Annotated in this window: 46 protein-coding genes and 1 riboswitch (2 of these 47 cut by a window edge); of the genes, 43 read left to right on the top strand and 3 right to left on the bottom strand. The window is 44.6% G+C overall.

Going from position 1 to position 57,671, the window contains the following annotated elements:
- Positions 1–656 carry the start of a SpaA isopeptide-forming pilin-related protein gene (locus AC1DOV_RS18310; RefSeq protein ID WP_477550679.1) on the bottom strand. Its footprint begins 910 nt before the window's first position, so the window shows 656 of its 1,566 coding nt (coding positions 1–656); the start codon lies at positions 654–656; its stop codon lies off the left edge, out of view.
- 31 nt (positions 657–687) lie between these two features.
- A riboswitch (cyclic di-GMP riboswitch) is annotated at positions 688–771 on the bottom strand.
- A 245-nt stretch (positions 772–1,016) separates the two neighbouring features.
- Here AC1DOV_RS18310 and AC1DOV_RS18315 point away from each other — a divergent pair.
- From AC1DOV_RS18315 to argH, 29 genes are all read left to right on the top strand, one after another.
- The gene (locus tag AC1DOV_RS18315; protein WP_339205367.1) at positions 1,017–1,478 is read left to right on the top strand and encodes a hypothetical protein; all 462 of its coding nucleotides are present in this window, start codon (positions 1,017–1,019) and stop codon (positions 1,476–1,478) included.
- A 181-nt stretch (positions 1,479–1,659) separates the two neighbouring features.
- Entirely contained in the window at positions 1,660–3,903 is a 2,244-nt protein-coding gene (locus AC1DOV_RS18320; protein WP_477550680.1) for an ATP-dependent helicase ComFA, read from the top strand.
- Positions 3,900–4,784 (top strand): ComF family protein, encoded by an 885-nt coding sequence (locus AC1DOV_RS18325; RefSeq protein ID WP_477550681.1) that lies wholly within the window; start codon positions 3,900–3,902, stop codon positions 4,782–4,784. The genes AC1DOV_RS18320 and AC1DOV_RS18325 overlap by 4 nt, the downstream gene beginning before the upstream one ends.
- Positions 4,785–4,898: 114 nt before the next feature.
- On the top strand, positions 4,899–5,315 hold the full coding sequence (locus AC1DOV_RS18330) for a TIGR03826 family flagellar region protein (RefSeq protein ID WP_477550682.1): 417 nt from the start codon (positions 4,899–4,901) through the stop codon (positions 5,313–5,315).
- 108 nt (positions 5,316–5,423) lie between these two features.
- The gene (gene flgM, locus AC1DOV_RS18335; protein ID WP_339205363.1) at positions 5,424–5,690 is read left to right on the top strand and encodes a flagellar biosynthesis anti-sigma factor FlgM; all 267 of its coding nucleotides are present in this window, start codon (positions 5,424–5,426) and stop codon (positions 5,688–5,690) included.
- A gap of 8 nt (positions 5,691–5,698) precedes the next feature.
- The gene (locus tag AC1DOV_RS18340; protein ID WP_477550683.1) at positions 5,699–6,202 is read left to right on the top strand and encodes a flagellar protein FlgN; all 504 of its coding nucleotides are present in this window, start codon (positions 5,699–5,701) and stop codon (positions 6,200–6,202) included.
- A 19-nt stretch (positions 6,203–6,221) separates the two neighbouring features.
- Positions 6,222–7,781, top strand: a complete 1,560-nt coding sequence (flgK, locus tag AC1DOV_RS18345) for a flagellar hook-associated protein FlgK (RefSeq protein ID WP_477550684.1) — start codon at positions 6,222–6,224, stop codon at positions 7,779–7,781.
- Between the two features lie 24 nt (positions 7,782–7,805).
- Positions 7,806–8,777 (top strand): flagellar hook-associated protein FlgL, encoded by a 972-nt coding sequence (flgL, locus tag AC1DOV_RS18350; RefSeq protein ID WP_477550685.1) that lies wholly within the window; start codon positions 7,806–7,808, stop codon positions 8,775–8,777.
- 12 nt (positions 8,778–8,789) lie between these two features.
- Positions 8,790–9,356: a DUF6470 family protein gene (locus tag AC1DOV_RS18355; RefSeq protein ID WP_477550686.1), complete on the top strand. Its 567-nt coding sequence runs from the start codon at positions 8,790–8,792 to the stop codon at positions 9,354–9,356.
- Between the two features lie 100 nt (positions 9,357–9,456).
- On the top strand, positions 9,457–9,849 hold the full coding sequence (locus AC1DOV_RS18360) for a flagellar assembly protein FliW (protein WP_441910219.1): 393 nt from the start codon (positions 9,457–9,459) through the stop codon (positions 9,847–9,849).
- 15 nt (positions 9,850–9,864) lie between these two features.
- Positions 9,865–10,089 (top strand): carbon storage regulator CsrA, encoded by a 225-nt coding sequence (gene csrA / locus AC1DOV_RS18365; RefSeq protein ID WP_430056973.1) that lies wholly within the window; start codon positions 9,865–9,867, stop codon positions 10,087–10,089.
- A 139-nt stretch (positions 10,090–10,228) separates the two neighbouring features.
- Positions 10,229–11,578, top strand: coding sequence for a flagellin N-terminal helical domain-containing protein (locus AC1DOV_RS18370; protein WP_477550687.1), 1,350 nt, complete (start codon positions 10,229–10,231; stop codon positions 11,576–11,578).
- Positions 11,579–11,744: 166 nt separating this feature from the next.
- On the top strand, positions 11,745–12,413 hold the full coding sequence (locus AC1DOV_RS18375; protein ID WP_477550688.1) for an acyltransferase: 669 nt from the start codon (positions 11,745–11,747) through the stop codon (positions 12,411–12,413).
- 263 nt (positions 12,414–12,676) lie between these two features.
- Positions 12,677–14,200 carry a flagellar filament capping protein FliD gene (gene fliD / locus AC1DOV_RS18380; protein ID WP_477550689.1) on the top strand — a complete coding sequence of 508 codons (1,524 nt, stop codon included), beginning with the start codon at positions 12,677–12,679 and terminating at the stop codon, positions 14,198–14,200.
- A 63-nt stretch (positions 14,201–14,263) separates the two neighbouring features.
- The gene (gene fliT, locus AC1DOV_RS18385) at positions 14,264–14,632 is read left to right on the top strand and encodes a flagellar protein FliT (protein WP_441958790.1); all 369 of its coding nucleotides are present in this window, start codon (positions 14,264–14,266) and stop codon (positions 14,630–14,632) included.
- Positions 14,633–14,823: 191 nt separating this feature from the next.
- Positions 14,824–15,198 (top strand): flagellar protein FlaG, encoded by a 375-nt coding sequence (locus AC1DOV_RS18390; protein ID WP_477550690.1) that lies wholly within the window; start codon positions 14,824–14,826, stop codon positions 15,196–15,198.
- Between the two features lie 72 nt (positions 15,199–15,270).
- Positions 15,271–15,696 carry a flagellar export chaperone FliS gene (gene fliS / locus AC1DOV_RS18395; protein ID WP_430056987.1) on the top strand — a complete coding sequence of 142 codons (426 nt, stop codon included), beginning with the start codon at positions 15,271–15,273 and terminating at the stop codon, positions 15,694–15,696.
- Between the two features lie 239 nt (positions 15,697–15,935).
- On the top strand, positions 15,936–16,133 hold the full coding sequence (locus AC1DOV_RS18400; RefSeq protein WP_028608231.1) for a cold-shock protein: 198 nt from the start codon (positions 15,936–15,938) through the stop codon (positions 16,131–16,133).
- Between the two features lie 240 nt (positions 16,134–16,373).
- On the top strand, positions 16,374–16,919 hold the full coding sequence (gene hpf, locus AC1DOV_RS18405) for a ribosome hibernation-promoting factor, HPF/YfiA family (RefSeq protein WP_339205340.1): 546 nt from the start codon (positions 16,374–16,376) through the stop codon (positions 16,917–16,919).
- A 140-nt stretch (positions 16,920–17,059) separates the two neighbouring features.
- Positions 17,060–19,567, top strand: coding sequence for a preprotein translocase subunit SecA (gene secA / locus AC1DOV_RS18410; protein WP_339205339.1), 2,508 nt, complete (start codon positions 17,060–17,062; stop codon positions 19,565–19,567).
- A gap of 67 nt (positions 19,568–19,634) precedes the next feature.
- Positions 19,635–20,742, top strand: a protein-coding gene (prfB, locus tag AC1DOV_RS18415; RefSeq protein ID WP_339205338.1) for a peptide chain release factor 2 whose coding sequence is annotated in 2 segments (ribosomal slippage) — positions 19,635–19,706 and positions 19,708–20,742 — 1,107 coding nt in all. Because the reading frame shifts where the segments join, the coding sequence is not laid out codon by codon here.
- A gap of 105 nt (positions 20,743–20,847) precedes the next feature.
- Positions 20,848–21,732 (top strand): YitT family protein, encoded by an 885-nt coding sequence (locus AC1DOV_RS18420; protein ID WP_076266175.1) that lies wholly within the window; start codon positions 20,848–20,850, stop codon positions 21,730–21,732.
- A 319-nt stretch (positions 21,733–22,051) separates the two neighbouring features.
- Positions 22,052–23,101: an N-acetyl-gamma-glutamyl-phosphate reductase gene (argC, locus tag AC1DOV_RS18425; protein WP_441874786.1), complete on the top strand. Its 1,050-nt coding sequence runs from the start codon at positions 22,052–22,054 to the stop codon at positions 23,099–23,101.
- 69 nt (positions 23,102–23,170) lie between these two features.
- Entirely contained in the window at positions 23,171–24,409 is a 1,239-nt protein-coding gene (argJ, locus tag AC1DOV_RS18430) for a bifunctional ornithine acetyltransferase/N-acetylglutamate synthase (protein ID WP_441910228.1), read from the top strand.
- A gap of 9 nt (positions 24,410–24,418) precedes the next feature.
- Positions 24,419–25,246, top strand: coding sequence for an acetylglutamate kinase (argB, locus tag AC1DOV_RS18435; protein WP_477550691.1), 828 nt, complete (start codon positions 24,419–24,421; stop codon positions 25,244–25,246).
- Positions 25,247–25,251: 5 nt separating this feature from the next.
- A complete protein-coding gene (locus AC1DOV_RS18440; RefSeq protein WP_477550692.1) occupies positions 25,252–26,460 on the top strand; it encodes an acetylornithine transaminase in 1,209 nt (402 codons plus the stop codon).
- A gap of 39 nt (positions 26,461–26,499) precedes the next feature.
- Entirely contained in the window at positions 26,500–27,459 is a 960-nt protein-coding gene (argF, locus tag AC1DOV_RS18445) for an ornithine carbamoyltransferase (RefSeq protein WP_339205333.1), read from the top strand.
- Between the two features lie 51 nt (positions 27,460–27,510).
- Positions 27,511–28,740, top strand: coding sequence for an argininosuccinate synthase (locus AC1DOV_RS18450; protein ID WP_339205332.1), 1,230 nt, complete (start codon positions 27,511–27,513; stop codon positions 28,738–28,740).
- Positions 28,741–28,766: 26 nt separating this feature from the next.
- Positions 28,767–30,182 (top strand): argininosuccinate lyase, encoded by a 1,416-nt coding sequence (argH, locus tag AC1DOV_RS18455; RefSeq protein WP_339205331.1) that lies wholly within the window; start codon positions 28,767–28,769, stop codon positions 30,180–30,182.
- Between the two features lie 130 nt (positions 30,183–30,312).
- Here the strand turns inward: argH and AC1DOV_RS18460 are convergent, their stop codons facing one another.
- Positions 30,313–31,767, bottom strand: a complete 1,455-nt coding sequence (locus AC1DOV_RS18460) for a VanW family protein (RefSeq protein WP_477550693.1) — start codon at positions 31,765–31,767, stop codon at positions 30,313–30,315.
- 299 nt (positions 31,768–32,066) lie between these two features.
- Between AC1DOV_RS18460 and ftsE the strand changes: the two genes are divergently transcribed.
- From ftsE to AC1DOV_RS18485, 5 genes are all read left to right on the top strand, one after another.
- Complete coding sequence (ftsE, locus tag AC1DOV_RS18465) at positions 32,067–32,753, top strand: cell division ATP-binding protein FtsE (protein WP_076266167.1); 687 nt, start codon at positions 32,067–32,069, stop codon at positions 32,751–32,753.
- Complete coding sequence (ftsX, locus tag AC1DOV_RS18470) at positions 32,743–33,660, top strand: permease-like cell division protein FtsX (protein ID WP_076266166.1); 918 nt, start codon at positions 32,743–32,745, stop codon at positions 33,658–33,660. The genes ftsE and ftsX overlap by 11 nt, the downstream gene beginning before the upstream one ends.
- Positions 33,661–33,672: 12 nt before the next feature.
- Positions 33,673–34,932, top strand: coding sequence for a murein hydrolase activator EnvC family protein (locus tag AC1DOV_RS18475; RefSeq protein WP_256710788.1), 1,260 nt, complete (start codon positions 33,673–33,675; stop codon positions 34,930–34,932).
- Positions 34,933–35,114: 182 nt separating this feature from the next.
- Entirely contained in the window at positions 35,115–36,572 is a 1,458-nt protein-coding gene (locus tag AC1DOV_RS18480) for a S41 family peptidase (RefSeq protein WP_256710787.1), read from the top strand.
- 105 nt (positions 36,573–36,677) lie between these two features.
- The gene (locus AC1DOV_RS18485) at positions 36,678–37,973 is read left to right on the top strand and encodes a PDZ domain-containing protein (protein WP_477550694.1); all 1,296 of its coding nucleotides are present in this window, start codon (positions 36,678–36,680) and stop codon (positions 37,971–37,973) included.
- Positions 37,974–38,059: 86 nt separating this feature from the next.
- Here the strand turns inward: AC1DOV_RS18485 and AC1DOV_RS18490 are convergent, their stop codons facing one another.
- Positions 38,060–43,234 (bottom strand): SpaA isopeptide-forming pilin-related protein, encoded by a 5,175-nt coding sequence (locus AC1DOV_RS18490; protein WP_477511528.1) that lies wholly within the window; start codon positions 43,232–43,234, stop codon positions 38,060–38,062.
- A 445-nt stretch (positions 43,235–43,679) separates the two neighbouring features.
- Between AC1DOV_RS18490 and AC1DOV_RS18495 the strand changes: the two genes are divergently transcribed.
- From AC1DOV_RS18495 to AC1DOV_RS18535, 9 genes are all read left to right on the top strand, one after another.
- Positions 43,680–44,840 carry a response regulator gene (locus tag AC1DOV_RS18495; RefSeq protein ID WP_477511529.1) on the top strand — a complete coding sequence of 387 codons (1,161 nt, stop codon included), beginning with the start codon at positions 43,680–43,682 and terminating at the stop codon, positions 44,838–44,840.
- Between the two features lie 224 nt (positions 44,841–45,064).
- On the top strand, positions 45,065–47,065 hold the full coding sequence (gene uvrB / locus AC1DOV_RS18500) for an excinuclease ABC subunit UvrB (RefSeq protein ID WP_477511530.1): 2,001 nt from the start codon (positions 45,065–45,067) through the stop codon (positions 47,063–47,065).
- Positions 47,066–47,084: 19 nt separating this feature from the next.
- On the top strand, positions 47,085–49,967 hold the full coding sequence (gene uvrA / locus AC1DOV_RS18505) for an excinuclease ABC subunit UvrA (protein WP_339205325.1): 2,883 nt from the start codon (positions 47,085–47,087) through the stop codon (positions 49,965–49,967).
- A gap of 252 nt (positions 49,968–50,219) precedes the next feature.
- Positions 50,220–51,128, top strand: a complete 909-nt coding sequence (locus tag AC1DOV_RS18510; protein WP_076266160.1) for a carbohydrate ABC transporter permease — start codon at positions 50,220–50,222, stop codon at positions 51,126–51,128.
- 21 nt (positions 51,129–51,149) lie between these two features.
- A complete protein-coding gene (locus AC1DOV_RS18515; RefSeq protein ID WP_339205323.1) occupies positions 51,150–51,974 on the top strand; it encodes a carbohydrate ABC transporter permease in 825 nt (274 codons plus the stop codon).
- A gap of 121 nt (positions 51,975–52,095) precedes the next feature.
- Entirely contained in the window at positions 52,096–53,454 is a 1,359-nt protein-coding gene (locus AC1DOV_RS18520) for an ABC transporter substrate-binding protein (RefSeq protein WP_430057022.1), read from the top strand.
- A gap of 110 nt (positions 53,455–53,564) precedes the next feature.
- Positions 53,565–55,370 carry a cache domain-containing sensor histidine kinase gene (locus AC1DOV_RS18525; RefSeq protein WP_477550695.1) on the top strand — a complete coding sequence of 602 codons (1,806 nt, stop codon included), beginning with the start codon at positions 53,565–53,567 and terminating at the stop codon, positions 55,368–55,370.
- Complete coding sequence (locus AC1DOV_RS18530) at positions 55,345–56,949, top strand: response regulator transcription factor (RefSeq protein ID WP_441874815.1); 1,605 nt, start codon at positions 55,345–55,347, stop codon at positions 56,947–56,949. Before AC1DOV_RS18525 ends, AC1DOV_RS18530 begins: the two co-directional genes overlap by 26 nt.
- 16 nt (positions 56,950–56,965) lie before the next feature.
- A protein-coding gene (locus tag AC1DOV_RS18535) for a DUF2264 domain-containing protein (protein ID WP_477550696.1) crosses the window boundary here: on the top strand, positions 56,966–57,671 show its 5' end (the start). 1,145 nt of this gene lie beyond the right edge of the window; the window shows 706 of its 1,851 coding nt (coding positions 1–706); it begins with the start codon at positions 56,966–56,968; the stop codon falls past the right edge of the window.

A 57,671-nucleotide genomic window follows, 5' to 3' on the forward strand; every position in this document is an offset into this window, starting at 1 on the left:
AATTCGTTGAATTGCAAAATACCGTCACTATTGGTAACACCGCTTTTGACTAATTTACCGTCTTTCCAAAGCTCGAAGGTAATGCCTGCATGAGGAGCGCCCTCGACATCATTTAAATGTTTATTGATGATGATACTGCCCGTACAGCTGTTCGAAAGCTTTAGATTCCATGCTAAAATTTTGTCACCATGAGCGCCGGGACCTAATGTTTTAATTAAATCTCCGCTATAGATATCTAATTGATAAGGCAAACATTTTGGAATGTTAATCGTAACGGAGTAAGTACCTGCTTTTGGATATATAATAGACTGTCCCTCAAAAAATGTTTGCTTGTTGTATGGAATGGTTGTATCGCCGGGTCCAGGTGCCCAGTCAGCAGGGCCTTCATAGCCGGAGAAGCTGACTCTAACACAATCTTTTAGCGTCTGGAACGTAGCGGTAGCTGTTCCGTTATTATTGACTACGATATTGGAATGCGTGGCAATGACATCCTTGCGATCTGATGAGTACTGTGGACAGCTATTCTCATCTACGAGTGCCGCAGCATTCGTACCTTGATTGCTATCACCTTCGGCCATGGCAATGGAACTAAGCGACAACGAAAAAATTAATAACAGAGCCAGGGCTAAACTGATTTTTTTCCTAAAATAACGCATCTTTCACTCTCCTCTTAGATACGTAGTGGGGTTCCAAGAGGGCCGGTTACACTACTAGCTCCATATAATCCAAGTGTCCAATTGTAGATTATACTTCATCGCTTCCCTAGTTATTTTGATTGTGAAAATCCACTCTCCCTTTCTATATGCGTGCACCGGTTAGATATGCATGCTTTCATATTAAAATGATAACATGTATTGGAAATTGCTCAAGGGTGTTTCTTTGTCAGAAAATGACTAATAATCAGCATAAAGCAGGATATAATTTTGGCATAACACACATTTTGTCACCTTGTCCCTTGATTGCGGAACCAGTGGGCTCTTCATGGCATATAGTGTCACAAAGAGGAGGTGGCCGCCATGTTTGAACTTCTACTTCTTGTTATTGGCTGTTATGCTTTGGCTGCATTGTCGGTGCATCTGGCGTATCGAATTTGGCGAGGGCGCCAGCAATCCAGCAAGCATTATGTGCTCGTAGCTGACGTTCAGCAAAACAATATGGAATGGTATGTACGTTCGCTGTTTTCTTTCTCTCGGCGAATGGGGAAAAACGTTCGTTTGACGATCGTAGATCAAGGGGTTACAGAGGAGACACTGGCTATTGTTGAACGATTAGCTAGAAGGGGCGATGAGGTCAGGATTCACTCTAATGGATCTAACCCGTTGTCTGGAAGCGAAGACGGTAAGCGCTCTCAAACAGAGGGTGTGGATGGAACTCAGCTGCTATGGCTGCTCCAGGCAGAAGGAGTTGTGTCGCTTTCCGATCATGCGGTGCTAATTGATTTGCAAAATCCGACAGATTTGTCGAAAATGCCATTTTAGTATATACTCTACGGTAATGAAATAGTCGGAGTGAAGCACACTCAATAACGCAAATGCGTTGTTGGGTGTGCTTTTTTTTGTTTACAGTGCTTGCAATTTGTCTGGGAAGGGAGAGGCTGTATTTAACTTAACAGATGAATAATGAAATTAGTTCTATAAAGTGTCAAGGGAGCGAATAGAGATGAGGGCACAATTGTATGTTGTGAAAGTGAATGGATGCTGGCAGGCTCGACTGACTATCAAAGCAATGGTGGATAAATACTTCTGGATGCATGGAGCGTTTGGTGAAGCGGGATTCTTGAACAACGAGATCGCAGAGGAGGGATGGCTGCTAAAAGAAGAACTGCCGCTCGGGGATGCGTGTATTGCAGTGGAGCTTTGGGATGCGGCTATAAAACGTGGCAATGGCGGCAGAAATAACGCGAGTAAAAGCTTAAATGAGGGGGGACGGAATGCTGATTATGAGGCGATTGAGCTGTTGGCGGCATGTGCGGAGGAAGCAAAAGCTGATGGGGCGGGTGGAGATGCAGCAACTGGCGGGTTGAATAGTAGTAATCAGAAATCTAGCGAGCTGGAGAGAAATTATCGGAAATACAGTGGTGGAGTAGAGCAAGCAGTTCATAATGGCAAGATTAGTTTGGGGAGTCGTTGGCGCTTTTTGGGTAGCCGAGGGAAGCGGAAAGGAGCGTTGGCGATAGAGAGGCTTTTTGGTTTAGTGGAGAGGTGGGAGAAGGTAAGGGGCGCTGTGGTTGGGGAAATCGGAGGAGAAGCGATTGCGAATAATGGTGAAAAGCGTAGCAGCGCTAAGCGTGTGGGTGGCGAGGAGGCGGGAGTTTATAGCGCTGAAGAGCTGGGAGAGTTTGCGGCAGGAGCGAAGCTTGCCGCGGGTATGCTGCAGGGACGTGCGCTTTTGCGAAGCGAGGCGCACGCCCTGTTGTCTAGCGCAAGCTGTCCCGGTGCCGCGTCAAGCTGGAGAGAATTGCTCCAGCTTGCTTCGCTGCTCGGGCAGGTGCGCCTGAGCGGATCAATAGCCGCCGTGGGTGGCGGGCGATTGGACGCTTTGGGGCGCCGCAGGCGGGAGCGCAGCTGTTTGCGCTGTGGGAGCGGCGAGGCGCAAATGCACCGCACGGCATGTGCAGCGTGCGGGAGGCACTGCGCCTATTGCATGGCGTGCATTGGGATGGGGCGAAGCCGGGAATGTGAGCTGCTTATTACGGGGCAGCGCGCGGGGTTGAATTGGGCAGAGACGACGGTTCGCGGCTCTGGTAAGGGGTTGAGGCCGCTGACGTATGAACAGCGGCTTGATAAATGGGGGCTTAGCCCTGCGCAGACAGCTGCAGCAGCTAAGGCGCTGCAGTTTGTGGAAAAGCCGCCGATAGATGCGGCTTTATCAAAGCTGGACAAGCAGCGCCAGATGAGAGAGTTTCTTCTTTGGGCTGTAACAGGAGCGGGCAAGACGGAGATGATTTTTCCGCTTGTGGAGTCTGTCCTGCTGCGCGGTGGAAAGGCACTGATTTCCACACCGCGCCGTGACGTGGTGATCGAGCTTGACCCGCGTATTCGGAGAGCTTTTCCTAAGGCTTCAGTCGTAACATTATACGGTGGTAGTGAGCAGCGCTGGGAAAGCGGAGATATTACGCTTGCGACTACGCATCAGCTGATGCGATTTTATCAAGGCTTTGATCTCGTTGTAGTTGATGAACTGGATGCGTTTCCTTTTGCGGGTGACCCGCTGCTGCATTTTGCAGCAGACAAGAGCTGTGCGCCAGGTGCTGCTCGTTTGCTGCTGTCCGCTACGCCGCCTAGTGAGCTGCAAAGAGCAGCAAAACGCGGGAAGCTCCCTCATGCAAGAGTACCTGTTCGTTATCATCGTCATCCGCTTCCCGTACCCAAGCTTCTACAAACGCCTACAGTAAAGCAGATGCTCCAGCACCGCAAGCTGCCGTCAAAGCTCTTAGCAGCCATGCGGTCATCGCTTGATCGCGGTGCCCAGCTTTTTGTATTCGTGCAGCAAATTGCTCAAACCGAGCCTATGGCGGCTTTACTGCGTGCTGCTCTTTCACATGCTGTTGTTGCGGCAACCTCTTCACAGGATGAAGAACGAACGGAGAAGGTGCAGCGTTTTCGCTCACGGGATATACGAGTTCTAGTCACAACTACCATTCTAGAGAGGGGCGTAACGATTCCTAAAAGCGATGTCTATATTCTCGACGCGGACGGAAGGTTATTTGACGAGGCTTCACTGGTTCAAATGGCTGGAAGAGCAGGCCGCTCTGCGGATGATCCATTCGGTCGTGTGTACTTTTGCAGCCATGATCGCAATCGACCACAGCTGCAGGCGGTACGCCATATTCAAACGATGAACCGCATGGCTCGCAAGCAAGGCTACTTGCTCCCCGCATCAAAAGGAGGCTCGCCAAAATGAACGTCTCGCCAAGAGCATGGCTGCAGCGTCTGCAATCCGCTTTCACCACATCCGCGCAGCTGCTCGCTCCAACGTCTGCCGCATGTCTCCTATGCGGCAAACCGCAAAGCGAGGCTCGCAGCGCGAGCAGCTACAACCACGTGAAGCTGACGACCCAGCTTCGCAAATCCCTTTGCGGAGCGTGCCTCTCCGCAATACCATGGCTGACCCGCATCGCCTGCCGTAGATGCGGGCGCGGCATCCCATGCGAAGACTGCATACGTCGTCCGCATAGCGCATTCATATGCAACCGCAGCGCGGTTCATTATAATCAAGCCATGCGAGCGATGCTCGCCTTGTACAAATATAGGGGCAATGAGCGGCTTGCTCCTTTGCTCGGGGACATGCTCTTGCCTGCATTCGAGGCGATGACCTTTGAAATTATTCAACAGTCTATCGTGGCAAGCAGCAGCAGCCGCAAACCAAAAATATCGATAGCAGACTGCTGGGATGCTGTTACCTACGTTCCTGTAAGTGAAGAACGAGCAGCAGATCGGGGGTTCAACCAAGCGGAGCAGCTCGCCAGCCACATCGCGAGGCGTTTTCAGCTGCCGCTTATGGAATTGCTCATTCGTTCGCGACATTCAGAGAAGCAGAGCTTCAAAACGCGCTCCGAAAGAATGCGCGATACGCAATCTCTTTTTGAAGTGAATACGAACAATTTGAGCTTATTAGCCTCTGAATCCCATAGCAAAAAGCATCTATACGATAGAGCTATTCGTATACTTTTAATCGATGATATCTACACAACTGGAAGCACGGCAGAAGCCTGCTCTAAGGCTCTGCACCGTTATGTGGAGCTTCCGCTCGATATCTATATTTTGACCTGGGCTCGTTCATAATCCAGCTAGGCTGATAGATCTAATAATTAGATTCATAGTGAAAAAGTTAGTGCTATCGATTAGAATGTAACTAATAGCTAGTATGGTTTTACAAAAAAAGGAGGGCTCAGAGCGATGAACCTAGATAATTGTCCTCGCTGCGGTAAGCTTTTTGCAAAAAACTTTAGAGACGTGTGCCCATCTTGCATGCGAGATATTGATAAAGAGTATGAGCTTTGCGCAAACTTTTTGCGTGAGTTTAGAGGCTCAATTATAACTGAGGTATCGGATGCTACTGGCGTTTCGATTAAGCAAATTACGAAGTTCATACGCGAGGGACGCATCTCTATTTTGAATGCACCAAATATGTCATACCCTTGTGAATCCTGCGGAACGCTGATTCGTGAACATCAACTATGTGACAATTGTCGTTTCCGTATCGAGAAGGACAAGAAGCAAATGTTCCAAGATATATCGAGGAAAGAAGATTTAAAGAGTGCGTATAATCCAACGGGTGTTTATAAAGGATTAGAAAAATACAAAGATAAATGATTTAATTTAAAATTTTGTTGACTATAAAATTTCACTTGACTGAAGCCGATAATACTTGTAAAGGTAATCGGCTTTTTTAGTTCCTGTAAATAATGAGGTGGGTAAACAATGAAAATAAATGAGACGAATCGTATCGGAGCACTTAATCCATACCAGAAGCATTCGGAGTCCAGAGTAGGCGGGACAGACAAGGCTAAGCAGAAGGACGAAGTCCAAATCTCTGCTGCAGCTAAGGAATTGCTATCGACAAGCAAAGCAAGCGGAGCGGACAGAACAGAACATATTGAGCAGCTGAAGCGTTCGGTAGCAACAGGCAACTATCATGTGGAAGCTGGCAAGATAGCCGAGAAGCTGCTTCCCTTCCTGAAGGAGTAATCCTCTAAATGAATGAGTACATCCAGCAAATCATCGTGATTTTGCAAGAGCTTTTAGACGAGCACCTGCAGCTAATTGAATACGGCAACGCGAAGACGTCGGCTATTACAGTGAACCAAGTAGAGACGCTCTCGTATATTTCAAGCAAAGAGAAGAAGAGTCTTCAGCGGATCATGGAACTGGAGCAGCAGCGTATCTTTTTGATAGGGAAATATATGCTTGATCAGAAGCTGACTGCCCATCGTTCGTTCAAAATGGAGAAGCTCATACAGGCTGTATACCAAGCGAATGAGAAGCAGCAGCTTCAGGCGATATGGAATGAGCTGTCGGCAGCACTTAAGAAACTTCAAGATATTAACGAATTCAATCAACAGCTCGTAAGGATGACTCTGGAGCATTTGCATTTTACGCAAGATTTGCTGCTTGGTCCGACTGAGGAAGAAGCGACCTATCATCGTGCTGTTCAAGGCATGGCCTTAAATCGTAATGGCCGCTTTAATATGAAAACGTAACAAGAGAGGACAATATACGATGGCATCCACTTTTCATGGCTTAGAAACGGCAAGGCGCAGCTTATTCACTACTCAGTCTGCTCTGAATACAACTGGACACAACATTTCAAACGCGAATACGGCAGGCTACTCACGCCAAGTGGTGAATATGACTGCATCAAGACCGATAGACGCGGTTGGTTTCTCCAAATCAACAGCAGCTGGTCAGCTTGGTACAGGCGTTGAGGCGTCTTCTATCACTCGGATTAGAGAGAAGTTTCTGGATAATCAGTATCGCAATGAATATAAATCACTGGGTAATTTCTCAGTTCAGCTCGACACGCTCTCTAAATTAGAGGGTATCGTTAATGAACCAAGCGACACGGGCCTTAGAACGGTGATCTCGAATTTTTGGAATTCGTGGTCAGACCTCAGCAAAAACCCTGAGAATGCGGATGGCCGCAAAGTCGTTATGGAACAAACGATGGCATTGGTGGATTCTTTTAATTACACAGCTAAGCAGCTCAGCGATTTAAAAGCGGATTTGACGGAAAATGTAGAGATTAACTTAAATACGGTTAATTCGATTACAACGAGCATCGCCCAGTTAAATGGCGAGATTAGACGGGTTGAAAGCTTAGGTGATAACGCAAATGATTTGCGGGATCAGCGTGACCTGATTACAGATCAGCTTTCGGGATTAATCAATATTCGCGTAGAAGACCAAGAGAGCGGCTACCGCATTACGATGGGCGGTACGGAGCTGGTGCAAGGAACAGCTACTGCTTCTCTGGATTCAGCAGCAATTACTACAGCGGTTGCTAATGGTGATTTAAATAGCGGTGCTATTTATGGAACGATATATGCAAGAGATCATTACGTCGAGGGGTACATCGGAGAACTCAATAATCTCGTTCAAACGATGGCGAATGGCGAGTTTGAGGTTACGCTGCCTAAAGGATCTGTTTTGCCAGAAGGAACAGTATTGAATAACGTAACCTATACAGGCACAAATCGTACACTGAACGAAGATACAAAAGTAACGGTAAAAGGTTTGAATGGATTGCATCAGCTTGGATACTCATTGGCGGGACAAGAAGCGGGCTTGCCTTTCTTTACAGATGCTGCGGGTGGAACTACTGGGCTGAATGCCGGAAACATAACACTTAACCCAGCTATTGTCGCGAATTCCAATTTGATTGCCACATCAATGAGAGTGGCTACGAATGCAGATGGTTCAGAGTCAGTTATAAGCGGTAACAACTCTTTGGCTGTCCTTTTCTCACAAATGAGAGATACTCGTTTCGACTTCGACGCAGGAACAGGTGAAAATAAAAACACGGTTGATGCTTATTTCCGTTCTGTTGTGGGCCAGCTAGGTGTACAGGCAGCGGAAGCAACTCGTATGCAAGCGAATCAACAAATTATCGTCGACCAAGTTGAATCCCGCAGACAATCGGTTAGCGGAGTTTCGCTAGATGAAGAAATGTCCAACATGATTAAGTTCCAGCATGCATACAATGCAGCTGCTCGAAATATGACGATGATTGATGAAATTTTAGATAGAGTTATTAATGGGATGGGCCGAGTAGGACTATAATTTTTAAAGCGGAGGTGAGACATTATGTCGTTTCGTGTAACGCAATCAATGATGAATACGCAGTTGCTTCGTAACATTACAAGCAATATGGGACGTATGAATAATTTGCAAAACCAGCTGTCGACGGGTATGAAGATTAACAAACCATCAGATGATCCAGTTGGTATCACTTTTGCACTGCGCTATCGCAGTGAACTTGATTCTAATGACCAATATTCCAAAAATGTAAGTTCTGCTTTATCTATGCTGGAATATACGGATACTTCTATTGGTCAAGCAGGAGATATTATGCAGCGCGTTAGGGAGCTTTTAGTCAAGGGTGCCAATGGAACACTTGAACAAACAAGCCTTGATGCGATTAAAGTTGAAATGTCACAAATGTATAACCAAATGGTTGAAATCGGAAATAGTCAATTTAACGGAAAACAAGTATTTAATGGTGAAATGACCGGTGAGAAGCCTTATCCAACGATGGGGGTAGACGGTACAACTGATTTGACAGTTGATCCGCCTTTGTTAAAAGCATACCAAGTCAGCTCGGATAACGGTTCAATTAAATATGAACTATCCGCAGGAATGAAGCTGGGAATAAACATTACAGGCAACGAAGTTTTTGGGGCGGGTATATCTCCTACGGCAACAAAAGCGGAAATAGAGAGCAGTGACAATGTCTTTTTACTGCTTCAACGAGCAAATGATATGCTTAGTTCCAGCGATCAAGATGGAATTTCTAAATTGATAGGGCAGGTAGAGAGCCGTATGAATACGATGCTTACGAAACGGGCTGAAGTAGGGGCAAAAGTAAATCGCATCGATATTGTTCAAAATCGGCTTTCGGATATTGAAATTAACTTAAAAACGGTACAGGCAAAAACGGAAGATGCAGATATGGCAGAAGTGATTACGAATATGAAGACAGAGGAAAATGTATATCAGGCTTCCCTATCTGTTGGAGCACAGCTTATACGTCCAAGCTTGGTTGATTTCTTGAGATAGGTGGAGATTAACATGCAAATTCCTCAGATTCAGATTCGTACGCAGGATGCCGCGCTCTTTATTGATGCCGATATGGGCAAACAGCGTCTTGAGCAGCCTGCTGCTACTGTAGATATGGAGCAAATCAGGCCAGAGCAACATTTTCAAACCACCAAAGGACGACTTGAAATTAATCAAGATCGAGTATGGGATGCGTTAGCGCTTGGGAACAATTTGCAAACGATGAGCAAAATATATTCAATGGCTTCTGATATTGCATTGCAAGGCATTGCACGGATTGTGGAGAAGGGCGATCAAATGGCCTCGATTCATTTAGGCGGAAATCCCATTGCAGAAATGGCAAGGGATTGGAAACGAACTTTTCCTGAATATGATTTCCGTGGGGAAGCTTCCTATGATAATATTGATATCGAGTATATTCCAGGTGAACTCACGATTGATACCACTCCAGGTCGAGTCGATCTTAATGTTCAAGTGAACAAGCCTATTCATGAATATGAGCGCGGCAAGCTGGACATTTATATGAGCCAATATCCTAAAGTGGAGATTATTCCACCACAGCTCGATCAGCTTATTTAGACGTTACTGTTTTTTTAGACTATAGATCATTTGCGCACGACGCATGAGATCTATAGTTTTTATTTTTAATAAATGAGGAATCCTAATAGGGGGTTATGAAGTGAATACAGAACAGTTAATTTATCAATTTGAACAAGGTATTCCAGGTTTCGAGCATTTGAATGACTTTGTATTCGAAGAAGTAGGAAACGACCTTCCAATGAAGCTTATGAAGGCTTCTGAGGACGAAACGATATCGTTGCTCGTTGCGAGTCCATTTTTATTTTATCCAGATTATGAATGGGAACTCCCGGAAACCGTGAAACAAGAACTAAGTATTAACGGTGAAGAGGATGTCGAGGTTTGGTCTGTTATAACCATATCCACAGATTTTGCTAATGCAACAATTAATTTGCTTGCTCCGATCATTTTGAATAAAAGAACATTAGCAGGCAAACAGCTAATTCTTCACGATAATACATACAGCTCGCGCGCTCCACTCAATCGAACCTAAGGAGGATGAAAAGCCATGCTCGTTTTATCACGCAAAAGTAATGAGTCTATCATGATCGGTGCGAATGTTGAAATCATCGTACTCGGCGTAGAAGGCGATAATGTTAAACTAGGCATACGGGCACCGAAGGAAGTGGACATCTACCGCAAAGAAATATATATGGCGATACAAGCAGAAAATCGTGCGGCAGCAACTAGTGCGGTATCCATTGAGGATGTATCAAAATTTTTTAAAAAATAATTGTTTTTTTAAATATAAGCTATAAACAATTGATGGAGAAATCCGATAAATATAATAGCGCGATAATAGGACGGCCGAACTATTATCGTAAGCTTCCGCAAGGATGCGGAAATACGAAAATTTCAAGGAGGAAATACTAATGATTATTAACCACAATATCGCAGCTCTTAACACTCACCGTCAGTTGTCTACTAACACTGCAGCAACTAGCAAATCCATCGAGAAATTGTCTTCTGGTCTTCGCATCAACCGTGCAGGTGACGATGCAGCTGGTCTAGCAATTTCCGAAAAAATGCGCGGTCAAATCCGTGGTTTGGACATGGCTTCCAAAAACGGACAAGATGGTATCTCTCTAATTCAAACTGCTGAAGGCGCTTTGAACGAAACTCACTCGATCTTGCAACGTATGCGTGAATTGGCAGTTCAATCTTCCAATGACACTAACACTGCTTCTGACCGTGGTGAGCTTCAAAAAGAGATCAACCAGCTTACAGCTGAAATCGATCGTATTGGTACTACTACTGAGTTCAATACTAAGAAACTTCTTAATGGTGGAGCTTCTGTAACAGGTACTGTTGGTGGAGCAAACGCTGCTAACGTTTCCATTCTAGGTGGATCTGGAGATACTAAAGTTGGTAATTTGACAGCGATTACTGCTACTACTGCTGCAACAGCAGCCCAAGGCAACTCGACTGCTACTACCTTTACTACAAGCGCAGTACTTACTGCAGCAAGTGCAATGACTGTAAATGGCGTTACATTCTCATTTGGAACGACTGATACTGGTCAAAATGTACTTGATAAAATTAACGATGCTAATATCGGTGTTAAAGCATCTTTTGTTGGTGGAGCTTTGACGCTGACTTCTTCAACAGTTGGCAGCAAGGCAGAGTTGAGTATAACTGGTGTAACTGGTCAATTTGCAGGTCTTGACACTACTCTAGCTGCTGGTACAGACGCAGCAATTACAATTGCTGGTACTTCATACACGGCTGAAGGTAATACAATTACTATTCAAAGTGGAGCCCAAAAAGGTTTGCAATTGCAAATTAATGGTACAGCTGCTACTACAGCAAACGTATCGGTTACAGCTAATGGTGGTTTGAATTTCCAAATTGGTGCAAACGAAGGTCAAAACATGTATGTTTCTGTTGGTGACATGCGTGCATCTGCTCTTGGTGTTAACCAAATTGATGTTAATAACGCTACATCTGCTAATACAGCAATTACAACAATTAACAATGCTATCGAGAAAGTTTCTGGCGAGCGTTCGAAACTTGGTGCTTACCAAAACCGTCTTGAGCACACAATCAACAACCTTAACACTTCTTCTGAGAACCTAACAGCTGCTGAGTCGCGTGTACGTGACGTAGACATGGCGAAAGAAATGATGAACCAAACGAAGAACAACATCCTTGCACAAGCTGCACAAGCTATGCTTGCACAAGCTAACCAACAACCACAAGGCGTTCTTCAATTGCTTCGTTAATCTCTACTTCCTATTTAAATTGATATTAAGCCTCAAGATCCGCATTTATAATGTGGAGCTTGAGGCTTTCTTTAAGATAATGGAATTACTCGATAAGTTTACATTTCTTTTAAAAAATAGATTCATTCTATTTGAAATGATTATAAATTGGAAAAGGGGTATGTACGTGCTTCAACAGTATAAAAGTCAGTTTTATCATTTGGGTGAAAATATAGTTTGTAAAGAAGGTATTGTAATTGAAGGTATTGATAAAATGTCCATCGGTGACAATGTAAAGCTAATGCCTAATGTTACGCTTTTAGTAAATCCATATTTCGAGAATGACAAACAAGATGTAAAGGTTAGTATTGGAGATAGGTCATTTGTCGGAAGAAACGTTATCATTGAATCTTTTAATCAGGTTGTTGTTGAAGAAGATGTCTTAATTGGTCCTAGAGTATATATCTCGGATTCACAACACACGTATAGTAATCCTCAACTACCGATTCACTATCAGCCATCTAAATCTATGAGTAATAAATTAGTAGTAAAAAGAGGGGGATGGATTGGAACAGGTGCTGTGTTAGTTGGGGGAATTACCATTGGATATGGTAGTGTAATTGGTGCTAATTCTGTGGTTACCAGTGACGTTCCTTCTCACTGCGTTGTATTCGGAAACCCATCTACTGTGCTGAGAATTTATCATTACAAGGAACAACGATGGATTAATCCTACTAGTGAAGATGAATTCATTCAAATTTTACAGGAGCGTGGTGAGTTTCTTGGGTACGATGATAAAATAATATTGGAGCATATGCAATCACAATTAAAAGAAATAAAGGAAACTTCTAAATAATCCGAAGTATATAATAATGTTTACTGATAAGGGGCTTCTTTCGGAAGGCCCTATTTTGTTACTTGTAAATTAAAAAAACGAGAAAAAGATGTTTATAAATGGGTTGCCACAGTAAGTGCTACAAAAATGATGTAAACTTTATACTGCTATTTTATCTAATTTACCAATTCCCCTAAACAATATTCTATTTCAATCCGATACTACTAGTATTATACTCTCGGGATATTGATTTTAAATGAATGAGAAAAGGTAGGAGGATTTTCATGATAAACCCAATTCGTATGGGAGGCTTAGTCTCCGGTCTTGATACAGAATCTATCGTAAAGAATCTAATGAAGGCAGAGAGCGCTCCATTAAATAAACTTCTTCAGAAGAAGCAAACTGAGGAATGGAGACGAGACCAATATAGAGAGATGAACGCTCTCTTATCAGACCTAAAGAACAAAACATTTGATATGAAACTACAAGGAACCTATCAAAAAAAGGTTCTGGCATCTGACAATGATACGATCGTATCAGCAAAACAAAAAGGTAATCCAACCGCTTCTGTATATAATGTTGAAGTAGATGTGCTTCCAACAGCAGCTAAGGCTGCGACTGTGAAATTTTCTGCAGATAATAGTTTGAAGGATGGAACTATTGCACTTAATGAAGAGTATTCCTTCTCTATTGGTTCAGATCCTAATGATATTATTAAAGTGGAAAAAGGGGATTCCATTAACAGTATATTGGCAAAAGTTAATGCTCTTTCTTCGAAAACAGGTGTGACTGCAAGTTATTTGCAGGATGATAAATCCATTACATTTACAACAAAGGCAACTGGGGCAACTGCAGCTATCACGATTAACAGTACTGATTTGCCAGCTAATAACAAACTCGGTTTATCAACAGGAACGGTGAATAGTAATGCAGCAATAACAGGGTTTTCTACAAATAAAGGTTTCCAATCCTCCGCAGATGCTATAGCACAAACTGTGAAAATTAATGGAATATCCTATTCTGTTAATAGTACAACCTTCACGTTTGACGGTGTTGAATTTAATATCAAAAGCAAAGGAACTACTAAGGTCGATTTGAAACCTGATGAAGATGCTATGTTCAAATCAATTAAGGATTATGTAGATAAGTATAATGAAATAATTGATAAAATTAACAAAAAGGTCGATGAACGTACCTACAGAGATTTTAAACCTTTATTAGCAGAAGAGAAACAATCCCTTTCTGACAAGCAAGTTGAGCAATGGGAAGAGAAGGCTAAGAGTGGATTATTGCGTCAAGACACATTGATCTCAACTGGATTATCTCAAATGCGGCAGGCTTTGATGTCTAATGTAAAAGGCAGCGGTATGGATCCTAAGCTTGATAGTCTCACTGAAATTGGAATTACTACCGGTGCGTATAATGAGAATGGTAAACTATATATTAGTGAAACGAAGTTACGTGAAGCTATTTCGAAAAATGGAAATGCTGTAATGGACCTGTTTACGAAGACGAGCAGCTCTACTGATCCTGCTACAAAATTTAATGAGAGCGGACTAGCAGAACGCTTATACAATCAGCTAAATAGTACGATGACTAAGCTTACTGAAAAGGCAGGCAGCAATGCTTCACTTGTAGATAAGAGTATCCTTGGTGAGGGCTTGAAAAGAATTAATTCGGATATAAGCAGATGGGAAAGTCGATTGCAGGATAAAGAAAGTAGATATTGGAAGAAGTTCACTGCGATGGAGACTGCAATGAATAAAGCAAATGCTCAAGGAAACTGGTTATCACAACAACAAGGTTGAGTTAACTAAGCAATAACGAAGTATTCAGTTTATCGAAGCTTCAGAAAGAGAGGGTTAGTGCTTATGAATGCCCCTCTAGATTCTCTGCTCAACGATTTTTTGATATACACGCTTTCGTTAGAGAAGAGAGTATTAGACGAATATAGTGAACCCGAAGAGTGGCTTGAGCTTCTTAGTAAGAGACAAGAGCTTATAGATCATATTTCAGAATTGTTAGAGCAAGGTGTTTCTTTCACAGATACGCAAAAAAAGGTGTATCTTCAGCCAGCCTATGAAGCGGATAAGAAAATTGCTCCGCTCATGGATGTGAGGAAACGAGACCTTGAATCAGACATGGTCAATATGAAGAAAACACAAGCAGTAAATCAGCAGTATGGCGAATACGGCAGTTCCTATTCGGCATACGGTGCGTTTTTTGATAAAAAGAAATAAAGCAATCATGGGCTTCTCCTAGGAGAAGCCTATTTTTATTTCATATATTTAGAAAAAATGACACTATCAAATCACAAGTTTTCATCTAACACAAAAGTGAATAGTTGCCGATATATAAACTAGGACTATTGATGCGGAAGGAATGATAGGAAATGAACACTAATATACCGTCAACAGGGGCGATTAACTCGTTGAGTCGAAGTACTGCTAGTATTGAAAGCAGTAATTCTGTAGTAGAAAAAATAAGTGTTAACGGGGCAAGCGACTCGCAAAATCTATCTAAATTTACTAGCTCAGCAGAATTGAAAAAGGCAGAGGCCCGCGGAGAGCATGTCGCAATTAGCGAAGAGCAGCTAGTTAAGGCTATAGATAGAGCAATTAAGGCCATCGAAGGAAAAAGCACAAACCTAGAGTTTTCTGTACATAAGCAGACCAATATCATTTCAGTGAAAGTACTAGACAGTACATCGGGTGAAGTCATTCGTGAAATTCCTCCAGAGAAAACGTTGGATTTTGTCGCTAAAATGTGGGAAATGGCTGGTATACTTATAGATAAGAAAGGCTAATTCATTATTGTAAGATGATGAACTCACACAGCGCTTAAATGACACATTAATTTAGTTCTAGGAGGATAAACAATGCAACTTCAACAACGTAATAAGTATCTTCAAAGTACGATTCAAACAGCTACCCCAGGACAACTACTTATTATGCTCTACGATGGCGCTATCCGTTTTTGCCGTCAAGGAATTGAAGCGATCAAGGAACAACGCTATGAAGACGCAAATATAAGCCTTTTAAAAGTACAGGACATTATAAGTGAGTTTATCATTACGATTGATCGCTCTAATCCTATTTCAGAAAACTTGCTTAAATTATACGAATACTTTAATACTCGCCTAATTGAAGCGAACATGAAGAAAGATATAGAGCCGGCAGAAGAAGTGCTTGCCCATCTGATTGATTTAAAAGAAACTTGGATGCAGGCTGCTAAACAATACAATCAATTAGCTGCTCAAGCGAATGGCAACACATTCAAACAAACACAATCAACGGTTGTTTAATTAAAATAACGCTTGAGAGCCGCCCAATGGGTGGCTTTATTTTTTCTGTATATGCCACGCCCGGGCAATAAAATCCAACTTTCGACACGATCCGATAAACGGCATAAATAGCTCAAAAACAAAATGTATTCGCTTACAATAAATTGTTTGACAATTCAATAAAGTGGGTGTTATAGTCAAATTGTGGGTTATACAAAGCGATGCCTCACAGTATTTGAAGATGAAGGGAATGTTTGCACATGCAAGGTAAAGTTAAATGGTTTAACGCAGAAAAAGGTTATGGATTTATCGAGACTGAGCAAGGCGGCGACGTATTTGTTCATTTCTCCGCTATCCAAACTGAAGGTTTCAAAACTCTTGAAGAAGGCCAATCCGTCGAATTCGATATTGTTGAAGGCGCTCGTGGTCCACAAGCAGCTAACGTAGTTAAACTGTAATTATCCGGCTGATCCAGCCAACCTATAATTTGGATCATTAAACAAGTAACTTACACCAAGCTCCGGGAAACCGGGGCTTTTTTTTGTTGTCTGAAGTGAAATAGGTGTCCGTGACTAAGTTGTGACAAGTCTAGTAGTTCTATAGTTTTATTTATCTGAATATTCTAAATTGATAAAAAACTATTTTGATTTGAACGCCTACATATGCTATAATAAGACTATGTAAAGGAGGAGTTCCCCATGAACTACAACATTCGAGGTCAACACTTTCAAGTGACAGACGCATTGAGAGACTACGTCGAAAAGAAACTCAGCCGATTGGATAAATATTTTGAAGCACCAATCACCTCCGATATTAACGTAACACTATCCGTCACCAAAGGTAAACATGCAGTTGAGGTGACCATACCGCTCACCGGTGTCATGCTAAGAGCCGAGGAGAAAAGCGAGGATATGTACGCATCGATCGATCTGGTTGCGGACAAACTCGAACGACAAATACGTAAACATAAAACAAAAATGAATCGAAAGTTCCGCCAAGGTAGCGGTGTACGCGTCTTATTCAAGGAAGAAGGCTCAGCAGTAGGCGTTCTAGAGGAAGAAGATGATTTGGAGCTTGTACGTACGAAGCGTTTTGCACTTAAGCCAATGGATGTGGAAGAAGCGATTTTGCAAATGAATATGGTCGGACATAATTTCTTCGTCTTCTCGAATGTGGACAACAAAGAGGTCAGTGTTGTGTACAAACGAAGTGACGGGAAATACGGTTTAATTGAGCAAGGCTAGCAATCATTATACACAACTTTGAAGAGCCTTTTCTCCTTTATGGAGAGAGGCTTTTTCTTTTACAATCATCCTCGTTGCGGCGGTGTCGACAAACTGATACAATTTAATGCAAAGAGGCGTTACTACGAAAGGGGAATTCCATGCTCGGATTAGTGAAAAAGATATTTGGTGACCATAACGAGCGCGAGGTAAAGCGGATCCAACGGACGGTAGATGAAATAAATGCGATTGAGTCAAAATTCACTGCTTTATCTGACGATGCGCTTCGCGCGAAAACTGAGGAATTCAAAGCAAGAATTGAAAAAGGCGAGTCATTAGATAAAATATTGCCTGAAGCTTTTGCAACAGTTAGAGAAGCATCCAAGCGTACGCTTGGCATGCGTCACTTTGATGTGCAGCTGCTTGGTGGTATCGTTCTTCATGAAGGTAAAATTGCGGAGATGAGAACGGGTGAAGGTAAAACGCTCGTTGCGACACTTCCTGTTTATTTAAACGCGTTGCTTGGCAAAGGCGTGCATGTTATCACGGTCAATAATTATCTAGCGCAACGTGATAGCGAGCTTATGGGACAGCTGTATGGCTTCCTAGGCATGACTGTCGGATGTAATCTTCACGGCTTGTCGCATGACGAGAAGCAAGAAGCATATGCATGCGATATTACGTATGGTACAAATAATGAATTTGGTTTTGATTATCTGCGTGACAACATGGTGCTATACAAAGAACAAATGGTTCAGCGTCCTCTTTATTTCTCCATTATCGATGAAGTGGATTCCATTCTTGTCGATGAAGCGCGGACTCCGCTTATTATTTCAGGACAGGCTGCTAAATCAACAGAGCTCTACTTCGCCGCAGACCGCTTTATTAGCCGTTTGAAGCCTGAAGAGGATTTCACGATCGACATTAAGCTTCGCAGCGTTATGCTGACTGAGGCAGGCGTTGAGAAGACGGAGAAGGCATTCCAAATCGAGAACCTATTCGATCATGCGAATGTAACGCTTAACCACCACATACAGCAAGCGCTGAAAGCGAACTTCATTATGAAGCGCGATGTGGATTATGTTGTGGAAGAAGAAGAAGTTGTCATCGTTGATGAATTTACTGGTCGTCTAATGTCTGGACGTCGCTATAGCGATGGTCTTCACCAAGCGATTGAAGCGAAGGAAGATCTGAAGGTTCAGAACGAGAGCATGACGCTTGCGACAATTACTTTCCAAAACTACTTCCGTATGTATCGCAAGCTTGCTGGTATGACGGGTACTGCGAAGACAGAGGAAGAAGAGTTCAAGCGTATTTATGGACTCGACGTTATTCAAGTCCCTACTAACCGTTCCATGATCCGTAAGGATATTGCAGATGTTGTCTACAAATCCGAACTCGGTAAATTCAAAGCGGTCGTAGAAGAGATCGTAGAACGCCACAGTAAAAATCAACCAGTGCTCGTAGGTACAATTTCTATCGAGAACTCGGAGAAATTATCAGATATGCTGAAGCGCAGAGGCGTTACGCACAAAGTGCTCAACGCGAAGTTCCATGCGGAAGAGGCAGAAATTATTTCGCGCGCTGGTCAAGCAGGCTCCGTAACGATCGCAACGAACATGGCTGGTCGTGGTACCGATATTTTGCTAGGTGATGAGGTTGCTGAACTGGGCGGCTTGCATATCATTGGTACAGAGCGCCATGAAAGCCGTCGGATCGATAACCAGCTGCGTGGTCGTGCTGGACGTCAAGGCGATCCAGGTTCATCACAGTTTTATCTATCGCTTGAGGATGAGCTGATGCGCCGCTTCGGTTCTGAAAACATTATGGGTATGATGGATAAGCTGGGACTGGATGAGGATCAACCGATTGAGAGCCGGATGATTTCTAGAGCGATTGAATCTGCGCAGAAACGCGTTGAGGGCAATAACTTTGATATTCGGAAAGTTGTTCTACAATATGATGATGTCATGAACCAGCAGCGTGAGGTTATCTATAAGCAGCGCCGTGATATTCTTGGTTCGGAGAACATCCGCCAAGAAGTTATGGAAATGCTTAAGCCTGTCATCGAACGCATTGTTGAAGCTCACTGTTCGGAGGACATTCCGGAGGAGTGGGATCTTCAAGCAATCGTTGATTATGCGCAAGCGAACTTCCTGCAAGAAGGATCTTTGACCAAGGAAGAGATTTGGGGCAAAGAGAAGGAAGAAATCATCGACTACATTTATGCTGAAGTTGTTGCTTCCTATGATGAGCGTGAAGCAGAGCTTGGGGAAGAAACGATGCGCGAATTCGAGAAGGTTGTTGTGCTTCGTGCGGTAGATAGCAAATGGATGGATCACATCGATGCGATGGATCAGCTCCGTCAAGGTATCCACCTGCGTGCATACGGCGGTACGGATCCGCTTCGTGAATATCAATTTGAAGGCTTCGAGATGTTCAAGGAAATGATCGAGAGCATCCACGAGGAAGTTGCAAGATACATTATGAAGGCACGCGTAGAGAGCAACCTGGAGCGTCAAGAAGTAGCTCAAGGCCAAACGACTACAACAAGCGGCGGCGGAGAAGCTATGGAGAAGCGCCCTGCTAAGCGTGAGGATCGTGTAGGTCGTAATGATGCATGTCCATGCGGCAGTGGCAAGAAATACAAGCAGTGCCACGGCAAGTAAGGAACGGCATCAAATAGCATGGCATAAAATAAAGAATGAACCATTATTTTGAGGTGAAGCGGAAGCTATGATAGACATAACGGTTAAACAAGACCTGCGTGAAATGGCCAAGCGGCTCCAAGAGCTTAGGGGGTCCCTTTGACTTAGATCTTAAGCAAGAAATGATTGCTAATTTCGAGGAGAAGATGACATTCCCTGATTTTTGGGATGATAATGACAAAGCGCAAAGCGTTATTTCTGAGCTTAATGCGGTGAAGTCAGTTGTGGATCATTACGACGGGTTGAACAGCGAGCAGGAAGATCTTCAGATGATGCTGGAGCTGGCGGAAGATGAAGGCGATGAATCGCTTGCATCAGACGTCGTGAGCGGCGTGGAGAAGCTCATGCGCAAGATTAGCGAGTTCGAGCTTCAACTGCTGCTTAATCAGCCTTACGATAAGCTTAATGCGATTCTTGAGCTTCATCCTGGCGCTGGCGGTACGGAGTCTCAGGACTGGGGTTTAATGCTTTACAGGATGTACACGCGCTGGGCGGAGAAGAGTGGCTTCAAGGTTGAGCTTCTTGATTACTTGCCCGGTGATGAGGCAGGCATTAAAAGTGTTACCATTTTGGTGAAGGGCTTTAATGCTTACGGGTATTTGAAGGCAGAGAAAGGCGTACACCGTTTGGTTCGCATTTCTCCGTTTGATTCTGCGGGTCGTCGTCACACGTCGTTTGCTTCCTGTGATGTAGTCCCAGAAATCGATGACAGCATTGAGATCGAAATCCGAACTGAAGATCTGAAGGTGGATACGTACCGCGCGAGTGGAGCAGGCGGACAGCACGTCAATAAGACGGAGTCGGCTATACGTATTACCCACATCCCTTCAGGCATTGTGGTTGCTTGCCAGCAGGAGCGTTCACAAATTCAGAACCGGGAACGTGCGATGAAGATGCTTCGTTCTAAGCTGTATGATCGGAAGATCGAGGAGCAGATGAAGCATTTGGCGGAAATACGCGGCGATCAATCGGAAATCGCGTGGGGAAGCCAAATTCGTTCTTATGTTTTCCATCCCTATAGCATGGTGAAGGATCACCGTACTTCTGTAGAGACAGGTAATGTCGGTGCGGTTATGGATGGCGACATCGACCCTTTTATCGATGGATATTTGCGTCATCAGATTCGTCACGAGTAATTTGCGACCATATACAAATGGATAGCTTCAGTGAAGAGTTCCAACACGGTAAACGTGTGGAACTCTTCTTTTTGCGATAATCGGCTTGCGAGGAGATAAAAAGGGATGAAAGAAAGCACGGCGAAGCGGAGAAAAGGTGGACGCAGTTATAGTCCGCGAACCCAATCCGTATGGAATATTGTTCAACTTCTGATTGGTTCAGCTATTGTAGCGATTAGCTTCAATATGTTCATGGTACCCAATGGAATCGCTTCTGGGGGCGTATCGGGTATATCTATTCTCGTCCAAAGAGCAGCAGGCATTACTCCTGCTGTCACGCAATGGGCGATTAATATTCCGCTGTTTATCGCGGGTTTGTGGCTGCTTGGCAAACGGTTTGGCGCAAAAACAGCGCTAGGATCGATTATTTTGCCTCTATTTGTGCTGCTGTCAAATGGCTGGCCATCACCTACAGACAATCCGTTGCTTGCGGCTATTTATGGCGGTATCGGGGTTGGTTTGGGGCTTGGCCTTGTTTTTCGAGGAGGGGCTTCGACAGGTGGTTTGGATTTAGCTGCGCAAATTTTACATCGCTACACAGGCCTTCCGCTTAGCTTAGCGATCGTTTGTTTCGACGGCTGCGTCATTATTGCGGCTGGAATAATCATTTCTCCTGAGGTTGCGCTATACGCTTTGATTGGTTTATTCGTGACAAGCAAGACGATTGATTTTGTACAAAGCGGATTACAGCTATCTAAGGTAGCATTTATAATCAGCGACCATTCGGATGATGTTGCCGAAGCGATTCTTAATGATTTGGATCGTGGTTTGACGCGGCTTGACGGTCATGGCGGATATACTGGCGTAGGGCGAACGGTATTAATGGTAGTAGTCGGTCAGAATGAAGTGCCGAAGCTAAAGCAAATTGTGAAGTCTATTGACCCTGGCAGCTTTGTGATAATTAGCAATACAGCAGAGGTAATTGGTCAGGGCTTTAAGCTGGACAGCTAACAAAATAATATCCAAACGATACCATTAACGAGTTTTTTGTGCTAAAATAAAACGAGAACATTTGTTCCTGTTATGTTGAAAGCATCTCTCAAACAATTCATAAATTGAGCAAAATTATCATCATTTGTTCGTTGTATTAATATGAATTCGAATGTATAATAATACGAAACAATGTGCGTATTTCCATCAACTTCCGAATGTTGTACAATTATAAGTTGTGGAAGAAAACATCCTTTCCGCGTGCGGAAAGAGCAATAGATGAAGCTGCATAGCAGGGGAAAAGATAGCTTGCAGCATCTAGTTTCGGGGAGAGATTAACATGAGCATAAAGGTGAAAATAGCGATTATCGGTTCAACTGGCTATGGCGGTGTAGAACTCATTCGATTGCTCGCATCCCATCCGCTGGCAGAGGTGACATCGGTCATTTCGTCATCCAGCGCAGGTACGTCAATAACAGAAGGATATCCACACCTCATCGGCATTAGCGAAGAGCTTCTTGATGATGTCGATCCTGCTGCGATTAAAGCAAAGGCAGATGTTGTATTTCTAGCTACACCTGCTGGCGTAGCAGCTAAGCTGGTTCCAGCTTTGCTTGAAGTTGGTTTGAAAATTATTGATCTATCAGGAGATTTCCGTTTGAAATCACCAGCATTATATGAGCATTGGTATAAGAAGCCTGCAGCGGATGAGGCTTACTTGAAGCAAGCCGTGTTTGGCCTTGCTGAAATATACGGCGACCAAGTGAAGGATGCTCCATTTATTTCTAATCCAGGTTGTTACCCAACTGCGACGCTGTTAGGGCTTCTCCCAGCTGTCAAAGAAGGCTGGATTGACCCGTCTACCATCATTATTGATGCCAAGTCAGGCGTTTCCGGTGCTGGCCGCGGTGCGTCGCTAGGCACTCATTATTCAGAACTTAATGAAAATTTAAGAGCATATAAGCTAAATCAGCATCAACATATTCCGGAAATTGAAATGGTTTTATCTCATACGGCTAATAAGCCGGTCGTGACTACCTTTACAACACATCTCGTACCAATGACGCGCGGCATTATGTCTACGATGTATGCTGTCGTTCAAGGCGAGCGGAGCACTAGCGATTTTATTGATCTCTACCGCTCCTACTATGAAGGACGTAAGTTTGTACGTATTCGTCCAGAAGGACAATGGCCGTCTACTAAGGAAGTTTGGGGCTCCAACTATTGCGATATCGGCTTTGCCGTCGATGAGCGTACGAATCGTGTAACTATCGTTTCTGTTATCGACAACCTGGTTAAAGGCGCTGCGGGTCAAGCGATTCAAAACTTGAACCTGATGATGGGCTGGGACGAGACGCTCGGCTTGCAATTCGTTCCCGTTTATCCTTAATTAATAACGAAGACATTCCTACTGATCTTATAACCATACTCATACAGGTGAAGGAGATACGATTTTACGATGGGACAGGATAAAACAGCCTTGTTCTCGGTCGTCGCTGACGGCTCGATAACAACGCCTCAAGGCTTCAAAGCAGGTGGATTGCACTGTGGTCTCAAAAAAACGACGCGTCACGATCTTGGCGCAATCGTATGCGAGGTTCCAGCAGCAGCAGCGGGCGTATATACAACGAATGTATTTCAAGCCGCTCCGCTTCAAGTAACTCGTGAGAGTATCGGCGCTGGCGGCGTCCTGCGTGCTGTGCTTGTAAATAGCGGCAATGCGAATGCGTGCACAGGTAAGCAAGGCGAAGCGGACGCATACGAAATGCGCTCTAGATTTGCGGAATCAATCGGCGTATCTTCTGAACAGGTAGCCGTAGCATCTACAGGCGTTATTGGCGAGCTTTTGAAAATGGACAAAGTACGCGCAGGCATCGATGGCCTGCCTGCTAAGCTGGGCGGAGATCGCGCAGGCGCGGATGATTTTTGCCAGGCGATTTTAACGACAGATTTGGTTCAAAAGATGGTATGCGTAGAGCTTGAGCTGGACGGCAAACGTGTATATGTCTCAGGTGCAGCCAAAGGCTCGGGCATGATTCATCCGAATATGGCGACAATGCTTGGATTTGTAACGACAGATGCAGCCATTGGAAGCGAAGCGCTTCAGAAGGTGCTGCGCCTTGCGACGGATCTGACTTTCAATATGATTACCGTTGATGGAGATACAAGCACGAACGATATGCTGGTGGCTATGGCGAGTGGACTTGCTGGCAATTCGGAGCTGACAGAAGCCCACGAAGGCTGGGCAGCTTTTGTAGCGGCTATCCGTCATGTATGCGAGGTGCTTGCCAAAGCGATCGCCCGTGATGGCGAAGGCGCAACTAAGCTCGTTGAGGTACAGGTGAACGGTGCAGTAAGCGACGATTCAGCACAAGCGATTGCAAAGACGGTTATTGGATCGTCACTTGTGAAATCGGCCGTGTTTGGAGCGGATGCGAACTGGGGACGTATTATTGCGGCAGTAGGCCGTGCAGGCCAGCCGGTTAATCCGGAGACAGTGGACATTCGACTTGGCGATATTTTGACGCTTGAGCAATCCCGTCCTGTTGTATTTGATGAAGAGGTTGCCTTGGAATATTTGAAAGGCGATACCGTTGTTATTCGCGTTGACTTACATAATGGCGAAGGAACGGCAACTGCATGGGGCTGCGATTTGACCTATGACTATGTTCGCATTAATGCGGCATATCGGACATAAGCAAAGTAGATGCTTGGAGGGTATGGAACAGTGACGGAGCAACGATTTGTAATGAAATGCGGAGGCAGTACGCTAGCGGCGCTTCCTAACAGCTTTTTTGACGAATTGCGGGAGCTTCAGCTCTCTGGCATTCTTCCGGTCATCGTACACGGCGGTGGTCCAGCGATATCGGAAACGCTTGGCAAGCTGGGAATCGAGACGGGATTTGTTAATGGTCTGCGTGTAACAAACGATGCTGTGCTTGACGTTGTTGAGATGGTGCTAGCAGGACGTATCAATAAAGAAATTGTGCGTAAAATTCAAATCAACGGCGCGAAGGCACTAGGACTATCCGGGGTGGACGGCAAGCTCATTCAAGCGCAGCCAGTTGCGAATGCTGCCGAGATTGGTTTTGTTGGCGACGTAACCGATGTAAATGCTGAGATTATTGAAGGTGTTATGGGCATGGGTTACATTCCGGTTATTGCACCTATCGGTATTGATGATCAAGGGCAGCGCTACAACATTAATGCGGATACGGCTGCAGGCGCTGTTGCGTCCCATCTTGGAGTAGAGCGAATGATCGTTGTAACGGATGTGCCCGGCATTCTCAAAACAGTAGATGGACAGAAGCAGGTGCTTCCTGTTGTATCCGTTGCTGAGATCGAAGAGATGATAACGAGCGGTGAGATTTACGGCGGCATGATTCCAAAAGTTCGCGCAGCCATTCAGTGCATTCAAGGACGTGTGCGTGAAGTTGTGATCGTAAGCGGCGAGGAGCCAGGTGTGCTGACGAGAGCGGTACGCGAAGGCGGCGTCGGTACACGAATTGTTCAAATCCATGAAGGGCGGGTGTAAGGTCGATGAGTGAAACGAATGCAACAGCTGCAGCTGACCAATCTCTTTTTCCAACCTATGCAAGATATCCAATGGCATTGGTAAAAGGTGAAGGCAGCTGGTTATGGGATGATAAAGGAAATAAATATCTTGATTTTATGAGCGGTATTGCCGTTACAAATCTAGGGCATGCTCCTAAACAAATCAAAGCGGCGCTTGTTAAGCAGCTCGATGAATTGTGGCATGTATCAAATCTGTTCCATATTCCGAACCAAGCGGATGCAGGCAAGCTCATTACGGACAATAGCTGCGCGGATGCTGTTTTTTTCTGCAACTCGGGCGCTGAAGCGAATGAAGCGGCTATCAAGCTTGCACGCCGTTACAATCAGAAGGTACTGAACAATGGTCGGTTCGAAATTATTACTTTTGAGCAATCGTTTCATGGTCGTACGCTAGCTACGCTTACAGCAACTGGCCAGGATAAGGTGAAGGAAGGTTTTGCGCCGCTGCCAGCTGGCTTCAAAACCATCCCGCTGAACGATCTAGCTGCACTGGAAGCGGCGGTATCTGATCAGACTGCAGCAGTCATGCTGGAAATGGTGCAAGCGGAGGGCGGTATTTATCCGGTGGATCCAGACTATATGAAGGCGCTTGTTGCGTTATGCGAGAAGCAAGGCATCCTTCTTATTGTGGATGAGATTCAAACAGGAATGGGACGTACAGGCAAGCTGTTCGCATATGAGCATTACGGTATTGAGCCTGATATTTTCACGATGGCGAAAGGTCTTGGAAGCGGGTTTCCCGTTGGCGCGATGGCAGCAAAGGAAAAGCTTCGCGAAGGCTTTACGGCAGGCAGCCATGGCTCAACATTCGGTGGAACGCCGATTGCAACAGCAGTTGTAAAGGCAACTCTTGAGACAATTGTTGGTGACAATTTATCGGAGCGCGCAGCGCAAAAGGGTGAATATCTCATTTCGCAGCTTCGCGAGAAGCTTGCGGGAAATGAATTTGTCCATGAGGTTCGCGGACTTGGCCTGCTAGTAGGAATTGCATGCGCAGAGCCGATTGCCGATATTTTGAACGAGGCTCAGACACGTGGCCTGATCGCGATTTCGGCAGGACCAAATGTCATCCGCCTATTGCCTAATTTACTCGTTTCGGATGAAGAAATAGATATTGCTGTTGCGTTATTAGTCGAACTATTGGAAGCGAAGCGACCAGTCGTTAAATCATAAATGCTAGAACATTGTTTTAAGCTGAAGGAGGGCTCTACCATGCAAGGAATAGTAAACGAGGATTTGGCGCAAAGCTTGAAGGGGCGCGACTTTCTCATGCTGGTTGATTTTAAGCCAGAGGAAATTCGTTACTTGATCGACCTAGCGATTGATTTGAAGCAAAAACAAAAAGCAGGCGAAACTCACCATATTCTAAAAGGTAAGACGCTTGGCATGATCTTTGAAAAATCGTCTACACGTACGCGCGTATCGTTCGAAGTTGGGATGTATCAGCTTGGCGGTCAAGGTCTATTCCTGAGTGGAAATGACCTGCAAATCGGTCGCGGCGAAACGATCTGGGATACAGCCCAGACGTTGTCCCGTTATCTAGATGGTATTATGATTCGTACATTTGCGCATCGCAAAGTGGTTGAGCTTGCTCGTGGAGCGACGATCCCGGTCATTAACGGTTTGACGGATCTTTCACATCCATGCCAAGCGCTTGCGGATTACCAAACCATTCTTGAGCAAAAGGGTCGTTTGGAAGGCTTGAAAATTGCCTATATCGGCGATGGCAACAATATGACTCATTCCCTGTTGATGGGCGCTGCGAAGCTTGGTCTTCATATGTCTGTTGCGACTCCTGAGGGTTACGAGCCGGATGCGGACATTATTCAGCAAACGAAGGATCATGCTGCTGAGACAGGCTCGCAAATTCATATTTGCCGCGATCCGAAGGAAGCTATTGCTGATGCTGATATCGTGTACACGGATGTGTGGGCGAGCATGGGGCAAGAAGCAGAGCAGAAGGAACGCGAGATTGCTTTTGCGGCGTATCAGGTTAATGAGGCGATTACAAAATATGCGAAGAAGGACTACCTCTTCATGCACTGCTTGCCTGCACACCGCGGCGAAGAAGTGAGCGAAGGAGTAATCGACGGCGATCGTTCGATTATTTTCGACCAGGCAGAGAACCGTCTTCATGCACAAAAAGCGATTATGGCAGCAATTATGTCCTAGCTTAAACGCTATAAATATATGAATTTATTCGAAGGGAAGTAAAACAATACTATGGCAAAAGAAAAAATCGTACTCGCCTACTCCGGAGGCTTGGATACTTCGGTTATCCTCAAATGGTTGAAAGAAACTTATGACGCAGAAATCATCGCATTTACAGCAGATATCGGTCAAAAGGATGAGCTGGACGGCTTGGAAGCCAAAGCACTGGCAACGGGCGCTTCTAAAGTGTACATCGACGATCTTCGCGATGAATTTGCCAAAGACTTCATCTACCCGATGTTCCAAGCGGGAACGCTTTATGAAGGTCAATATTTGCTCGGCACTTCCATTGCCCGTCCGCTTATCGCTAAGCGTATGGTTGATATTGCTCGCGCAGAAGGCGCAGCATATATCGCACACGGCGCTACAGGCAAAGGCAACGATCAGGTTCGTTTTGAGCTGACTGCTGCTGCACTAGCTCCTGAGATCGGCGTTATCGCGCCATGGCGCCTTGAAGCATTCCGTGAAGAATTCCCGGGTCGTGCGGAAATGATCGCTTATGCAGAGAAACACAACATTCCAGTTACAGCGTCTGCTGCGAAGCCTTATTCGACAGACCGCAACCTGCTGCATATCAGCTTCGAGAGCGGCATGCTGGAAGATCCTTGGTTCGATCCTAGCTCTGAAGAAAACGAAAGCATGTATGTGCTAAGCGTATCTCCTGAGAACGCGCCGGATAAAGCAGAATATGTTGAGCTTACTTTTGCAGAAGGCAATTGCACAGCTATTAACGGCAAAGAGCTTAGCCCGCTAGAAATTATGGATACGCTGAATGAGCTTGGCGGCAAGCACGGCATCGGACGCGTTGATATGGTTGAGAACCGTTTCGTCGGCATGAAGAGCCGCGGCGTGTACGAAACACCGGGCGGCACAATTTTGTTCACAGCTCACCGCAAAATGGAATCATTAACAATGGACCGCGAGGTTATGCATCTTCGTGATTCGTTGATTGCAAAATATAGCCAGCTCGTATACAACGGCTTCTGGTTCGCGCCTGAGCGTCTTGCTTTGCAAGCACTTGTGACAGAATCGCAAAAAAATGTGAGCGGCGTTGTTCGCTTGAAGCTGTACAAAGGAAATGTTATCGGAGCAGGCGTACAAAGCCCAGTGAGCTTGTACAACCCTGATATTGCAACGATGGAAGCTGATCCTTCACAAGCATACGATCAAGGGGATGCGACTGGCTTCATCCGTCTGAACGCATTGCGTCTAAAAGTATCGTCGGCAGTTAGCAATAAATAAGGTTTACAAGGGAGTGTTACGAACCAGTGAGTAAATTATGGGGCGGTCGTTTTACAAAAAAAACGGACCAATTGGTAGAGGAATACACAGCATCAATCATGTTCGACAAGGAACTCGCTGAAGAGGATATTCAAGGCAGTCTGGCGCATGTAACGATGCTGGGCAAGCAAGGTATTCTTCCGCTGGATGACGTTGAGAAGATTAAGGACGGGCTGCACCGCGTCCTTCAACGCATCAAACGTGATGATATCGAGTTCTCAATCGGAGACGAAGATATCCATATGAATATCGAAAAGACGCTAATCGATGATGTTGGCTCTGTAGGCGGCAAGCTGCATACAGGACGCAGCCGGAACGATCAAGTGGCGACGGATATGCATTTATGGCTTCGCAAGCGCGTTGTCGAGTTCGTAGATATGCTTTATAAACTTCAATCTGCACTTATCGAGCAAGCAAAAGCTAACATTGATACCATTGTACCTGGTTACACGCATTTGCAGCGTGCGCAGCCGATCCTGTTTGCACATCATTTAATGGCTTACGTATCGATGTTTGGACGCGATATTGAGCGTTTGCAGGATAGCTACAAGCGCATCAATGTACTTCCACTTGGAGCAGGCGCTTTGGCAGGGACAACCTTCCCAATCGATCGCCATTATGTGGCGAGCCAGCTTAAGTTTGACCGCGTTTATGAGAACAGCTTGGATGCGGTAAGCGACCGTGACTTCATTGTTGAGTTTCTTGCGGACGCATCGATCATCATGATGCATCTTTCGCGCCTTAGCGAGGAGCTCATCCTTTGGTCGAGCACGGAATTCCACTTTGTTGAGCTGGACGATGCATTCTGCACAGGCAGCAGCATTATGCCGCAAAAGAAAAACCCAGACGTACCCGAGCTTGTTCGCGGTAAAACGGGACGCGTTTACGGAGATCTTGTTGGCTTGTTGACCGTTCTTAAGTCACTGCCTCTTGCTTACAACAAAGACATGCAGGAAGACAAAGAAGGCATGTTCGATACGGTGAAGACGCTGCAAGGCGCGCTTCAGCTGTTCGCTCCAATGATCGCAACGATGAAGGTGAACAAGGAACGGATGCGTCAAGCCGTTAACCAGGACTTCTCGAACGCAACAGATATTGCAGACTTCCTTGTTGGTAAAGGCTTGCCTTTCCGCCAAGCGCATGAGGTTATCGGCAAAACGGTATTGTATTGCATCGAGCAAAACAAATACTTACTAGACCTGACGCTGGAAGAGTTCAAGAAGTTCTCATCGTTGTTCGATGATCGCATTTATGCCGTACTTCAACCAGAACAGGTTGTTAATGCACGTAACGTTTATGGCGGCACAGCAAAAACACAAGTGCAAGATGCGATTGGACGCGCAGAGGTGGCTCTAGAGCAAACTGCAGCTTGGGTGACCGAGTATCTTGAACGCAGCAGATAATGGAGTTCGCTCTTTAGCGAAATTAGGTTTATAAAATAAAAAGCAGTTCAGCGTTGCCTTGGAGGCAGCGATCTGAATTGCTTTTTTTGCTATATTCGTTAGCAGCCCGCACTTTGCTTGCACCGTTCTCCTAAAAAACGCCGTCCTCAAGTAGCGGCTCTGTCGTTTGCTGTGGCGGAGTCGGTGTTGCCGACGGCCCCTTGCCGCCTTTCATTGGACCAACCTCGATGATTGTTGGCTGAGCCTTGTACGTATCGCGCGACAAGCGGTCACGGGAGATAACCTTGCCGTCACGCGTAAACGTACGGTATGTTTCTACCACATAACCTTGTTTTCCTGATTCCACAGTAACCTTCTGGCCTGGCGATAGGCGAGAATTTGTTTTCTCCTGAATGGCAGGGGCAATCGTTTTGAGCGTTACCGATTCGATATCGTATTTTTCGTTTTCTTTCATCGTACCGAACAGCTTGATTGTCAGTTTGCGATCATCTACTGAGGTGCGAATGATGAGATATTTGCCCGTTGTGTTTTTGAACCGAAAGTTAATCGCACCACCTGCATAAGTAGCATCTTGGCCAATAGGCAAATAAGCAACAGGCAAAGAGTGATTGCGCCGCTCGACAATTTCAAGCCCTGCTCGAAGAATAGCATTATAAAGTGTACTTGACACTTGGCAAATACCGCCGCCGATACCTGGAACAAGCTTGCCGTTCAAAATAACGGGCGCCTCGCGATACTCATATAATTCCTCTGCTCTCGTAATGAGCTTGTCATAATCAAATATTTCATCTGGCGCAAGCACCCAATCATTGAGCGTTTCTGCCGTTACAGTCACGTTATGGGCACGTCCTTCTGCGCTCGTCCTGAAATCAGTGGAAAATGATATGATTTTTCGTTCAATGCCTTCATCCTTCAATTTCTCAAGCGTCACTTCCGGATGAATGACGGTAATTGGAAGCTCAGCTTCAAAAGCCTTCTCAACAGGTGCTCCGATATTCTCCCTTTTTATGATAACCCAATCATTTACCTGATCGGTAAGCTTTCCAGTATCCAAGCGAAAAGCATCGACATGCGGTTCGTAGATGACTTGGTCGGTATCTGTGATCCTTCGGACAGCATTTTTGGTAGCACTATTTTCAATCCAGCTCCACTGCTTGCGAAGTGCGGCATCAAAGGCGTCTGAATTCCAAGCTTGCGAGAGCTCATATTGTTTGGGGAACTGATAGCGGTAAACGGCACGATCCCATATTTCACCTTCGTCCAGTTTCAATAATGCCTCGCGAATGGTTTTGAATTCCGCTTTATACCCAAGCTCGTTTACGGTCCACTGCTTGCTGTCGCCGGCATTAGCAGCTGCATGAATAGTAATGGTGCGCTGCTGCAGCGAGCTCTCATATTCCTCAAGCAGCTTAAGGGCATCTGTTACTTGCATGCCGCCAACAGCGATGCCGCCGGCATCAACCCCATCAGGAACTGTTTTTTGCTGTGCATAATTCCAAATAAAGCCCCAACCTACTGCTGCAATAAGAAGCAGCGATGCTGCGATGATAATGCCAATATGGATACGTTTTATGATACGAAACACTCCTTTCTACGTGTCAAGCAAAAACGCCTTCGGCGACCTCAGGGCGCTGAAGCGGTTTTGACGAAGAAATATAAGCCCTTTATAAGCTAACAAACTTATAAATGCTTATATGTTAAAAAAGCAGTCTTATATGTATATGCTGCTTACTCTGCAATTTTGTCTAATACGTATTAGGAGGTTGATTCGACAATTGCTTCGATTATGAGATTTGTGAAAAATGAGGAAAGCGAGCTCCTTATGAAGGAATTCAGCACAAACTGTCGAAATAGTAGTACTGACTATAAACAGGATGTGATAATGTGATTGAGATGCAAGACATATGGAAAACGTACACCGACGGAACGCATGCGTTAAAAGGCGTCTCTGTTCGTATAGATCGCAACGAGTTTGTTTATCTAGTAGGACCATCTGGTGCAGGTAAGTCAACATTTATGAAGTTGATCTATCGTGAGGAAGTACCGACAAAAGGACAGATTTCTGTTAATGGATTTAATATAGGAAAGTTGAAGCCGCGAAAAATTCCATTTGTTCGACGAAATATTGGCGTTATTTTTCAGGACTTTAGACTATTACCCAAATTAACCGTATTTGAAAACGTTGCATTTGCCATGGAGGTTATAGAAGCCCCAACCCGCGTCATTAAGAGGCGAACGATGGAGGTGCTTGAGCTCGTAGGACTGAAGCATAAGCATGCAAGCCTGCCGGCACAGTTGTCGGGCGGTGAGCAGCAGCGTGTATCGATTGCACGAGCGATTGTAAATAATCCATCTGTTATCGTAGCGGACGAGCCCACAGGCAACTTGGACCCGGAAACGTCGCTGGGCATCATGAACTTGCTTGAGGAAATCAACTTCCGTGGCGCAACCATCGTAATGGCTACACACAATAAAGATATCGTTAACTCCATACGCAAGCGCGTCATTGCAATCGAGAACGGCAATATCGTACGTGACGAGGCTAGAGGGGAGTACGGCTATGAAGCTTAGAACTATACTCCGTCATCTGCGAGAAGGCGCCAAAAACATCATTAGAAATGGCTGGATGTCGTTTGCTTCAGTAAGCTCGATATTTATATCCTTGTTCATTCTTGGCGTGTTTTTATTGCTCGCACTCAACGTCAATTCCATGGCGGCACAGATCGAGAGTCAAGTGCAAATTCGTGTGTTCCTACAGCTAAATGTAGACAAAGCGAAAATAACAGAGCTTCAGAACAAAATCGGCAATTTAACAGAGGTAAAGCAAGTAACATTTGTGTCTAAAGCAGAGGGACTAGAGCTGCTTCGTAAAAACCTAGGTGATGAGAACAAGGATTTGCTGGATGGTTATGAGAAGGAAAAAAATCCGCTGCCGGATTCATTTACGGTAGAGGTTTATGAGCCGCAATCGATCGAGGATGCAGCAAAACAGATCGATGCGATCAATAAAGCAGATGAGCTTATACCGATTGCCAAAATCAAATATGGACAAGGCACGGTCGAGACTCTTTTCAAAATTACGAATGCTTTGCGTTACATAGGTATCGTCGTTGTTGTAGGTCTATCCGTAACAGCAATGTTCTTGATCTCGAACACGATCAAAATGACCATTATCGCAAGACGCAGAGAAATTGGCATTATGAAGCTGGTTGGCGCGACGAATTCTTTTATTCGCTGGCCGTTTTTCATTGAAGGTGCACTGATTGGAATTATTAGCTCGGTGATAACAACGGTAGCTGTGCTTGCAGGTTACTCGCAGCTTGTGAAATTTACACAAATGGAATTATCGCTCATGATGATTAAGCTCGTGACGGTAGAGGAGTCAGGAATGCTGACTGCCACGCTGCTCATCGTACTCGGAACATTAATCGGCATTTGGGGCAGCACGATCTCGATACGCAAGTATTTGAAAGTGTAGGAGGATGCGAAAGTGAAGAAGAGGAAATGGCTGTTATTCACAGTTACGATGATGCTTGCGGTATTTGTTATGCAACCAACAGGAGGAGAAGCTGCTTCTCTTAGCGAAATAAAGAAACAAATAGCTGCCGCTAAGGCGGAAATGAAGGAAGCGGAGCAACGCGCAGCTAAAGCTGAGCGCCAAGCCGCTAATGCTCATAATCAGGCTAAAACAGCAGAGAATGAGAAGGTAACTATCCTTGGGAAAAAAACAGAAGCGGAAGCTTCTATCGCTAATTTGATGGCAGAGATTGATAATGTCGTCATCAACAAAACAAAGATGCAAGCACAAAGCGATGCGAAGGAAGAAGAACTGCTGCAAACCGGCCTTGAGCTGGAGCAGGCTGAAGAGCGTGTAGTGACACGCGATGAGCTGCTGCAATCTCGCATGCGTCTTATGTATACGAACGGTTTTGTATCTTATATGGACGTACTACTGAGTGCGACTAGCTTTACAGATTTTATTGATCGATTCGATGCTCTTCAATCGATTCTGTCGCAGGATCGGGATATTTTGGCGGAGCAAAGAGAAGAGAAGGAGCTTGTTGCTCAGAAGAAAATAGAAGTAGAGAAGCAATTTGCTGAAGTGAAAAAGATTTATGAGAAGCTGGAGCAGTATGAAGCTCATCTAGTGAAGAAAGAGCAAGAGAAAGAAGTTATGATTGCCAGCTACAATACAAATATCAAACAACTGGATAATAAGCTTGTACAAATCGACTCCACGTTAGAGGAGCTCGAGGGCATCAGCAAAGAGCAAGAGGAGCTGCTTATGGCGCTTGCTGCGAAAGTATCGAAGTTGAATGCAGAGAAAAACAAAATATCGAATCCGTATACGGGCGGTAAGCTGGGTATGCCGATAAGGGATAACTATCGCGTAAGCTCAAGCTTTGGCACACGGGTTCATCCGATTACAGGCAAAACACACACTCATACAGGAACGGATTTTGCAGCACCGCAGGGAACAGATATTTTCGCAGCGGAAGACGGTGTTGTACTCGTTGCCCAAAAGTGGAGCACATACGGAAATTGTGTCATTATTGACCATGGTAATGGCTTGTGGACTCTTTATGGACATATTCGTAATGGTGGAATCAAAGTTGAAAAAGGCGAAACCGTCAAGAAAGGCCAGAAAATTGCTGAGGTTGGCAGTACAGGCAATTCGACGGGGCCACATTTACATTTTGAAGTGCGTAAAAACCAAACTCCTGTTAATCCAGGCGGATATTTAAAATAGGCAATCTTTCATAAAATACATCAAGAGGCAGCCCCTGTGGCTGCCTTGTTTAAAATCAAACATAAAATAAATGATAAAGTGATCATTTTTACCGAATAATGCAAATAATTGTAAGCGGCTTGTCATATACTAGTGTGGTCTTAAATCTAAGACCGTGTAAGATGAGAAGGTGGTGTAGACAGGTGCATTTCAAAGGACGGACAGTATTCGCGTTCGTTATGCTAACGATGATTGCATCCGTACTCGTTACGCTAACGATCGCGGACCAAATGATTAAACCGGACAAGCCAGCAGCGCCTGCTCTTTCAGCAGCGGCAGCTGATGACGGTGATCGCTTCAGGCTTAAAAAAGAAGAGCTGACGAAGCTTAATGCGGTGCTGGAATTAATTGAAACAAAATATTATCAGAAGGTCGATCGCATGGAGCTGCTTGATGGTGCTGTAAGCGGAATGATGTCGTCGCTGGATGATCCCTATTCCGTTTACATGGAGAAGGACGTAGCTAAGCACTTTTCGGAATCGATCGAAGGCTCGTTTACAGGTATCGGAGCAGAGGTTACGCTTGAAAATGGACGGGTTGTCGTCGTTTCTCCGATTAAAGGCTCGCCGGCAGAACGTTCCGGCCTATTAGCGAAGGATATTTTGCTTTCGGTTAACGGTGCGAAGCTCGATGGACTGAATTTGCAGGATGCGGTAGCGAAGATTCGTGGTCCAAAAGGAACCAAAGCGAAAATTCAAGTACAGCGTGTCGGTTTTTCTGATCCGATCCAGCTCGTGCTCATTCGCGACGATATCGATGTGGAAACGGTATATGGCAGCCTGCAGCCGGATGGTACAGGCGTCATTGAAATCAGACAATTCTCACTGCATACGGCAGAGCGGTTTAAGCAGGAGCTCGCGAAGCTGGAGGAGCAAGGGATGAAGGGGCTTGTTCTTGATGTGCGCAACAATCCTGGAGGCGTGCTTCCCGTTGTTGTAGAGATCGCTCAAACCTTCCTAGCTAAAGGTACGACAGTCGTACAGGTAGAGGATCGTGAAGGAAACCGGGAAAAAACGCTGTCGAAGGGACAAGAAAAAACGTACCCCATAGCGGTTCTTATGAATAAAGGGAGCGCAAGCGCATCGGAAATATTGGCAGGAGCTTTGCAGGAAAGCGCGGGAGCGAAGCTCGTTGGCGAAACCTCCTTTGGCAAAGGCACTGTTCAAGTAAGCTACAACAAAGCGCTTGGCGACGGAAGCCTGCTCAAGATGACCATAGCCAAATGGTTAACGCCTAAGGGCAATTGGATTCATGAAAATGGCATAAAACCCGATCTTACGGTGCAGCCGCCGGATTTGTATACCGTTGCAAGACTTACCCTATCCGAGACGTTAAAGCAGGATATGCTGGGCGAACAAGTACGGAGCGTTCAAATTATGCTGCATGGTCTTGGATACCAACCTAAGCGTGAAGATGGTTACTTCGGAGCGGAGACGGCAGAAGCCGTTAAGAAATTCCAATCCGAGCATAGCTTGCCGGCCACGGGACAGGTCGATAAGCAAACGGGTGAAACGCTTGAGAAGGAAGTCATTAAATGGATTCAGGATAAAAAGAATGATAAGCAGCTGCTTGAAGCAATTAAGGCTGTAGGCAGGAAATAATACGCGCATGTCGAATGAATAAGAGGTTGACTCTGTTTAACAGGGTCGGCCTTTTATTTTTTTATGTTTATAAGGATATGGGGAACGAGCGAAGGAGTGTTAGCTTTGGAAACGGCGATCGAGTTATTGGAAATGCTCGGGCAAGCGGCTGTCCAATTAGTTGCACAGCCATTTTATTATATTGCGGTGTTATTCATCATTTTACAGTATACAAGGCAAATACGAGTGGAGAGGCAGATGTTTGCAGTAAAGCTACATCATTGGCCAAGCTTGGTTTTTAAGGCGATGTTAACGGGTCTTTTGATTGGTGTAGCGGTTTCCATTGCAGGAGCATTCGTTGGCGTATCGTTAACAGGAGAAGCTGTACTTTGGCTTTGGGCAGTTGCGGCTATCTTAATGCTGATTCGAATTAGATACTTATGTTTTGCGTACAGTGCAGGAGTCATTACTCTTCTTCAGTGGCTGCTCGGGTGGACAACGCTTACGGAGCGGACGGATTGGCTCGGGTCATTGGCTGTCTCCCTTGCAGGAATTGATGCTGCTGGTTTGCTTGTGCTCGTTGCGCTGCTTCATCTTGCAGAAGCCGTTCTTGTTCGCTGGCAAGGTGATCGATTATCGACGCCATTATTTCTTGAGGGTAAACGTGGAAAGCTCGTTGGTGGCTATATGCTGCAGGGCTTTTGGCCAGTCCCGCTGCTTATGCTGGTACCGACTGGGGCGAGCGGATCATCTATGACGGCATTGCCGTGGACACCATTATTTGGAGCAGATTGGTCGCAAGGCTGGTCGTTCGTAGCGTTGCCTATGATTATCGGATTTACGGAAATGACACGTTCTTTATTGCCGCGTGAAAAAGCGAAGCATGCCTCGAAAGGGCTGCTGCTGTACAGCATATGCTTAGCTGTCGCAGCAATTCTGGCTTGGTGGCAGCCTATGCTGCTGCCGCTTGCTGCACTGGTTTCACTGCTGCTGCATGAAGCTATTATATGGAGAAGCCGTGTGAGAGAAGCGGCTTTATCGCCATTATATGTGCATGACTCACGCGGGCTGCGAATATTAGGAATCATGCCTGGCACTCCAGCGGCATTAATGGGGCTTTTGACAGGCGAGATTTTGCACAAGGTTAATGGTGTGCGTGTGCGGACAAAAGAAGACCTTTATGAAGCACTTGTTCAAAACTCCGCATTTTGCAAGCTGGAAGTATTAAATCTTGAAGGTGAATTAAAATTTGCGCAACGGGCGCGATTTGCTGGTGAGCACCATCAGCTCGGGGTCATTCTAGCTCCCGATGAACAGGCCAACTATTATGCATCGGCTGGGCCAGCGTCGTTGCTGCAGCTGCTGCGCAGCTATCATGCTTCTAATCGGCGTGATGCGCAGGCGGAGAGAATGGACAGCTAGTTATAGCTCGAAATAAAAAGGCTCGAAATAACAAAAAGGTGAATCAGGATATTCCTGATTCACCTTTTTTGCATCGTTTTAGTCACTTAGCGTCTTGTTCTTCTTTTGACCACAATTGTCGAAACACCAACAACGATCATAGCTAGACCTAGCAGCTGCATAAGCAGGTAGCTGTTCTCGCCTGTTTTAGGCAATACAGGAACGTCTGGTGTTGTGATTCCGCCGCGAGGCGGATCCTCTACATCGATTTCGAAGAAGATTTCTTCTTCATTGCCATCTTTATCTTTAACGATAATAGAGAATGTATCTTTTCCTTTAAATCCAGGGTCAGGAGTGTAAACCCATTTGCCATCTGGTGTAATGACAACTTTACCATGATCAGGCTTTACGCCTCCAACAGGCACGCTGCCATCAGGGACTTCCACTTCACCTTCAACTGGTTTGTCTACTTCCGTAACTTCCTTTTCTGTAGAAGTAGTCGGCGCAGGCGTCGCAACTGGTGTTGTCGTTGGCTTCGGCGTTGTCGTTGGTTTTGGTGTAGGTGTCGGAACTATCGTTGGCGTCGGTGTTGGCACAATTACTTTGTTATTTTTAACTGTGACCGAATTTCCCGCTGTAGAGTTGATAGTGACACTTACTTCGCCGCTGCCGATTATGCTGTAACCAGCAGGCGCTGAGATTTCCTTCAATACATAGCTGCCAAGTGGAAGTCCAGTGAAGGATACTTTGCCATTTGCAGCCGTCGTTTGTTTGCCATAGCTCACATTAGAGGTGCTGTACAATTCAAATGTAGCGCCAGCAAGAACGATTGTTGTATTCGCACTGTCTACTTTGGTTACTTCCAGTCTGCCAAGAGGATCTCTTGTATTTTTGATCTCTTTAGATACAGATGGCGCATTAATCGTTACGTTTACTTCACCGTTGCCAATCATGCTGTAGCCGGATGGAGCTGAGATTTCCTTCAGCACATAGCTGCCGTAAGGAAGATCTGTGAATGATATTTTACCGCTAGAAGATGTTGTTTGTTTGCCTAAGCTTACATTTGCGCTGTTGAATAGCTCAAACGTAGCCCCAGCGAGAACGACCGTAGTATTATCGTAATCTACTTTAGTGACTTCCAAGGTGCCGAGCAGCTTAGCATTCTTCACTTCTTTGCTTACAGTAGAGGCATTAATCACAACGCTTAACTCACCGCTGCCAATGATGCCGTAGTTGACAGGTGCTGAGATTTCTTTCAGCACGTAGCTGCCATAAGGAAGACCAGTGAAAGTTAGTTTGCCGGTTGAATCAGTTGTCTTTTTGCCTAGGCTGACATTGGCGCTGTTGAATAGCTCAAATGTAGCTCCAGCAAGAACAATGGCAGTATTATCGTTGTCTACTTTCGTTAATTCCAAGGTTCCGAGCAGCTGAATATTTTTAACCTCTTTTGATACAGTAGACGCATTAATCGTAACATTTACTTCACCGTTGCCGATGATGCTGTAGCCATAAGGTGCCGAGATTTCCTTCAGCACGTAGCTGCCGTAAGGAAGAGCCGTGAATACTGCTTTTCCGTTTGCAGCCGTCGTTTGTTTGCCCATGCTTACATTCGCGCTATTGAAAAGCTCGAACGTAGCTCCGGCAAGAACGATTGACGTATGATCATTGTCTACCTTGGTTACTTCAAGGCTGCCTTCTAGCTTTTCATTTTTCACTTTTTCAGATACTACAGCTGCATTAATGGTCACATTCACTTCGCCGCTGCCCATTATTTTGTAGTCTGCAGGTGCTGAAACTTCTTTTAGTACATAAGTGCCGTAAGAAAGGCCAGTAAAAGATACTTTGCCGCTAGTGTCTGTCGTCTTTTGACCCAAGCTTACATTGGCGCTGTTGAACAGCTCGAATGTTGCTCCTGAAAGAACGATTGCAGGATTAACGCTGTCTACTTTAGTGACTTCCAAAGTACCAAATAGCTTTGTATTACCCACTTGTTTCGTAACAACAGAAGCATTAATCGTAACATTCACTTCACCGTTTCCGATGATGCTATAGCCGGTAGGTGCTGAAACCTCTTTCAGTACATAGCTGCCATAAGGAAGGCCAGTGAAAGTTGCTTTGCCGTTTGCGGCTGTTGTTTGTGTGCCTTGGCTTACATTAGCGCTATTGAAAAGCTCGAACGTCGCTCCGGCCAGAACAGTTGCTGCATTAGCGGAGTCAACTTTCGTTACTTCCAAGCTGCCTAAAAGCTTCGCGTTTTTGATTTCCTTCACAACAGGAACGGTCGTTGAATTGATCGTTACTTCGTAGATGCCTGTACCATCAATTGCGTAGCCAGCTGGTGCACTTTTCTCTTTCAAAGTGTATTTACCGTAACGCAAGCCGTTATATTCAAGCTCGCCATTAGCGTTTTTAGATGGTGCGATTACACCGCCGGTCGAATTGCGAGTTAGTTCAAAAACAGCGCCGGACAGCTTGAGCGTTGGATCATCTTTGTCAACTTTAACTACCTTTAAATCGCCTTTATAGCTACTGCCAGTGCCTTCTCCGCCGGATAATGCTATTTTCACCTCTGTCGCATTGTCAACGGGCTTGGAAATACCTCCAGCACCAGTGAAAGTAACCGTATTTGAAATGGTTTCTTTGTCTTTAGCATCAATAATGGATTGGTATTCAAGAATATAAGGTTTGGATATTTCATTGTTGAAGCTGAGCTCAAATGTCTCATCACTTGAAATAGCTGGATCCGTATTTTCCTTGAAAGTTAGTTTATAGCCATGAACCGGATCTGTAGGGCTAATAGCCGAACCAGTTTTGGTTACATTGCCGTTGCTGTTTACGCTTGTAAGATAGAGCTTAAATGATTCTTTGACAAGCGTTTGTTTTTTGCTAGGCACATCATAAATTTTTGCTTCGTCAACAGTGGACTGACCACGGTTAATATAAATCGTCCAATTGACGGAATCATCATTTTGCTGACCTTCTTTGAATACATATTCACCGGCTTTTGGTATCGTCACGGAAGCAGTAAGATCCTTCGTTGTATAACCAGTGCCGCTTAAATAAGCATGATTGTTAATTGTTTTTTCCGTTGCGCCAAGCACTTTTCCATCCACATCCGTTTTGAATGTGATGAGGTAAGGCTCAGTAATTGGATTAGTAAATGCAATCTGCCATTGGTTATTGTTGGCAGTCGTTGGAAGTACAACGCTGTAATTTCCTGTTGGAGCAACGAGTGCACCAGGGGTCGTAGAACCATTGCTGTTCACAGTCAGCTTGCGTACTTCAATCGATCCAGCCACGAGCTGTTGTACCGATTCCAGCGTATCTGTTACGACGGCATTGGCAATTGTTTTGCTATTGTAGTTAATGCCGATGTTCCATGTAATTTTTTTGTCTGTGGCATTATAGCTGCCATTCTTATAGCCGTTGTCCTGTGTGTTCTTATTAGGCGTAAAAGTTGACGTTTCGGATTGATTTTTCTCTGATCCTACAGCAGTCTCTTTCCAGATCAGTTTGCCCGTATTTTTGAAAGAGAAATTTGTATTAGAAAAATAGGATCCGTCCGTATAGTCGTATTCCGTTGTATATGAGATAGTGTAAGTAGAATTGCCATCTGGAAAATCGATTTTGAAGCCTTTTGTTGTATTAGTTGCACCGGCTGGATCATACGTGATGGTATAAAGCGGACTATTCACGACAATACCATTTTGCTTGACGACCAAGGTGCCAGGTACAAGCTTTAAGCCGCCGCTGATGAAAGTATCTTCAAATTTCAGACCAAACAAATTATATTTGTCTCTATTGATTTCAACATTCCAGTCTATCGTTCTATCTTTGTAGTTAGCATTACTATTTGTTTTATGCAAAAAATGCTGCTTAACATCTACGGTGACCGTATTGGATTCTTTACTATCCGAATAAACCGTATTTTTAATTGCTTTATCGTCATACAAATTGCCAACTGGCTTGGTTTGGTAGGTTATTTTATAAGCGCCAGTGATTGGGTTATTAAAGGACAGCTTAAAACCGTTCTTGGTGTTTTGATTTTTTGGATGACTGCTTACATCATAGTCCAGAGTATAGTCGGTCGACGGTATTTCAGTTCCTGGCGTGCCAGCAACCGGATCGGCCACAGGGAATACTTTAATGGAACCTGGTACAAGCTCATGGTCTTTATCGAACAAATCAGTCAAAACAGCGCTTGCTATCGTATCTTCGCCAAAATTGTATTTAATGGTCCAATCGATGACTTGAGCAGCTTCATTATATGTACCTGATTTCTCAAGCAGCTTGCCGCGGCTGTTCGTTATCGTGTCTGAAGCAGAAACATCGGTGATATTGCTGCCCTTTAATGTGGCTGTATTTTTGAAATTTGCTTTTGTGATGTCGGTAACAGCTGTATCAAATACAATGCGATAAACCGAATTTATATTTCCTAAGTCTAGCTGCAATTTATTATCAGGTGAAACGGGTGCAGTCACTTGATAGTCAGCAGGCTCATTTTGTAGTATTGGATTAGACAGGACACCATCGGTGTCTGAAGTCATTTTGTAAACCTTGAGCGAGCCCGGCGTGAAAGTCAGACCAGCAGGAATCGTATCTGTGACAACGGCTCCATTAACTTTTTTGAGATCCTTGTTCACATCAACTGTCCAAGTAATGTTCTCAGCATTAAAACTCTTATCCGGTGTTCCCTTTTTGCTAATTGGAGATGTTACACCTTTAGGTGCAATCGGAATGGTGATGGTATCGCCGATATTAAATTTAATAGGTACTTCCGTTTGGTTGCCGACGCTTACTTTTGTGAAAAAACTCCAGAAACTGAGCGTTCCAGAAGCAGGTGCCCCCCCTTTGATATACTCATTAAACGTGACGGTAACCGTTCGCCCTTCTAACTTATAGGTTCCGACGCTAGGTTCACCATTTGGAGCACTCAGGGCTTTCTCTGTAATATTCCCGCTATACATGACTAGTTCCGCAGGCAGATCAAATATGAACTGATCACCTTCTATGTACTTATGGTTTTCGGGAAGCTCCCACTCGTAGTTTAATGAGAGAATATCTTTGTCGAGGTTGACACGGATTTCTGGATTGACATAATAAACAGAATTATAAACTGAAGCGATAACTGAATTAGGTGTAGCCGTGTTAGTCAAAGTCATTTTAGTAATAATATTATCATTAATAGCAGCTGCCTCTACCGGCTTTAAAATACCGGCAAAGTTTACGTATTGAAAAATTAGCAAAAAAGCGATCATGAGTGCAGTTGTCTTTTTTCTCATTTCTTGGTATCCTCCATCTTAAAATGCTCGAGTATTCATTTATTTCTAGTTATTTGGAGCTAGCAGCAAAACATCATCCCTTTCTTTATTAAAATGAGCTTCATGTAGTGATCGGCCTGCTGTTAGTTGGGAGAGTTATGTATATAAGGGTGCTTTGCGAGAAAAGCGCCGACCTGACAGAGAGGTAGGAGTACGTGATGGCATTTTTGGTTAAAAATGCATGGTAACCGCACACGATTTCGGCATATTACGATCTATTCCAACATAATTCTTATTCTATAGAACAGTACTATACAATTTCTGAACAAGTTAGGTCTTTTTACTCATATATAGTTACAAAAGCATGAATGATTTTGGGAAAAAAGCCGATATGAAAATAGATAAATGAAAATTTCTAATTGTAAACAAATTAGGATGATTGTGAATGTGATAGGAGTGTAGAAAAATGAGGGTTCTTGTAATCGATGATGAAAGACTGGCTCTCGTTCAACTGGAGCGGGTGCTCCGCCAATCGATGGAAATAACGAGCATTGATGTGTTTCAAAATCCAAAACAAGCAGTGGAGCAGGCGAGTGAGCTGCAGCCTGATGTTGTTTTTCTAGATATCCATATGCCTGAATTATCTGGCATTCAAGCAGCTGAGCTTATTCAAGAAATATGTCCGCAAGCCGATATTGTTTTTGTCACGGCGCATGATGAATACGCGATAAAGGCATTTGAGCTGAATGCAGTTGATTATCTGTTAAAACCGCTTCAGAAATCGCGCGTTGAGATAACAATCGAACGTTTATTGAAGCGCAGGAGCACAAAACCGTTGTCGAAAGAAATCGAGAAGCAGGAGCAGACCGTTTTTTGTTTTAAAACGCTGCGTTTTCAATCCTCCTATGGACAGCCTCCGGAGCTGCCGAAATGGCGAACGGCTAAAGCCCAGGAGCTTTTTTGTTATCTGCTGCATCACCGCGGGCAAATTGTACACAAGTCGATACTGCTCGATTTATTTTTTCCAGAGATGGATATGAAGCGTGCGATGACACAGCTGTACACGGCTATCTATCAAATTAGGCAATGCCTTCAGAAAATGAACATGAACATAGCGATTCATAATTCCAGTATTCAAGAAGGTTATATTCTCGATATGGGACAAGTCGTTCTTGATATGGAGCGGTGGGAGCAAGGAATGGTTAAGCTTAGCGGTTCGATTTCTGAGGATCAGGATCAGGCTTTGCGGCTGCTAGGTGAATATGAGGGCGACTATTTACAGGATTACGGATATCTATGGGCGGAGTATGAGCGAGAGCGTTTACGTCAGTTATGGCTGAGTTTGGCGAGGATGTTAGCTGCTTATTATTTAGAGCGCGGCGATCGAACAAGCGATGCATTGCAATTGTATGAAAGAATACAAACGATGGACCCTTACGAGGAGGAGGAGGGGCTGATCGTGATGAGGCTTTATGATGAGCTGGGCTGTTACGATAAGGTGACTTTCCACTATGAGCGTCTTCTTCAAACGATAGAAAATGATCTGGGACTTACCGTTCCTTTGCAGGTGACGGAGTGGTACAAGCAATGGCAGGAGAAGAAAAACGGCAAGGAAATGCTTTTATGAAAGAGGAACAACGGCATAAATGAGAATACATCAGCGCAGGCGAGCAACTGACTATGCTGTACGTATTCTTTTTTTGTTTTCCGACGTTGCGCGACTTTAAGGATAACGTTATAATAGATGGGAACAAACATTCTTATTTTGAAATATCAGATGAAATGAAATGACTATATTTGACTATAATGATAAGAGCATATATTTCGGAATGATGGGGGTGGATGATAGGCGTGAGTGAGCTCGCAAAAGAAACAAGGCTGTTTGAGTTAAAATCGGATTATACGCCGCAAGGCGATCAACCAAAGGCAATCGAACAGCTTATAGAAGGTATTCATGCAGGTAAGAGACATCAGACGCTTCTGGGAGCAACGGGTACAGGCAAGACGTACACAATCGCGAACATGATCGAGGAGCTAAACCGACCAACGCTTGTAATTGCCCATAATAAGACGCTGGCCGCACAGCTGTGCAGTGAGTTCAAAACTTTTTTCCCTGACAATGCAGTAGAGTATTTTGTGAGCTACTATGATTATTATCAGCCGGAAGCATACATCCCTTCAACCGATACGTTTATTGAGAAGGACTCCAGCATAAACGATGAGATCGATAAGCTTCGACATTCAGCGACGAGCTCTTTGTTTGAACGCCGTGATGTGATCATCGTAGCGAGCGTTTCCTGTATTTACGGTCTCGGATCTCCGACGGAATACGGCGGCCTCGTGCTTTCGCTCCGTGTAGGGATGGAGAAGTCGCGGGATGCAATTCTGCATAAGCTGGTCGATATTCAATATCAGCGCAACGATATCAGCTTTACGCGCGGAACGTTCCGTGTTCGCGGCGACATTGTTGAGATCTTCCCAGTCGCCAATAATGAGCGGGCTATTCGTGTAGAGCTCTTTGGTGATGAGATTGAGCGCATTTCAGAAATTGATGTGCTCACCGGCGAAATCATTGGCGAACGCGATCATATTGCCATTTTCCCTGCTTCTCACTTCGTTACTCAAGAAGAGACGATGAAGGTAGCGCTCGTCAATATTGAGAGGGAGCTGGAGGAACGACTCGTCGAGCTCCGCGAAGCAGGCAAGCTGCTCGAAGCACAGCGACTGGAGCAGCGGACGCGCTATGACTTGGAAATGATGGCGGAGATGGGCTTTTGCTCAGGCATTGAGAACTATTCGGGGCCGCTCACTTTTAGAGAGCGAGGAGCAACGCCTTATACGCTGCTTGATTATTTCCCTGATGATATGGTTATTGTTATTGATGAGTCCCATGTATCGCTGCCACAGATTCGAGCGATGTATAATGGTGACCGGGCGCGTAAAGAGATGCTCGTTAATCACGGCTTCCGCCTTCCGTCAGCAATGGATAACAGGCCGCTGCGCTTCGAGGAGTTCGAGGCGAAGGCCAAGCAGCTCGTTTATGTATCCGCAACGCCAGGTCCATACGAGATAGAGCACACCGACAAAATGATCGAACAAATTATTCGTCCTACTGGTCTGATTGATCCGATCATTGATGTCCGCCCAACGAAGGGACAAATCGATGACTTGTTGAACGAGATTCGGGATCGCATTGCGAAGGATGAACGGGTTCTTGTTACAACGCTGACGAAGAAGATGTCAGAGGATTTAACTGATTATATGAAGGAGATAGGCATTAAGGTAAGGTATCTCCATTCCGATATTAAGACGTTGGAGCGATTGGCCATACTGCGTGACCTAAGGCTCGGCGTTTTCCACGTGCTCATTGGAATCAACCTGCTTCGAGAGGGCCTCGATTTGCCTGAGGTATCGCTCGTTACGATTCTCGATGCGGACAAAGAAGGGTTTCTTCGCTCGGATCGCGCGCTCATTCAAACGATTGGACGTGCGGCGAGAAACAGTGAAGGGCGCGTTATCATGTACGGCGATAAGATTACCGATTCTATGGATCGCGCGATCAAAGAAACAGAGCGCCGTCGTACCATTCAGCTGGCATACAACGAGAAACACGGCGTTACGCCGCAAACGATCAAGAAAAAGGTTCACGATGTAATAGAAGCGACGAAGGTAGCCGAGCAGAAAGCCGACTACTTAACCGGTGCCGGCGTGGACAAAATGACCAAGAAAGACCGTCTGGCGCTTGTTCAAAGGCTGGAAGCGGAAATGAAAGACGCAGCAAAAAACTTGCAGTTCGAACGTGCAGCAGAACTGCGGGATGCGCTGCTTGAACTGCGTGCCGAGATGGGCTAAGAAGTAGGAGGAGAAACGATTGGCTAGCGATAAAATAGTTGTGAAGGGCGCTCGCGCCCATAATTTAAAAAACATTGACGTCACGATACCGCGCGACAAATTTGTGGTACTGACGGGGTTAAGCGGCTCCGGTAAATCTTCCCTTGCATTCGATACCATCTATGCAGAGGGACAGCGTCGTTACGTTGAATCATTATCCGCTTATGCACGCCAATTTCTTGGGCAAATGGAAAAGCCGGATGTTGATTCTATTGATGGGCTATCACCAGCTATATCTATTGATCAGAAGACGACAAGCCGCAATCCGCGTTCTACGGTCGGAACGGTTACTGAAATTTATGATTATTTGCGGCTCTTATTTGCCCGTATCGGCAAGCCGCATTGTCCAGAGCATGGGATCGAAATAACGTCGCAGACCGTTGAGCAAATGGTCGATCGGATTATGGAATACCCAGAGAAGACGAAGCTGCAAATTTTGGCTCCGCTTATTTCAGGCCGCAAAGGGGAGCATACCAAGCTGCTCGCAGACATTCAGAAGCAAGGTTTTGTACGTGTACGCGTGAATGGCGAATTGCGAGAGCTCAGCGAGAAGATTGAGCTAGAAAAAAATAAAAAGCACAGCATCGAAGTGGTTGTCGATCGTATCGTCGTGAAATCAGATATTCAAACGAGGCTTGCCGATTCAATCGAAACTGCGCTGAAAATATCTGAGGGCCGGGTGCTCGTTGATATCATCGATCAGGAGGAGCTTCTATTCAGCTCAAATCTGGCTTGTCCAGAATGCGGTTTTAGTATCGAAGAGCTGGAGCCGCGCATGTTCTCGTTCAATAGTCCTTACGGGGCATGCCCGGATTGTGATGGTTTAGGCATGAAAATGATCGTTGATCCAGATTTGCTCGTACCTGATATGAGCAAGTCGATTGCGGATGCTGCTTTCCTTGCTTGGGCGGGCAGTACGTCAAATTATTATCCGCAGTTTCTAAGTGCGGTTTGCGTGCATTATGGCATACCGCAGGATGTTCCGGTATCCGAGCTTGAGCCGGAGCAGATGAAGAAGATATTATATGGAACAGGCGGAGAGCGTGTTCGTTTCCTATATGAGAACGATTTTGGTCATCGCAAAGAGGCCTATGTTCCATTCGAAGGCATCGTTCATAACCTTGAGCGGCGTTATAGAGACACCGCATCGGATATGATGCGCGAGCATATTGAGAACTATATGAGTGCTAAGCCATGTGCAGGCTGTAAGGGACAACGTCTTCGCAAGGAAACATTAGCGGTTACGATCAACGCGCAGCACATTTCCCAAGTCACCTCCTTATCTATTGGAGATGCACAGCGGTATTTTGATTCGTTAAAACTGTCTCAGAAGGAAATAGCAATCGCAAACTTGATCTTGAAAGAGATCAACAGCCGACTAGGTTTCCTTGTAAATGTAGGATTAGAGTATTTGTCATTAAGCCGCGCAGCGGGTACACTGTCGGGCGGAGAAGCACAGCGTATTCGATTGGCAACGCAAATTGGATCAAGCCTTATGGGCGTCCTTTATATATTGGACGAGCCAAGCATTGGGCTGCACCAAAGAGATAATGATCGCTTGATTGAGACGCTTGAGCATATGCGCAACCTTGGAAATACGCTCATCGTCGTTGAGCATGACGAGGATACGATGCTGGCAGCCGATTATATTATCGACATCGGGCCTGGAGCGGGTATACACGGAGGCATGGTCATTGCAGAAGGAACGCCTGAGGAAGTGATGGCGAATGAAAACTCATTGACGGGCCAATATTTGAGTGGACGCAAGTTTATTGAAGTGCCTTCCGAGCGCCGCAAGACGAGCGACAAATGGTTAGAGGTTCGTGGCGCGAAGGAGAACAATTTAAGAAATGTAAATGTGAAGATTCCACTTGGTGTATTCTCAGCGGTAACCGGTGTTTCGGGTTCTGGGAAGTCGACCTTCGTTAATGAAATTTTGTACAAAACGTTAGCGCGTGATTTGAACAAAGCGAAGACGCGTCCTGGACAGTACAAGGAAATGCGAGGCATCGAGCATTTGGAGAAGGTCATCGATATTGACCAATCGCCAATCGGCCGAACGCCAAGATCTAATCCAGCTACGTATACCGGAGTATTTGATGATATCCGTGATTTGTATGCGAGTACGACGGAATCGAAAGTACGCGGCTACAAGAAGGGAAGATTCAGCTTCAATGTGAAGGGCGGACGCTGCGAAGCCTGTCGCGGAGATGGAATCATTAAGATTGAGATGCACTTCCTTCCTGATGTCTATGTGCCTTGTGAGATTTGCAAAGGTAAACGATATAATCGGGAGACGCTGGAAGTGAAATACAAAGGTAAAAATATTGCGGAAGTGCTGGAAATGACCATTGAGGATGGCTGCTCATTCTTTGAGAACATTCCTCGTATTCATCGGAAAGTCCAGACGCTGCTTGATGTAGGTCTTGGTTATATGAAGCTGGGTCAACCAGCTACCACATTATCAGGTGGTGAAGCGCAGCGCGTTAAGCTGGCTGCTGAGCTTTATCGTCGTTCCACGGGCAAGACGCTTTACATTTTGGATGAACCAACAACGGGCTTGCACGTGCATGACATCGACAGATTGTTGACCGTGCTTCACCGCTTGGTTGATTCAGGTGAATCCGTGCTCGTAATTGAGCATAACTTGGACGTCATTAAGACGGCGGATTATTTGATAGATCTAGGTCCAGAAGGCGGCAATGGCGGCGGTATGATTGTGGCAACAGGCACGCCGGAACAGGTTATTAAAGTTGAGCAATCGTATACGGGTAAATATTTAAAACCAATTCTTGAGCGTGATCGCGAACGTACAACAGCGCGTCATAAAGAGAATCTAAAGGTTGCTGCGGCAGCTGAATAATGAAGTGAAAAGAGGGAGCAAGCTGAGTATTCACTCAGTTTGCTCCCTCTTTTTTTTTTTTTTTTTTTGCATATTTTCAACCTAAATAAAATGAAACAACGATTAAGAATAAACGAAAGTGATTAAGCTCAAAAAAACGTGTGAACAGATAAAAAGTAAAATATGTTCCAAAATACAAAGATCTAATTCTTATGAGCCTCTCGTTTTTTTTCTAAAATGAAGCATATAAACAAAGTTTGAAGGAGGAGCTTCATGAGACAGAAAAAAACGTTAGTCCAGCTCAGTATGGGAGCAAGGGAGCAAATTGCAGGCTATTTATTCGTTGCTCCTTTAATGATCGGACTCGTTGTACTTACATTGATTCCTGTATTAGGATCACTGCTGCTTAGCTTTACGAGTTGGAATTTTGTTGCGGGAATTGATGCAATAAAATTTGTAGGTTTTGATAATTTTGAACGACTGTTTAATGACTCTGTTTTTATGAAAAGTTTAGTAAACAATCTCATCTTCATTATTACGGTGCCCATTACGATCGTATTGGCATTGGTGCTGTCGATCATTATTGATAAGCATGTGTACTTGAAGGATATGTTTAAAGTTGTTTACTTTTTACCGTACATTTCTAGTGTTGTTGCAGTAGCTATGGTATGGCAGGTGCTCTTCCATCCTTCGTATGGACCGGTTAACAATTTCTTAATTTCGATCGGATTCGAGAATCCACCGAAGTGGCTTGCCGATATCGACTATGCGATGCCATCGTTGATGATGATTCAAATTTGGATTCTGCTCGGCTATAACATTATTATTTTCATAGCTGGCTTGCAGGGCATACCGAAAGATCTTTATGAAGCAGCTGACATTGACGGTGCGAATACATGGACTAAATTCCGTAAAATTACGGTGCCTTGCATATCGCCAACTACGTTCTTCCTGCTCGTAACTGGAATTATTGGTACTTTCAAAATTTTCGATTTGATTCAAGTGTTAACACAGGGCGGTCCCGCTAACTCAACGACCGTTATCGTATATGAATTATATGACACAGCATTCAATCAATTGAAAACAGGCTACGCATCGAGTATGGCTCTCGTACTTTTTGTCATTTGCCTAGCTATAACGGGCTTGCAGATGCTCGCACAAAAAAAATGGGTGAACTATTAATTCAGGAAGGAGGAATTGGCAATGAAAAATGTGAATGTGTCCAAAATCGTATGGACAATTATTATGGCCGCCTTCGGCATGATGTCGCTGCTCCCATTCTTGTGGATGCTGACCACCTCATTCAAACCGGAAGCAGATGTATTCAACTTTCCAATTGAATGGATTCCAACGAAGTGGCATCTGATCGAAAATTACAAACAAGTGTGGACAGGAGGGTTTCTCCGGTATTACACGAACTCCATATACATTACTTTAACGACAACCGTGATCAATGTATTCGTATGTGCACTGGCAGCGTTCGGCTTCTCAAAACTGCGTTTCCGAGGCAGAGACACGATGTTCCTTCTTGTTCTTGCCTTATATATGGTGCCGCCACAAGCGTCGTTGGTACCGCAATTTTTATTGTTTAACTGGTTGAACCTCATCGATACGCATATTGGTCTTATTCTTATTAACAGCTTTAGTATTATTGGAGCGTTTATGCTCAGACAATTTTTTATGGGCGTAAATAATGAATATATGGAATCAGCACGTATGGATGGTGCAGGCCATTTCCGTTCCTTTTTTCAAATTGCACTGCCGCTCATTCGTCCGGGTCTAGCAACCTACGCGATTCTGCGATTTATATGGACATGGAATGATTACCAGTATCCGCTTATCTTTTTGAAGTCGAAGGATCTATTCACGATTCAGCTGGGCATTAGGCTTTTTGGAGACCAATATGGTGATATTTACTCCCTTATGATGGCTGGCGCTGTATCAGCGATCGTTCCTTTGCTCATTATTTTTGCGATTGGTCAAAAACAGGTTATCGAAGGCATTTCTCTTGGTGGTGTAAAAGGGTAACAAAGTCAAAATAGTTTCTCTTCAGTAAAATATGGGAACTTCGAATCAGAAATGAACGTGGTAGGATTTGTTTGTAGACGTTTTCATAACTAGTCGTGTTATAAATATTAGGAGGGTTACGATGAAAAAGAGATTATCGATGATGTTATTGGGGTTAGCAGTATTCGCATCGGCTTGTTCCGGGGGCAATAATGGTGGAAATTCAAATGCTGGCAGCGCGACAAACGCGACTAATGCTCCAAAAGAGCCAGCAGCAGAGCAAGTAACACTGAAGCTAAGCACGTGGCAAACGGACGGCAAGGCGAAGTGGACGGAAGTTATTTCGGCTTTTGAAGAAAAACATCCGAATATTAAGGTAGAACTTGACCTCTTGAATGAAAAAGGTGATTCCATTGCTTCCATGCAAAAGCTGGATCTAATGGCAGCATCCAATGATCAGCTTGATATTATCGAATTGCCTTACACGAACTATTCACAGCGCGCCGATATTGGATTGCTGGAGCCTTTGGATAGCTATATCGAAAAGGATGGCTATAAATACGAAGACGAGTACCTTGTAGACACGAAGGTAAACGATAAAATTTACGCTTTGCCCTCCTCCATGCAGCGTTGGTTCGTGCTTTTAAATAAAGAAATGCTCGACGAGGCTGGATTGCCTGTTCCAACGGACTGGACTTGGAAAGAGTTTATGGAATATGCGCAAAAACTAACGAAGGGCGAAGGAACAACGAAACGTTATGGAGCTTATTTGCATAACTGGCCGGATTACTTCCAACTGCAAATGATGAGCAAGCCTTCGGAAAATACATTCCTGAAAGCGGACGGTACATCCAATGCGACGGACCCTGTGCTTAAAGCAAACTTGGAAATGATGAAAAAAATGATGTACGAAGACAAGAGCGCTAATATGTACGAGGATATTATTTCGCAAAAGCTTGCTTACCGCAACCAATATTTCAACGGTCTAGCTGCTATGCTGCCGATGGGTGACTGGATGGTAGCTGAGTCCGGAGGTACGGATGCCATTCCAGCTAATTTCGTAACTGCATTCGCACCGCTTCCGAAATTGGATGGCGAAAGCAAACATTATTCCCCAGTACAACCGACTTATATGGGAGTAGCAGCGAAATCGAAAAATAAAGAAGCAGCTTATACCTTTGTAAGATGGTATACCTCTGAAGGTCTTGCTGTCAGCGGCCGTGTATTCTCCGGCTGGGCGAAGTCTGATTCCAGCAAGCTTATCGATACCATTGTGGCGGCTGCAAAAGATCCTTCAAAAATCGATGTAGAGTCATTGAAATATACGATGAGCACTACGGTTCCAGGAAATGCGCCAGTACCTGCCAAATATGCAGATGAAGCGAAAAATACAGTTATTCCAGAAGCGGAATTGTATATCTTAGGCAAACAAGACGTGGATACAACGATTGCGAACATTGATAAAAATATCGCAGAGGTTGTTAAGAATAACGGCAATTAATGACGAGTTTGATTGAAATTGATCTTTCGTATTAAAGGGCTTACAATGTTTTGGGACAGAAAGAGCATCAATTTCTGTCCCTATTCTATTCAGATATGAGGCCTGCACTTGTGTTAATTCGACAAGATTCATTACGGATGAAATTAGTTTGGTCAGCATTGATTTGTTTTGTCATTCCGCTAGCTGTTATTTACCTCGTCACCAACTATTTAACGAAAGATATTATTTTGGACAAAGTGGTCTTGAATGCGGAGGATTCGCTCAAGGTTGCTAAATCTGAAATTAACAGCGTGTTTGAGCAGACATTGAGTTTATCGAATTTTGTGTTAATGAACGCTGAAATACGTCAAATGCTAATGGTCAACAAAGCTGAATTAACGCTGCAGGAGCAAAAGCAGGAATATGCGGTTAATTTCAGTAAGCTGTCGCGAATTTTGGATGATCTTTTTATTCAAAAAAATGATTTTCAAGTTACGATTTTAGGGGTGAAGGACCCCTTTTATACAAACTATTCACACAGTGATTTGAACCCGAGATTGTGGTATGAGAGAAAATGGTTTCATCAATTAAATGAGCTGCCGATATTTTCTACCTATTGGCTTGGCGAACAAATTCAAACAGAAAAGATGACGACAAATTACGTAACGATGGGAAGACCGATCAAGAAGACGGCAAGTATTCCAATTGGCTATATGATCGTTAATATAAATGAGCGCTTAATACGCCCCTATCTTACAACAAACGAAAATCAGGAAATGTTTTTGTTAGACTCAAACGGCGTCGTGATCTCGCAAGCGAACCCATCCAAAATAGGAGAAAAGCTGCTTTGGTGGAAGCCAGAGGGGATGGGTCGTACGATCGAAATCGAAAGAAAAAAATATGTTTATGTCGAGCAAAAATTAGAGAGCAACGATTGGCGGGTCGTTAGCCTTATTCCAATGTCCGCGGCCATTGATAAAAACAAACAGGTGCTGTTCGTTAGCTTCATCGTTCAAGCCTTGTTCTTCTCGTTATTTTTTGTGCTGTTGACGATCCGAATATCTGCATTAACGAAGCCTATTCGTGATTTAAGCGTGTTTGTTACGAAAATTGGACGTGGTCAGCTCGACGAGCGCAATAATATACGCGGGCATAACGAAGTCGGTCATTTAGCGAAAACGATAGATTTTATGCTGGATCGCATTCAAGAGATGTTCGAGCAAATTACATTAGAACAGGCGAAAAAACGAAAAGCGGAGCTTGAAATGCTTCAGGCTCAAATTAATCCGCATTTTATGTTTAATCTGCTCAATTCGATAAGGCTCAATATATTGATTCAAGGGGATCAGGAGAATGCGGAGTTAATCAAATCGCTTTCCTCTTTATTGCGAATGACGATTAATCGGGATAATGAGTTTATTCCTTTGGAGGAAGAGGGAGACACCGTGCTCCATTATGTGAAGCTTATGAATTTCCGACATGCCAATCAAGTAAGAGTCGCTTATAACTTTGAAGCTGGCTGCGAGCAAGCATTGGTTCCGCGATTCATGATTCAACCGTTAATAGAGAATGCGATCATTCATGGATTCGAACAATTTGACGGTGAAATATTTATCGATGCGAACAAAGAGCATGACGATGGACGTGAGCTGCTTCGAATTGTGGTGCGAGATAACGGAATTGGAATGACTAAAGATAAGCTGAAAGAGCTTCAAGCGAAAAGTGAGGATATACGCGACCCGCAGGAAAGCGAAAATAAAAGCTTTTCGGGCATCGGCGTAAAAAATGTGTTTCAGAGGCTGCGGCTCGTTTATGGAGAGTATGTCAAAACCACAATTGAAAGCGAGTCAGGTGTCGGAACGAAGATAACATTAATATTCCCATTCGAGTGTAAGAGAGCAGGTGCGCAGCATGTTGACGGCAATTCTAGTGGATGATGATTATCCGGTAGTACGTTATCTCTCTCAAACTGTTTTGTGGCATGAACTTGATATCCATTTGATCGGCTGTTATTCAAACGGTCTCGAGGCTTGGGAGGCAGCATGCCAGAGTCCGCCCGATATTATACTAACCGATATTGGCATGCCAAAAATGAGCGGGCTTGAGATGCTTGAGAAGTTTTGTGAAATTAATCCAAAAGGCAGAGCCGTTGTTCTGTCCTGCCACAATGAATTTAAATATGCACAGCAAGCGCTGAAATTGAATGTGAAAGATTATATTTTGAAAGAAAGCTTGGATGTCGAGCAATTACAAGCCATATTGAAAAATATCGTGACCGATTTGCAATTAGAGAACAAAAAAGCGACGGATATGGTTTTGTACAAGCAAAAGAATCAATCCGCGTTTAAAGAAAAGTTTTTGAAAGACACCTTGTTTCAATCCTATTGGACAAAGGAAGCATGGTTGGAGCAAGCTCGGACGAACGGTATTTCACTCGATGCCAAAAGCTATATTCCACTAGTCGTTATTATTGATCGCATGTCGACCGTTGCAAGCAACAGGAAGTTGAATGATTATACGATTGCGTTCTCCGTTGAAAACGTCTTGCACGACTTATTGGATGCTTCACGTTGGGTGACCTTTCGTTATAGCAATAAGCAGTTAGTTATTTTGTACGGCAGCAATGATCCAGCCAAAGAGCAGCAAGAGATTTATTATGCGATGCAGGAAGCTATTGCCGTGATCTACAAGTATTTAAAAATATCTGTTTCCTGTATACAAGGAAGAGAAACGAGAGGGCCAAAAGAAATGCAAGGGGTCCTGCTTCCGATGCTGAAAGAGCCGGAGCATTGCTTTTATCTCAAAGAATCGGCAGTACACAATTTCGGAGTGGTGTCATTCTCCAAAGATGATATGTATACGGAGTATTCTCAATTGTTTGCGAGCATCAATCAAAGCATCGCTTTAAATGAACCAGACGAGCTGCGGAAAACGATTGTGGAGTGGACGCATGAGGTTCGAGCAAGAAGGTTTCATCCGAGCAACGTAAAGGAATTAGTGCTGCAGCTGCTTATGGACCTGCAAATGAAAACAAAAGTTACACTGCAGTATCACCCATTCTTATCGGAAGAGAAGCTGTACGATGCGGTGAATGCGATTGAAACATTAGATCATTTGGAAGAATGGATGATCCAGCATTTGAATGAGCTATCCAGAAGGTTAAGTATATATGCGATTAGCTCTAAACGTACGGAAGTGATCAAGGCACAGCAATTTGTTGTATCGCATGTAACGGAGAAAATGACGCTGGAGGATATGGCTAACCATTTGAACTTGAATTCCAGTTATTTTAGCCGCTTGTTTAAAAAAGAGACAAATCAAAATTTCATCGAATACGTCAATATGGTCAAGCTTCAGAAAGCGAAGGAGCTTCTCCAGCAATCCAGCAAAAGTGTTGAAGAGATTTCCGATTATTTGGGTTATGCCAACAAAAGTTATTTCATTAAGTTGTTCAAACGTGAGATGGGCATGAGACCTAGCGAATATTCGGTTTGGAGCAAAGGTCATTTTGAGTGAAACGGAGAGAGCTTTCATGGCAGCAACGAGAGTTTTAGATCAGGTGAGATTACAATCGAAAACAGATTTGCAGCAAGCGGTTAACGAGGCCTTTGAACCGTTGAAGGAGCGATTCACTCCCGGGTACGCTGGTTTGGATCTCGGTGCGACAGGAGCGATTCATAGTGAGGCTATTGCCTTGATGGAAGCTTTTGCGCGTCCATTATGGGGACTGGTTCCGCATGCCTGCGGCGGGGGAGAATCAGATCTGTGGCCGATGTATGTACAGGGCATCATTCACGGAACCGATCCGGATCATGAGGAGTATTGGGGTCATTTCGGAACGAAAGATCAGAGAATGGTAGAGCAATCTATTCTTGGCTTAGGACTCGCGCTTGCTCCCCATAAAATATGGGAACCGCTAACTGACAAGCAAAAAGACAATGTATACCGCTGGCTTAATCAAATAAATCTCGTTGATCGATCCAATCCGAATAACTGGCTGATGTTTACGGTACTAGTGAATGTGGGCTTCCAAAAAGTAGGTTTGCCGCACGATCAAGACATAATGGACAACTACCTGGACACTATTGATTCCTATTACTTAAGCGACGGCTGGTATTCGGATGGGAAGACGGATCAGCGGGACTATTATATTCCGTTCGCCATGCATTATTATGGACTCCTCTATGCCAAGCTGATGGAGCACGAGGATGCGGAGCGGGCTGCGCGTTACCGTGAGC

The sequence above is a fragment of the Paenibacillus sp. 01T47 genome (genome assembly GCF_056398245.1).

Coding starts and splice junctions, on each gene's coding strand:
- flgM (WP_339205363.1), top strand. CDS start 5,424: ATGAAAATAAATGAGACGAATCGTATCGGAGCACTTAATCCATACCAG.
- AC1DOV_RS18315 (WP_339205367.1), top strand. CDS start 1,017: ATGTTTGAACTTCTACTTCTTGTTATTGGCTGTTATGCTTTGGCTGCA.
- fliD (WP_477550689.1), top strand. CDS start 12,677: ATGATAAACCCAATTCGTATGGGAGGCTTAGTCTCCGGTCTTGATACA.
- hpf (WP_339205340.1), top strand. CDS start 16,374: ATGAACTACAACATTCGAGGTCAACACTTTCAAGTGACAGACGCATTG.
- AC1DOV_RS18355 (WP_477550686.1), top strand. CDS start 8,790: ATGCAAATTCCTCAGATTCAGATTCGTACGCAGGATGCCGCGCTCTTT.
- argF (WP_339205333.1), top strand. CDS start 26,500: ATGCAAGGAATAGTAAACGAGGATTTGGCGCAAAGCTTGAAGGGGCGC.
- AC1DOV_RS18440 (WP_477550692.1), top strand. CDS start 25,252: ATGAGTGAAACGAATGCAACAGCTGCAGCTGACCAATCTCTTTTTCCA.
- AC1DOV_RS18330 (WP_477550682.1), top strand. CDS start 4,899: ATGAACCTAGATAATTGTCCTCGCTGCGGTAAGCTTTTTGCAAAAAAC.
- flgK (WP_477550684.1), top strand. CDS start 6,222: ATGGCATCCACTTTTCATGGCTTAGAAACGGCAAGGCGCAGCTTATTC.
- argJ (WP_441910228.1), top strand. CDS start 23,171: ATGGGACAGGATAAAACAGCCTTGTTCTCGGTCGTCGCTGACGGCTCG.
- AC1DOV_RS18320 (WP_477550680.1), top strand. CDS start 1,660: ATGAGGGCACAATTGTATGTTGTGAAAGTGAATGGATGCTGGCAGGCT.
- fliT (WP_441958790.1), top strand. CDS start 14,264: ATGAATGCCCCTCTAGATTCTCTGCTCAACGATTTTTTGATATACACG.
- argB (WP_477550691.1), top strand. CDS start 24,419: ATGCTTGGAGGGTATGGAACAGTGACGGAGCAACGATTTGTAATGAAA.
- ftsX (WP_076266166.1), top strand. CDS start 32,743: ATGAAGCTTAGAACTATACTCCGTCATCTGCGAGAAGGCGCCAAAAAC.
- AC1DOV_RS18495 (WP_477511529.1), top strand. CDS start 43,680: ATGAGGGTTCTTGTAATCGATGATGAAAGACTGGCTCTCGTTCAACTG.
- AC1DOV_RS18530 (WP_441874815.1), top strand. CDS start 55,345: ATGTTGACGGCAATTCTAGTGGATGATGATTATCCGGTAGTACGTTAT.
- argC (WP_441874786.1), top strand. CDS start 22,052: ATGAGCATAAAGGTGAAAATAGCGATTATCGGTTCAACTGGCTATGGC.
- AC1DOV_RS18450 (WP_339205332.1), top strand. CDS start 27,511: ATGGCAAAAGAAAAAATCGTACTCGCCTACTCCGGAGGCTTGGATACT.
- AC1DOV_RS18520 (WP_430057022.1), top strand. CDS start 52,096: ATGAAAAAGAGATTATCGATGATGTTATTGGGGTTAGCAGTATTCGCA.
- secA (WP_339205339.1), top strand. CDS start 17,060: ATGCTCGGATTAGTGAAAAAGATATTTGGTGACCATAACGAGCGCGAG.
- AC1DOV_RS18515 (WP_339205323.1), top strand. CDS start 51,150: ATGAAAAATGTGAATGTGTCCAAAATCGTATGGACAATTATTATGGCC.
- AC1DOV_RS18340 (WP_477550683.1), top strand. CDS start 5,699: ATGAATGAGTACATCCAGCAAATCATCGTGATTTTGCAAGAGCTTTTA.
- AC1DOV_RS18325 (WP_477550681.1), top strand. CDS start 3,900: ATGAACGTCTCGCCAAGAGCATGGCTGCAGCGTCTGCAATCCGCTTTC.
- csrA (WP_430056973.1), top strand. CDS start 9,865: ATGCTCGTTTTATCACGCAAAAGTAATGAGTCTATCATGATCGGTGCG.
- AC1DOV_RS18420 (WP_076266175.1), top strand. CDS start 20,848: ATGAAAGAAAGCACGGCGAAGCGGAGAAAAGGTGGACGCAGTTATAGT.
- AC1DOV_RS18510 (WP_076266160.1), top strand. CDS start 50,220: ATGAGACAGAAAAAAACGTTAGTCCAGCTCAGTATGGGAGCAAGGGAG.
- AC1DOV_RS18400 (WP_028608231.1), top strand. CDS start 15,936: ATGCAAGGTAAAGTTAAATGGTTTAACGCAGAAAAAGGTTATGGATTT.
- flgL (WP_477550685.1), top strand. CDS start 7,806: ATGTCGTTTCGTGTAACGCAATCAATGATGAATACGCAGTTGCTTCGT.
- AC1DOV_RS18490 (WP_477511528.1), bottom strand. CDS start 43,234: ATGAGAAAAAAGACAACTGCACTCATGATCGCTTTTTTGCTAATTTTT.
- AC1DOV_RS18370 (WP_477550687.1), top strand. CDS start 10,229: ATGATTATTAACCACAATATCGCAGCTCTTAACACTCACCGTCAGTTG.
- fliS (WP_430056987.1), top strand. CDS start 15,271: ATGCAACTTCAACAACGTAATAAGTATCTTCAAAGTACGATTCAAACA.